Origin of the sequence: Tersicoccus sp. Bi-70 (genome assembly GCF_001968825.1) — a bacterium.
Classification (GTDB): domain Bacteria; phylum Actinomycetota; class Actinomycetes; order Actinomycetales; family Micrococcaceae; genus Tersicoccus.
Genome location: NZ_MIEU01000001.1, coordinates 1 through 42,081 on the forward strand (window position 1 = coordinate 1; position 42,081 = coordinate 42,081).

The 42,081-nt window shown below is 72.3% G+C and carries 33 protein-coding genes, 1 tRNA gene, 1 rRNA gene and 2 pseudogenes; 10 read left to right on the forward strand and 27 right to left on the reverse strand.

What is annotated here, in order from left to right:
- The 4 genes from BGP79_RS00005 to BGP79_RS00020 all read right to left on the reverse strand — a co-directional run.
- Window positions 1-139: ribosomal RNA gene (locus BGP79_RS00005) — 16S ribosomal RNA — on the reverse strand; the annotation flags it as partial.
- 491 nt (window positions 140-630) lie between these two features.
- Entirely contained in the window at window positions 631-4,770 is a 4,140-nt protein-coding gene (gene glgB / locus BGP79_RS00010) for a 1,4-alpha-glucan branching protein GlgB (RefSeq protein ID WP_158067097.1), read from the reverse strand.
- Window positions 4,771-4,784: 14 nt separating this feature from the next.
- The gene (gene treS / locus BGP79_RS00015) at window positions 4,785-6,557 is read right to left on the reverse strand and encodes a maltose alpha-D-glucosyltransferase (RefSeq protein ID WP_076692662.1); all 1,773 of its coding nucleotides are present in this window, start codon (window positions 6,555-6,557) and stop codon (window positions 4,785-4,787) included.
- The gene (locus tag BGP79_RS00020; RefSeq protein ID WP_083701415.1) at window positions 6,554-8,758 is read right to left on the reverse strand and encodes an alpha-1,4-glucan--maltose-1-phosphate maltosyltransferase; all 2,205 of its coding nucleotides are present in this window, start codon (window positions 8,756-8,758) and stop codon (window positions 6,554-6,556) included. The genes treS and BGP79_RS00020 overlap by 4 nt, the downstream gene beginning before the upstream one ends.
- A 135-nt stretch (window positions 8,759-8,893) precedes the next feature.
- On the opposite strand from BGP79_RS00020, the gene glgP reads away from it, so the two are divergent.
- Complete coding sequence (gene glgP / locus BGP79_RS00025) at window positions 8,894-11,458, forward strand: alpha-glucan family phosphorylase (protein ID WP_198928395.1); 2,565 nt, start codon at window positions 8,894-8,896, stop codon at window positions 11,456-11,458.
- A 104-nt stretch (window positions 11,459-11,562) separates the two neighbouring features.
- Here glgP and BGP79_RS00030 read toward each other — a convergent pair whose 3' ends face one another.
- The 6 genes from BGP79_RS00030 to ispF form a co-directional block, all read right to left on the reverse strand.
- The gene (locus tag BGP79_RS00030) at window positions 11,563-11,952 is read right to left on the reverse strand and encodes a barstar family protein (protein ID WP_076692664.1); all 390 of its coding nucleotides are present in this window, start codon (window positions 11,950-11,952) and stop codon (window positions 11,563-11,565) included.
- Between the two features lie 64 nt (window positions 11,953-12,016).
- Window positions 12,017-12,430: a ribonuclease domain-containing protein gene (locus BGP79_RS00035; RefSeq protein WP_233120987.1), complete on the reverse strand. Its 414-nt coding sequence runs from the start codon at window positions 12,428-12,430 to the stop codon at window positions 12,017-12,019.
- Between the two features lie 97 nt (window positions 12,431-12,527).
- Window positions 12,528-14,588 (reverse strand): glycogen debranching protein GlgX, encoded by a 2,061-nt coding sequence (gene glgX, locus BGP79_RS00040; protein WP_076692688.1) that lies wholly within the window; start codon window positions 14,586-14,588, stop codon window positions 12,528-12,530.
- Window positions 14,589-14,724: 136 nt separating this feature from the next.
- Window positions 14,725-15,711, reverse strand: a complete 987-nt coding sequence (rlmB, locus tag BGP79_RS00045) for a 23S rRNA (guanosine(2251)-2'-O)-methyltransferase RlmB (RefSeq protein ID WP_076692665.1) — start codon at window positions 15,709-15,711, stop codon at window positions 14,725-14,727.
- A 137-nt stretch (window positions 15,712-15,848) separates the two neighbouring features.
- On the reverse strand, window positions 15,849-17,363 hold the full coding sequence (cysS, locus tag BGP79_RS00050) for a cysteine--tRNA ligase (protein WP_076692666.1): 1,515 nt from the start codon (window positions 17,361-17,363) through the stop codon (window positions 15,849-15,851).
- A gap of 93 nt (window positions 17,364-17,456) precedes the next feature.
- The gene (ispF, locus tag BGP79_RS00055; protein ID WP_076692667.1) at window positions 17,457-17,963 is read right to left on the reverse strand and encodes a 2-C-methyl-D-erythritol 2,4-cyclodiphosphate synthase; all 507 of its coding nucleotides are present in this window, start codon (window positions 17,961-17,963) and stop codon (window positions 17,457-17,459) included.
- 128 nt (window positions 17,964-18,091) lie between these two features.
- Between ispF and BGP79_RS16070 the strand changes: the two genes are divergently transcribed.
- A complete protein-coding gene (locus BGP79_RS16070; protein ID WP_083701417.1) occupies window positions 18,092-19,519 on the forward strand; it encodes a 2-C-methyl-D-erythritol 4-phosphate cytidylyltransferase in 1,428 nt (475 codons plus the stop codon).
- Window positions 19,520-19,605: 86 nt separating this feature from the next.
- Here BGP79_RS16070 and BGP79_RS00070 read toward each other — a convergent pair whose 3' ends face one another.
- The gene (locus BGP79_RS00070) at window positions 19,606-20,091 is read right to left on the reverse strand and encodes a CarD family transcriptional regulator (protein WP_076692668.1); all 486 of its coding nucleotides are present in this window, start codon (window positions 20,089-20,091) and stop codon (window positions 19,606-19,608) included.
- Window positions 20,092-20,272: 181 nt separating this feature from the next.
- Between BGP79_RS00070 and BGP79_RS00075 the strand changes: the two genes are divergently transcribed.
- Window positions 20,273-20,830: a hypothetical protein gene (locus tag BGP79_RS00075; RefSeq protein WP_076692669.1), complete on the forward strand. Its 558-nt coding sequence runs from the start codon at window positions 20,273-20,275 to the stop codon at window positions 20,828-20,830.
- Window positions 20,831-20,920: 90 nt separating this feature from the next.
- On the opposite strand, the gene BGP79_RS00080 is transcribed toward BGP79_RS00075, so the two are convergent.
- Both BGP79_RS00080 and BGP79_RS00085 read right to left on the reverse strand, forming a co-directional pair.
- Window positions 20,921-21,601, reverse strand: a complete 681-nt coding sequence (locus BGP79_RS00080; RefSeq protein ID WP_076692670.1) for a response regulator transcription factor — start codon at window positions 21,599-21,601, stop codon at window positions 20,921-20,923.
- Window positions 21,598-23,022 carry an ATP-binding protein gene (locus BGP79_RS00085; RefSeq protein WP_083701418.1) on the reverse strand — a complete coding sequence of 475 codons (1,425 nt, stop codon included), beginning with the start codon at window positions 23,020-23,022 and terminating at the stop codon, window positions 21,598-21,600. Before BGP79_RS00085 ends, BGP79_RS00080 begins: the two co-directional genes overlap by 4 nt.
- Before the next feature lie 226 nt (window positions 23,023-23,248).
- Here BGP79_RS00085 and phoU point away from each other — a divergent pair, with 226 nt between their 5' ends.
- The gene (phoU, locus tag BGP79_RS00090) at window positions 23,249-23,929 is read left to right on the forward strand and encodes a phosphate signaling complex protein PhoU (RefSeq protein ID WP_076692671.1); all 681 of its coding nucleotides are present in this window, start codon (window positions 23,249-23,251) and stop codon (window positions 23,927-23,929) included.
- A 79-nt stretch (window positions 23,930-24,008) separates the two neighbouring features.
- Here phoU and BGP79_RS00095 read toward each other — a convergent pair whose 3' ends face one another.
- Complete coding sequence (locus BGP79_RS00095; protein ID WP_076692672.1) at window positions 24,009-24,761, reverse strand: phosphoglyceromutase; 753 nt, start codon at window positions 24,759-24,761, stop codon at window positions 24,009-24,011.
- Window positions 24,762-24,939: 178 nt separating this feature from the next.
- Here BGP79_RS00095 and BGP79_RS00100 point away from each other — a divergent pair, with 178 nt between their 5' ends.
- Window positions 24,940-25,746, forward strand: coding sequence for an SAM-dependent methyltransferase (locus BGP79_RS00100; protein WP_076692673.1), 807 nt, complete (start codon window positions 24,940-24,942; stop codon window positions 25,744-25,746).
- A gap of 54 nt (window positions 25,747-25,800) precedes the next feature.
- Here BGP79_RS00100 and BGP79_RS00105 read toward each other — a convergent pair whose 3' ends face one another.
- The 3 genes from BGP79_RS00105 to BGP79_RS00115 all read right to left on the reverse strand — a co-directional run bounded on the left by BGP79_RS00105 (window position 25,801) and on the right by BGP79_RS00115 (window position 28,262).
- Complete coding sequence (locus tag BGP79_RS00105; protein ID WP_369800133.1) at window positions 25,801-26,139, reverse strand: DUF2516 family protein; 339 nt, start codon at window positions 26,137-26,139, stop codon at window positions 25,801-25,803.
- 62 nt (window positions 26,140-26,201) lie between these two features.
- Window positions 26,202-27,401 carry a PLP-dependent aspartate aminotransferase family protein gene (locus tag BGP79_RS00110; RefSeq protein WP_083701419.1) on the reverse strand — a complete coding sequence of 400 codons (1,200 nt, stop codon included), beginning with the start codon at window positions 27,399-27,401 and terminating at the stop codon, window positions 26,202-26,204.
- Between the two features lie 90 nt (window positions 27,402-27,491).
- On the reverse strand, window positions 27,492-28,262 hold the full coding sequence (locus BGP79_RS00115; protein ID WP_076692674.1) for an SDR family oxidoreductase: 771 nt from the start codon (window positions 28,260-28,262) through the stop codon (window positions 27,492-27,494).
- Between the two features lie 229 nt (window positions 28,263-28,491).
- Between BGP79_RS00115 and tmk the strand changes: the two are divergent.
- The 3 genes and pseudogenes from tmk to BGP79_RS00130 form a co-directional block, all read left to right on the forward strand.
- Window positions 28,492-29,109: pseudogene (gene tmk, locus BGP79_RS16810) on the forward strand (dTMP kinase); the annotation flags it as partial.
- Window positions 29,110-29,297: 188 nt separating this feature from the next.
- Complete coding sequence (locus BGP79_RS00125; protein WP_076692676.1) at window positions 29,298-30,440, forward strand: DNA polymerase III subunit delta'; 1,143 nt, start codon at window positions 29,298-29,300, stop codon at window positions 30,438-30,440.
- Between the two features lie 8 nt (window positions 30,441-30,448).
- Entirely contained in the window at window positions 30,449-32,035 is a 1,587-nt protein-coding gene (locus BGP79_RS00130) for an alpha/beta hydrolase (protein WP_198928396.1), read from the forward strand.
- A gap of 101 nt (window positions 32,036-32,136) precedes the next feature.
- On the opposite strand, the gene BGP79_RS00135 is transcribed toward BGP79_RS00130, so the two are convergent.
- A complete protein-coding gene (locus BGP79_RS00135) occupies window positions 32,137-32,856 on the reverse strand; it encodes an HAD family hydrolase (protein WP_076692678.1) in 720 nt (239 codons plus the stop codon).
- Between the two features lie 167 nt (window positions 32,857-33,023).
- Between BGP79_RS00135 and BGP79_RS00140 the strand changes: the two genes are divergently transcribed.
- Window positions 33,024-33,096: transfer RNA gene (locus BGP79_RS00140), tRNA-Thr, on the forward strand.
- A 292-nt stretch (window positions 33,097-33,388) separates the two neighbouring features.
- Here BGP79_RS00140 and BGP79_RS00145 read toward each other — a convergent pair.
- Window positions 33,389-34,180: a sigma-70 family RNA polymerase sigma factor gene (locus tag BGP79_RS00145; RefSeq protein ID WP_369800134.1), complete on the reverse strand. Its 792-nt coding sequence runs from the start codon at window positions 34,178-34,180 to the stop codon at window positions 33,389-33,391.
- Between the two features lie 267 nt (window positions 34,181-34,447).
- Between BGP79_RS00145 and BGP79_RS00150 the strand changes: the two genes are divergently transcribed.
- On the forward strand, window positions 34,448-34,999 hold the full coding sequence (locus BGP79_RS00150; RefSeq protein WP_076692680.1) for a hypothetical protein: 552 nt from the start codon (window positions 34,448-34,450) through the stop codon (window positions 34,997-34,999).
- A 56-nt stretch (window positions 35,000-35,055) separates the two neighbouring features.
- On the opposite strand, the gene BGP79_RS00155 is transcribed toward BGP79_RS00150, so the two are convergent.
- From BGP79_RS00155 to BGP79_RS16815, 8 genes and pseudogenes are all read right to left on the reverse strand, one after another.
- Entirely contained in the window at window positions 35,056-35,304 is a 249-nt protein-coding gene (locus tag BGP79_RS00155) for a carbon storage regulator (protein ID WP_076692681.1), read from the reverse strand.
- A gap of 84 nt (window positions 35,305-35,388) precedes the next feature.
- Window positions 35,389-36,795, reverse strand: coding sequence for a hypothetical protein (locus BGP79_RS00160; protein WP_076692682.1), 1,407 nt, complete (start codon window positions 36,793-36,795; stop codon window positions 35,389-35,391).
- Entirely contained in the window at window positions 36,767-38,782 is a 2,016-nt protein-coding gene (locus BGP79_RS00165) for a flagellar biosynthesis protein FlhA (RefSeq protein WP_076692692.1), read from the reverse strand. The genes BGP79_RS00160 and BGP79_RS00165 overlap by 29 nt, the downstream gene beginning before the upstream one ends.
- 118 nt (window positions 38,783-38,900) lie before the next feature.
- Window positions 38,901-40,022 carry a flagellar biosynthesis protein FlhB gene (locus tag BGP79_RS00170; RefSeq protein WP_076692683.1) on the reverse strand — a complete coding sequence of 374 codons (1,122 nt, stop codon included), beginning with the start codon at window positions 40,020-40,022 and terminating at the stop codon, window positions 38,901-38,903.
- 1 nt (window position 40,023) lies between these two features.
- Window positions 40,024-40,779, reverse strand: a complete 756-nt coding sequence (locus BGP79_RS00175) for a flagellar biosynthetic protein FliR (protein WP_076692684.1) — start codon at window positions 40,777-40,779, stop codon at window positions 40,024-40,026.
- Window positions 40,776-41,057, reverse strand: a complete 282-nt coding sequence (gene fliQ, locus BGP79_RS00180; protein WP_076692685.1) for a flagellar biosynthesis protein FliQ — start codon at window positions 41,055-41,057, stop codon at window positions 40,776-40,778. The genes BGP79_RS00175 and fliQ overlap by 4 nt, the downstream gene beginning before the upstream one ends.
- Window positions 41,054-41,896, reverse strand: coding sequence for a flagellar type III secretion system pore protein FliP (gene fliP / locus BGP79_RS00185; RefSeq protein WP_143588245.1), 843 nt, complete (start codon window positions 41,894-41,896; stop codon window positions 41,054-41,056). Before fliP ends, fliQ begins: the two co-directional genes overlap by 4 nt.
- Window positions 41,893-42,081, reverse strand: a pseudogene (locus tag BGP79_RS16815) (hypothetical protein); the annotation flags it as partial. The pseudogene BGP79_RS16815 and the gene fliP, both read right to left, overlap by 4 nt.

Consider the following 42,081-nt stretch of genomic DNA (forward strand, 5'->3'; position numbering starts at 1 on the left):
GAGTCAAGGGCAGGTTACTCACGTCTTACTCACCCGTTCGCCACTAATCCCCGATGCAAGCACCGGATCATCGTTCGACTTGCATGTGTTAAGCACGCCGCCAGCGTTCGTCCTGAGCCAGGATCAAACTCTCCGTCAAAAAAACGAAAAAAACATGAACCCAGCAATGACACCCGACCACCACGGGGGTGGCAGCCAGACATCACAACCAGTAAATAACTGGCATCAACAAACAAAACAACACACTATTGAGTTCTCAAACAACAGGCACTTCCGGTTTCAGCGGCGGTGTGAGATCCTTTTATCTGGATCTCTCTCCGTCATTCCGTTTCGCTCCGGAGCAACTTGTCTAACTTACCACTCCGATCTTCTCTGTCCAAATCGGCCGTTTCCGTCCGTTTTCTCCAGGGAGTCCGGGTCGGCCTCTGAGAGGCGATCTCCGGTTCGATCCTCGGTGTCGGCGGGGCCCTTGTGCAGGTCCTCCGCGTCTCACCGTTCCGATCGGCGCAAGATACGACTCTACCACCGGCTCAGCGGCAGTGCAAAACGGGCCCTTCCTCCCCCCCGCCCCGGGGCCGTGAGGCCCGGGATTCCAGGGAAGAAGGGCCCGTGGTGCGGGTCCGGACGGCGTCAGTCGACGTCGCCCTCGGTCGCCGGCGTCAGGTACAGCACCCCGAGCGGGGGCACCTGCACGGTGGCCGATGCCGGCTTGCCCTGGAACGAACCCTCGACCGCGGTGATGCGGCCGTGGTTGCCCACACCCGATCCACCGAACTGCTCGGCGTCCGTGTTCAGCGCCTCCACCCACGTACCGGCCCACGGCAGGGCGAGCTTGACGTCGTGGTGCGGAGTACCGGCGTAGTTGGCGACGACCACCACCGGGTTGCCCTGGGGATCCCACCGGGTGAACGTCAGCATGTTCCGGGCGGTGTCGTTGGCGTCGAGCCACTCGAACCCGGCGGGATCGTTGTCCCACCGGTACAGCGCCGGTGTCGCTGCGTAGATCTCGTTGAGCTGCTTGACCAGCAGCTGCACGCCCCGGTGGGGCGGAGCCTCGGTCAGCCACCAGTCGAGACCGTGCGCCTCGTTCCACTCGGCCTCCTGGCCGAACTCGGTGCCCATGAAGATCAGCTGCTTGCCCGGGTGCGCCCACTGGAACGCCAGGTAGGCGCGCAGGTTGGCCAGCTGCTGCCACCGGTCCCCCGGCATCTTGCGCAGCATCGACCCCTTGCCGTGCACGACCTCGTCGTGACTGATCGGCAGGAGGAAGTTCTCCGTGTAGGCGTAGACCATCGAGAACGTGGCCTTGTGGTGGTGGTAGGCCCGGTTGACCGGGTCCTCGGAGATGTACGAGAGCGAGTCGTGCATCCAGCCCATGTTCCACTTCAGCCCGAACCCGAGACCGTTGTGATCGGTGGGACGGGTGACCCCCGGGAATGCGGTCGACTCCTCGGCGATGGTGACGATGCCCGGGACGCGCTTGTACGCGGTCGCGTTCGCCTCCTGCAGGAACCCGATCGCCTCCAGGTTCTCCCGGCCGCCGAAGCGGTTGGGACGCCACTGCCCCTCCTGGCGCGAGTAGTCCAGGTAGAGCATCGAGGCCACCGCGTCGACCCGCAGCCCGTCGATGTGGAACTCCTCGAGCCAGTACAGGGCGTTGGCGACCAGGAAGTTGCGCACCTCCCGACGACCGAAGTCGAAGATCAGCGTGCCCCAGTCCGGGTGCTCACCGAGGAACGGGTCCGGGTGCTCGTACAGCGGCTGCCCGTCGAACTTCGCCAGGGCGAACTCGTCCTTCGGGAAGTGCGCAGGTACCCAGTCCATGATCACGCCGATGCCGGCCTGGTGCAGCGCGTCGACGAGGTGCCTGAACTCGTCGGGGTGGCCGAAGCGCGACGTCGGAGCGAAGTACCCTGTGACCTGGTAGCCCCACGACCCGCCGAACGGGTGCTCGGCGACCGGCATCAGCTCGACGTGCGTGAAGCCCAGCCACGAGACGTATTCGACCAGCTGCTCCGCGAGCTCGGTGTAGCTGAGCCCCAGACGCCAGGACCCCAGGTGCACCTCGTACACGCTCATCGGCCCGTTGTGCGGATCCTGCTGCCCACGCCGGGCGATCCACTCGTCGTCGCCGAAGGTGTAGGTCGAGTCGACGACGCGCGAACCGGTGAGCGGCGGCACCTCGGTGCCACGGGCCATCGGGTCCGCCTTCATCCGCCACTGGCCGTCCTGGCCCTGGATCTCGAACTTGTAGGTTGCCCCGGCCGCCGCGTCCGGGACGAAGATCTCCCACACCCCGGAGGAGCCGAGGGCCCGCATGCCGTGCGCCTTGGCGTCCCAGCCGTTGAAGTCGCCGGCCACCCGGACGGACCGGGCGTTGGGGGCCCACACGGCGAAACTGGTGCCGTGGATGGTGCCCATGGACGACGGGTACTCGCGCACGTGCGCCCCGAGCACCGTCCACAGCGTCTCGTGGCGGCCCTCACCGATCAGGTGCAGGTCCAGCTCGCCGAGCGTCGGCATGAACCGGTAGGGCTCGTCGACCCGGTGGCTGACCCCGTCCCCGTAGGTCACGTCCAGCCGGTAGTCCGGCACGTGGCCGTCCTCGGGGGTCTCCAGCACCGCGGTCCAGATGCCGCCGTACTCGTGCGCCATCGGGGTGGTCCCGGCGGAGGTGACGACGTCGACGGACGCGGCCATGTGCCGCAGGGTCCGCACGGTCACCGTGCCGTCGGAGGCCAGGTGGGCGCCGAGGACGCCGTGCGGGTTGTAGTACCGGCCCGCCGCGACCGCGTCGAGCACGTCGGTCGACACCGGGATCGGCCGCGCCGAGGCGGGCCGGGTCTCGGGCTCCGCGGTGGACGCGGCGCCGGCGCTGACGTTCAGGTTCGCGGCCTGCGCGAGCGCCTCCGGCGAGACGTCCGGCGCTCCCTCGGGAAGGTCCGGACGGTTGCGGTCCAGCGGGACGCCGCTCGCCGCGGACGCTGCGTCAGCGGACCGGCCCGTATCGGACTGGTCCGTACCGGCGGACGCCGTAACCGTGGACGCCGCGGCGTCGGAGCCCGTGGCGTCGTTGGCCGTGGTCTCGGCGGACGCCGTGGCGTCAGCGGCCTCGGCCACCGGCGCGGCGGCGGCAACCGCCTCGGCTGCCGCCGGCGTCGCCGGCTCGGTCCGGGACGTGCCGGGTCGGGGTGCCCGGGACTTCCTGATCATCGATGAACCCTCCTTCGTCGGAGCCGGAGTGGATCCGTCGGTCCCCACGTGCAGTGCGCGGTGCACCGCGTCCACGGGGACCGAGATCCAGTCCGGCCGGTTGCGCTGTTCGTAGACCACTTCGTAGAGCGCCTTGTCCAGCCACAGGCCGACGTACAGCGGGGACTCGGTGTCGACCGGTTCCCCGCTCACGCGGCGGTAGCCGTCCAGGAAGGCGTCCGAGGCGGCGGCGGTCCAGGCGCGGGTGCGGTCGGGGTCCGCGCCGTTCAGGACCGCGAAGCCACCCGCGTAGTCGAAGGACCGCAGCATGCCGACGACGTCCCGCAGGGCCGTGTCGGGCAGGGACCGCTCGGCCACCGGTCGCAGCGGCTCGCCCTCGAAGTCGAGCAGGATCCAGCCCCGCTGCGGCGAGTCGAGCACCTGCCCGAGGTGGTAGTCGCCGTGGATCCGCTGCAGGACCGGGGCGTCGCCGCCGCGGCCGAGGGCGTCGACGGCGGCACGGATGGCGTCCTCGTGAGGGCCCACCGCGTCGGCGGCCTCCGCCCACGCCCACCGGATGCGGCTGGCCAGGGCACGCAGCAGTTCCTCGTGCTGGTCCGCGTCGGCGATCCGGGTGCCGAACGCCTCCCGCAGACCGGCGTGCACCCGGGCGGTCGCCGCGCCGAGCGCCGAGGCCGGACCGGTGAAGTCGGTACCGGCGGCCGCCGCTGCGGTCGCGGTGCGCCAGGCGTCCTCGCTGCCGGCCATGAACTCGCTGAGCACGGCGAGCTGACCGTGGTCGAGGCGCCCGCCGGCACCGTCGTCCGACCCGGCGTGCTCGGGGTGCTGCCAGGCGCCGTCGATCCAGCCGTAGGTCGCGGCGACGGCGTCCACGTCGGCCCCGGTCAACCCGATGCCGACCTCGACGTCGGGGTTCATCCCGGCGCCGAGGACGCGGAAGAGCTTGATGATGGCCGGGGCGGCCGCGTCATCGATGATGATCGACGTGTTCGACTGCTCGCCGCTGAGCACCTTCGCGGTCGGCAGCTCCCCGACCGCACGGGTCGAGGCCCACCGGCCGGTCCGGTGTCCGCGGGGTGAGACGGCGTCGCCGTCCGTGCCGGTTCCGGTGCCCGGATCCGTCGACGCGACGGTACCGGCAGCGGAGGAGACGGGCCCGGCGGTGATCAGGTCGAGGTAGAGCCCCACCAGCACGGGATCGCGGACGCCGTCGTACACGTCCACGCGGTCCCCGGCGGCGGACGTGTCGTCGGTCGCCGCGGCTGCGGCGCCACCGGCGGGCCGTGGGGCCTCGGCGGCCGGCACGGTGCCGATCGGGTCGACGCCGTGCAGCACGTGGTCGGGACGGCGGTACGTCAACGGCACCTGCACCACGTCGATCCGGTCGCCCGAGTCGATCGCGATCAGGTGGACGCGCACGCCGATCCGGCCGGCCGGGTCGGTCAGGTCGAATCCGCCGACGGAGGCCAGGCTCACGCCCTTGCCGCGGGCGGGGTACCACCGCTGGTTCGGGAGCCAGCGGTGGAGGAGGTCGGTCAGGTCGGGGGTCAGCGTCATCGTGGCTTCTCCCTTCATGACGACAACTCGTGCTGGGGACGGATCACCGGCAGGGCCTGCGTGGCCGGTGACGCCGGGTTGGAGTACGGCGAACGCATGCGCAGCCAGAAGAAGTCGTGACTGCCGAGCGTGATGGTGATGCGGCCGTCGTTGCCCACGGCCGGGAACGGCGTGCCGCCGAAGACGTCACGCAGCCCGCGGCCGGCGAAACGGGGCAGGTCCAGCACCGCCGACGACGGGTGCTGGGACAGGTTGAAGACGCACAGCACGACCTCGCCGTGCTCCTCGGCGTCGACGTCGGGGATCTCGCGCAGGAATGCCAGGATGTGGTCGTTGTCCGCGGGGACGTTCTCGTAGCCGCCGAGCCCGAAGGCCGGGTGCGCCTTGCGCACGCCGAGCATCTGCCGGACCCAGTGGAGCAGGGACGAGGAGTGCGCCAGCTGCGCCTCCACGTTGACGTGGTTGTAGTGGTAGACGAGCGACTGGATCACCGGCAGGTAGAGCTTGCCGGGGTCCGCGACGGAGAACCCGGCGTTGCGATCCGGGTTCCACTGCATCGGCGTGCGGGAGGCGTCACGATCGTCGAGCCAGATGTTGTCCCCCATGCCGATCTCGTCCCCGTAGTACAGGAACGGGCTGCCGGGCAGGGCGAGCAGCAGGGCGTGGATCAGCTCCACCTCGGCCCGCGAGTTGTCCAGCAACGGGGAGAGCCGACGCCGGATGCCGACGTTGGCGCGCATCCGCGCGTCCGGGGCGTACCAGCCGAGCATCACCTGGCGCTCCTCGGTGGTGACCATCTCGAGGGTCAGCTCGTCGTGGTTCCGCAGGAAGGTACCCCACTGCGCGCCGGCCGGGATGGTCGGGGTGTCCTTCATGGTCTCGACGATCGGGGTGGCCTTCTGGTCCCGCAGCGCGTAGAACAGGCGCGGCATGATCGGGAAGTGGAAGCACATGTGGCACTCGGGGTTCTCCTCGTCCCCGAAGTACTCCACGACATCGCCGGGCAGCTGGTTCGCCTCGGCGATGATCACGCGACCGGGGTACAGCTCGTCGACCATCGCGCGCAGGCTCCGCAGGAACCCGTGGGTGGCCGGCAGGTTCTCGCAGTTGGTCCCGTCCTCCTCGAAGAGGTACGGGATCGCGTCGGCGCGGAAGCCGTCCACCCCCTGGTCCAGCCAGAACGTGACGACGTCGAACACGGCCTGCACGACGGCCGGGTTCTCGAAGTTCAGGTCCGGCTGGTGGGAGAAGAACCGGTGCCAGAAGAACTGGCGTCGCACCGGGTCGAACGTCCAGTTCGATTCCTCGGTGTCGACGAAGATGATGCGCGCGTCCTCGTACTTCTCGTCCGTGTCGCTCCACACGTAGAAGTCCCCGTACGGGCCCTCGGGGTCCTCGCGGGACGCCTTGAACCAGGCGTGCTGGTCCGAGGTGTGGTTCAGCGGCAGGTCGATGATCACGCGGAGCCCTCGGGCGTGGGCCTCGGCGACCAGGCGCTTGAAGTCGCTGATGGTGCCGAACTCGTCGAGGACCGAGTAGTAGTCCGCGATGTCGTACCCGCCGTCGCGCAGGGGCGAGTCGAAGAACGGCGGCAACCAGAGGCAGTCGATGCCGAGCCATTGCAGGTAGTCGAGCTTCTCGATCAGCCCGGAGAAGTCGCCCGAGCCGTCCCCGTTCGCGTCGGCGAAGCCGCGCACGAGGACTTCGTAGAAGACCGCCTTGCGGTACCACTGGGGGTCGTGGGCGAGACCGGGGGCGTTGAGGGAGAACGCCGACGGTACGCTCATGCGCCCCTCCGCACGTGGAAGACGTGCGCCGGCTCGAGCCACGGGTCCAGCCGCACGTAGTTCTCCCGGCCCCAAGTCCAGCTGCTGCCCGAGAGCAGGTCGTCCACCCAGAACCGGCCGTCCGCGTCCAGGTCCGCCGGGTCCAGCTCCAGCGCCGCCAGGTCGAGCGTCACCATGCCCTCGCGGGCGGCGTGCGGGTCGAGGTTGACGACGACGATGACGGTGTCCTTCGTCCCGTCCGGGTTCGCCTTGTGCTTGACGTAGGCCACCGTGTGGTCGTCCGTCGTGGACGCCACGGTGAGGTTCTGCAGGTCGCCGAGCGCGGGATGCGCCCGGCGGATCGCGTTCAACCGGGTGAGGTAGGGGGCGAGCGACCGGCCCTCCGCCTCGGCGGCCGCATAGTCCCGGGGCCGGTACTCGAACTTCTCGTTGTCAATGTACTCCTCGGCACCGGGCCGGGCGACGTGCTCGTAGAGCTCGTAGCCCGAGTACACGCCCCACAGGGGGCTGCCCGTGGCGGCGAGCACCGCACGGATCTTGAAACCGGCCGGACCCGAGTACTGCAGGTACGGGGTGAGGATGTCCGGGGTGTTGACGAAGAAGTTCGGCCGGTAGAACGCCGGCGTCTCGTGGGAGATCTCGGTGAAGTAGTCGAGGATCTCCTCCTTCGTGTTCCGCCACGTGAAGTAGGAGTAGGACTGCTGGAAACCGGCCTTGCCCAGGCCGTGCATCATCGGCGGTCGGGTGAATGCCTCGGCGAGGAAGACGACGTCGGGGTCGGAGGCGTTGATCTGGCCGATCAGCCACTCCCAGAACCACAGCGGCTTCGTGTGCGGGTTGTCCACCCGGAAGGTGCGCACGCCGTGGTCCATCCACAGCCGCACGATCCGCAGCACCTCGTGCGAGAGGCCCTCGGGATCGTTGTCGAAGTTCAGGGGGTAGATGTCCTGGTACTTCTTCGGGGGGTTCTCGGCGAACGCGATGGACCCGTCGATGCGGGTTGTGAACCACTCGGGGTGCTCGGTGACCCACGGGTGGTCCGGGGTGCACTGCAGGGCGAGGTCGAGGGCGACCTCCATGCCGAGCTCGCGGGTGCGTGCGACGAAGGCGTCGAAGTCCTCGAAACCACCCAGATCCGGGTGGATGGCGTCGTGGCCGCCCTCGGCGGCGCCGATGGCCCACGGGGAACCGGGGTCGCCCGAGCCGGCGACGAGCGTGTTGTTCGGGCCCTTCCGGTTGGTCCGGCCGATCGGGTGGATCGGCGGCAGGTAGACGACGTCGAACTCCATCGCGGCGACGGCGTCGAGCCGGTCGATCGCGGTGCGGAACGTGCCGGAGGTCCAGGCCCCGCTCGCGGGGTCGTAGCTCGCGCCCTCGGAGCGGGGGAAGAACTCGTACCAGGACGCCCGGCCGGCGCGCTCCCGCTCGACCGTGATCGGCCAGTGGCGGGTGGCGCTGACCAGTTCCCGGATGGGCCGCCGCTCGATCACCGCGTGCACCTGCGGGCTGAGCCCGGCGGCGAGCCGCTCCCCGGCGGGCAGGGTGGTGTCACCGATCCGGGCGGCAGCGGTGCGCAGCGTCTGCGCGTCCTCCGCATCGCGGTCCGGCTCGCCGGCGCCGCGCTCGAGCAGGGCGGTGCCCTCGTCCAGCATCAGGTCCACGTCGACGCCCGCGGCGACCTTGATGGTCGCGTCGTGCTCCCACGTGCCGTACAGATCGGCCCAGCTCTCGACCGTGAAGCTCCAGGCGCCGAGCCCGAGGGGCCGAAGCGTCGTCGTGTACCGGTCGGTGCCGGCGACGTGCTCGACCATGCGGGAGCGCTGCACCTCGGCCCCGTCCGGGTCGTACAGGACGGCGGTGGCCCCCAGACGGTCGTGCCCCTCGCGGAACACGGTGGCGCCGATCAGCAGGTCCTCGCCGGGGATGGCCTTCGCGGCGAACGCGCCGCCGTCGACGACGGGCTCGACCTCGGTGACGGGGATCCGGTCGAACCGCAGCCCCTCCGTGATCGAGGCCGGCGCACCGGACGCGCGGGTGGGTCCCCCGTGAGCTCCGGTCGCAACCGTTCCTGCGCGTCGACCCTCTGATGCGGGCTGGGCTTGCTGGTCCTGTCCTGTGGGGCGACTCGCGGCCGCGGCTGGAGTAGTCACACGGTAGACGTTAGCGATTGATGCCGGGAATGCGAAGGCCACTGATGTCATGCGCGGGCGGGGTGCCCGGCCGGCGCCCGTCGTGACGTGGGGAAGCGGCGGACGCGCGGGGTCGCCGCGCGACATGCCCGTAAGCGTTTACGCAATATGCGTTCCACGTCACATTCGTGGGCTACTGTGTGGCGCGTGAAAGCTATCCGACGGTTCACCGTCCGCACCGTTCTGCCCGAGGCCATCGCGCCGCTGAGCACCCTCGCCACCAACCTGCGCTGGTCGTGGCACGAGCCCACGCGCCGCCTGTTCGCGGACATCGCCCCCGAGACCTGGGCGCGCACCGCCGACCCCGTCGAACTGCTCGCGACCCTGACGCGGGGTCAGCTGCAGTCGATCGCCGCCGACACCGCCCTCGTCTCGCGGATCCAGGAGCTCGGCGCCGGGCTGCAGGAGTACCTGGCGCGGCCGCGCTGGTACCAGACGCTCGGCGCGGAGGCCCCGGCCTGCATCGCCTACTTCTCCCCCGAGTTCGGCATCGACGCGGTCCTCCCCCAGTACTCCGGCGGCCTCGGCATCCTCGCCGGCGACCACCTCAAGTCCGCCTCCGACCTCGGCGTCCCCCTGATCGGCGTCGGTCTGCTCTACCAGGCCGGCTACTTCAAACAGTCCCTCTCCCGCGACGCCTGGCAGGAGGAGACCTACCCCGTCATCGACCCCGACGGCCTGCCGCTGTCCCTGCTCCGCGAGGAGGACGGGACCCCCGTCGAGGTCCGCCTGCCCCTGCCCGCCGGCCGCCAGCTGCTCGCCCACGTGTGGAAGGCCGACGTCGGCCGCGTGCCCCTGCTGCTGCTCGACTCGAACGTCCCGGGCAACGACGACGCCGCGCGCACCATCACCGACCGGCTCTACGGCGGCGGCGGCGACCACCGGCTGCAGCAGGAACTGCTGCTCGGCATGGGCGGGGTCAAGGCGCTGCGCGCCTTCCAGCGCCTCACCGGTGGCCTGGCCCCCGAGGTGTTCCACATGAACGAGGGGCATGCCGGCTTCCTCGGCGTCGAGCGGATCCGCGAGCTCATCGACAGCGGGCTGAGCTGGGACGAGGCGCTCGTCTCCATCCGCGCGTCCACCGTCTTCACGACGCACACCCCGGTGCCCGCGGGCATCGACCGGTTCGAGATCGCCCAGATCGAGCACTTCTTCCAGGCGGGCCTGGCGCCGTCGGTCCCGGTCACGAACATCCTCGCCCTCGGCGCCGAGACCTACCCGGGCGGCAACCCGTCGACCTTCAACATGGCGGTGATGGGCCTGCGCCTCGCGCAGCGCGCCAACGGCGTGGCGAAGCTGCACGGCGTCGTCTCCCGCGAGATGTTCGCGGGGCTGTGGCCGGGCTTCGACCACGAGGAGGTCCCGATCACCTCGGTCACCAACGGCGTGCACGTGCCGACCTGGGTCGACCCGCGCATCGTCGAGCTGGCCCGGACGAAGTTCGGCGCGGCGCCGGACTGGTCCGAGGTCTTCGAGGTGGACGACGCCGAGGTGTGGGCTCTGCGACGTGAGCTGCGCTCCTCGCTGATCGCCGACGTCCGGCGTCGCCTCCGGGCCTCCTGGACCAAGCGCGGGGCGGCGGACGCCGAGCTGGCGTGGACCGACGACGTCCTCGATCCCGACGTGCTGACCATCGGCTTCGCCCGGCGCGTGCCCACCTACAAGCGGCTCACGCTGATGCTGCGCGACCCCGCCCGGCTCAAGCGGCTGCTGCTGGACCCGGTGCGGCCGATCCAGATCGTGGTCGCCGGCAAGTCCCACCCGGCCGACGAGCAGGGCAAGCGGATGATCCAGGACCTGGTCCGGTTCACGGACGACCCGGAGGTACGGCACCGGATCGTGTTCCTGCCCAACTACGACATCGCGATGGCGCGCACCCTCTTCCCCGGCTGCGACGTGTGGCTGAACAACCCGCTGCGCCCGCTCGAGGCGTGCGGTACCTCCGGGATGAAGGCCGCGCTGAACGGCGGCCTCAACCTCTCGGTGCGCGACGGCTGGTGGGACGAGCTGTACGACGGCCGCAACGGCTGGGCCATCCCGACCGCCGACAACCGGGCCACCCCGGACGAGCGGGACGACATCGAGGCCGCGGCGCTGTACGAGCTGATCGAGAAGTCGGTCGCGCCGATGTTCTACGGCTCGGAGCAGTCCACGGGCGACTCGACGGACGCGGTCCCGCACCAGTGGGTCGCCGCGATCAAGCACACGCTGGCCACCCTGGGGCCAGCCGTCTCGGCCGAGCGCATGGTGATGGACTACGTCAACCGGCTCTACACGCCGGCCGCCGTGTCCGGCCGTCACGTCGCCGAGGAGGATCACGCCGCCGCCCGGGCCGCCGCCCGCTGGGACCAGAAGGTGCGTGGTGCTTGGCCGTCGGTGCACGTGGAGCACGTCGACGCCGAGGGCGTCACCGACGCCCCGCAGATCGGTGACGTGCTGACGATCAACGCGTACGTCTCGCTCGGCGGCCTGAGCACGGACGACGTCGACGTGGAGGTCGGCTACGGCCGGGTCTCCGAGTCCGACCACATCCACGACCGGGCGTTCGCCGAGCTCACCCCGGCCGAGGACCTGGGCAACGGACGGGCCCGCTTCACCGGCACGCTCGTCGTCGACCGGTCAGGCCCCTTCGGCTACACCGTGCGGGCGCTGCCCTCGATCGACCGGATGGCGAACAAGGCCGAACTGGGGCTGATCGCCACCCCGGCCTGACGCGGGACGTCCGGACGAACGGACACCATCGACGAAGGGCCCGAGCGCACCGCGCTCGGGCCCTTCATTCATCATTCAGCCGGGCGTCGTTCAGCCGGGCGTCGTCAGTCCCGCACGACGACGACCGTGAACGCGGGGCGGGACCGGACCGACGGCGGCGCGGCGTCGCGCGCGGCGGTCACCTCGTCCTCGACGAAGCCCAGGACCTCGGTGATCCGGTCCGCGTCCGTGGCGGGCAACGCGGGGTCGACGACCCAGACGAGCGTGAAGGGGATCTTGGCCGCGTCGCGCAGGCTGTCCGCGAGCGCGTCGAGGGTGGCACCGAAGTGCGCGGGGAAGCGCAGGGTGCGGGCGAAGCGGTCCAGGGCGACGGCCCGGGTGGCGCCCGACCGCACCTCCCGCACCGGCGGACCCGTGGTCTCGGGCCGCCGGGCATGGCCGCGTCCGGCCACCTCCCGGCGGCGGCGCCACTGCGCGGTCGTCAGCTGCTGCACGCGGCTCGTCCTCCCCGTCGGTGTCCGCGGCTCGAGGACGTCGGTAGGCGCGTCCCCGTCCGCCTCATCGGTCCTCCCGGACGACCCGGAAACTGGCGTAGTGGTCCGCCGTCCAGTACCGCTCGCCGTCGGCACCGGCGATGATGCGCCGTGCCCCGCGGTCGGACTCCCCCGGGGTCCGCACGGTGTACTCCCGGTAGTGCCCGCGAGGCCGGCTGGGCAGGATCCGTTCGAAGTTGCCGAACACCGCGCCGTCCTGGGAGTAGGGGAAGGGACCGCCGCGGCGGATGGCCTCGAGGGTCTGCTGGGCCTGCCGGGGCAGGGCGGACGCGGCGACGACGGGCAGCCCGGAGCGCGGGTCGCGGTCGTTCGACGCGGCCGATCTGCTCGCGGAGGCACCGGCGACACCCGAGGCGGGGGCGGCGGGACCGGGGGCCAGGCACCCGGCGAGCAGGACCGCGAGCAGCAGGGCCGCCACGACGGCTCCCAGCCTCGCCAGGGTCGAGCGGATCGTCCCGACGCGGGCGCCAGCCGCCTGCTCGGCTCCCGGTCGAGCCCCCGTCCTGATCACCGGCTCAGTCCCGCCGGAAGACGGTGACGCTCTGCGCCGGCGCGGTGAAGACCTCGTCGCTGGCCCAGTGGTCGTCCTTGCGGTGGTCGGTCTCCGGGTCGGTGCTCAGCCGCAGCACGAAGCCGTTCCGGGGCCGTTCGTCCGGCTCGTCGACGTCCGTCCGGGCGAAGCCCACGTCGGGCATGGTCACGTGGGAGGCATTGGCCGACCCGTTGATGACGAGCAGCCCGTCGATCTGCCCCTCGGGCGAGCCGAGCAGCAACTGGAGCACCCGCACGTGCGGATTGGTCCACTCCTGCTCGGTCATCGGGTACCCGGCCGTGCCGTACCAGTGCAGGAAGTGGGCCTCCGGGGTCCGCGAGTAGTCGGCGGGCTGGTGGGCCAGGAACTCGCGGCGCACCCGGATCAGGCCCCGCGTAGCCCGCAGCATCCGCCGTGCCCGCTCGTCCAGGTGCCAGTCGAACCACGAGATGGCGGTGTTCTGGCTGTAGGCGTTGTTGTTGCCGTGCTGGGTGCGGCCGATCTCGTCCCCCGCGGTGATCATCGGCACGCCGAGGGAGAGCAGCAGAGTCGCCATCAGGTTGCGCTGGGTGCGCTCGCGGGCGCGCAGCACCCGGTGCCCCGTCGTCGGCCCCTCGACCCCGTGGTTCCAGCTGCGGTTGTGGTCCGAGCCGTCCCGGTTGTCCTCGCCGTTGGCCTCGTTGTGCTTGACGTCGTACGTCGTCAGGTCGGCCAGGGTGAAGCCGTCGTGGGCGGTGACGAGGTTGACGGACGCGAGCGGGGACCGACCCGACGCCGCGAACGTCGCGGCCGAGCCGGCGAGCGCGCCGCCGAGCGCGGCGAGGGAGCCACCCGGCCGCCCGGCGTCGAGCGCGGCCTGGTCGGAGAGCCAGAACGTGCGGGCGACGTCCCGGAACCCGTCGTTCCAGTCGGCCCAGCCGCGCGGGAAGTTGCCGGTCTGCCACCCGCCCATGCCGACGTCCCACGGCTCGGCGATCAGCTTGACCGGGGCCAGCACCGGGTCCGCGGCCACGGCCACCAGGAAGGGGTGCCGGGGCGTGAAGACGTTGTCCTCGTCGCGGCACAGGGTGGGCGCGAGGTCGAACCGGAAGCCGTCGACGTGGCACTGCTCCACCCAGTACCGCAGCGAGTCCAGCGCGAGCTGCACGACCCGCGGTTGGGAGAAGTCGAGACTGTTGCCGCACCCCGTGGTGTCCTCGTAGGTGCTCGGGTCCCGGTGCCGGTAGTAGGTGCGCTCGCCCAGACCCCGCCAGCTGCGGGCGGACTGATCGTTGCCGCCCTCCGCGGTGTGGTTGTAGACGACGTCGAGGATCACCTCGAGGCCGGCGCCGTGCAGGGCGGCGACCATGCCCTTGACCTCGTCGAGCACGGCCTGCGGGCCCGCCTCGCGGCTCGCGGCGGTGGCGTACCCGGGGTGCGGGGCGAAGAAGCCGAGGGTGTTGTAACCCCAGTAGTTGGTCAGCCCGAGCGCGGCGAGGTGCGGTTCGTCGGCGTGTGCGTGGATGGGCAGCAGCTCGATCGCGGTGACGCCGAGCCGGGTGAACCAGGCCAGCATCGCCGGGTGCCCCAGACCCGCGTACGTGCCGCGCTGTTCCTCGGGAATGTCCGGGTGCAGCTTCGTCAGGCCCACGACGTGCGCCTCGTACAGGATGGTGTCGCGCCACGGGGTGCGCGGCGCGGCGTCGCCGTCCCAGTCGAACACGCCGTCGAGCCTGACCGCGGCCACGGGCTCGTCGGCCTCGCCCTCGGTCAGGCCCCGCGCGTACGGGTCGAGCAGCAGGGTGCCGGCCGGGTCGCCCTCGTCGAGCAGGTGGTAGCGGGCGCCGACGGGCAGGTCCTCGATCACCCCGTGGTGGACGCCGTCCTCGAGGTTCTCGAGCGGGGTCTGCACCCAACCGGCGTCGGCCGTCTCATGCACCACCGCGAGTGCGGCGACCCCGGGCGCGAACACCGCGACGTTGACCGCATCGCCGTGCGGCTCCTGCCGGTGCCCACCGCCGTCGGCGAGCGTACTGACGCCGAGCGGACAGGGGAAGGACCGCAGCGCCGAGGCGGGCCGGAGCTGCCGCGGCGGACGCCGACGCGGGTCGACGGTCTGGATCGGGCCGGTCGGGGTCGAAGCGGTCTGGGTCACGATGATCTCGTTCGGGTCGGGCGGATCCGCGGAGTGGCTGGACGGGTCAGGCGGAGGGACGGCTCCGGGCGACCTCGTAGAGACAGATCCCGACGGCCATCGACGCGTTCAGCGATTCGGTCGCGGCGTCGATCGGGATGGAGACGATGGACTCGCAGGTCTCCCGGGTCAGCCGGGACAGGCCCTTGCCCTCGGAGCCGACGACCACGCACAGCGGTTCCTCGCCCGCGTCGAGCGCCGGCAGGGAGATCTCGCCGTCGCCGTCGAGCCCGACCACCCGGATGCCGAGCTTGCGGTAGCCGTCGAGGGTGCGGTTGAGGTTCGCGGCTCGGTGCACGGGCACGCGGACCGCGGCGCCGGCACTGGTCTTCCAGGCCGTGGCGGTCATGGTCGCGGTGCGGCGTTCGGGGATGACGACGCCGTGGCCACCGAAGGCGGCGACGCTGCGGATGATGGCGCCGAGGTTGCGGGGGTCGGTCACCCCGTCGAGGGCGACGATCAGGGGCGCGGTGCGCAGGTAGCCCTTCTCCCACTGATCGGCCAGGTGCCGGCCGGCCTCGACGGCGTCGCCGTACTCGTAGGGCGGGATCTGCAGGGCGACGCCCTGGTGCACGGCGTCCATCGTCAGCCGGTCCAGTTCGGTCTTGTGCACCTGCAGCACCGGCACGGACTGCTCCGCGGCGAGTTTGAGGATGTCCCGCACCCGGTCGTCGCTCTCGATCCGGACGGCGATGTAGAGGGTGCGCGCGGGCACGGCGGCCTGCAGCGCCTCGAGCACGGCGTTGCGGCCGGTGACCATCTCCTCGGCCTTGTCCCGGCGGGAGCGGGTGTGCGGCGAGCTGCTCTCGCCACGGCTGCTGCCGGCACGGCGCTGCCCCGCCTGCTTGGCCTTGTACGCCTTGTGGTACGGCCGGTCCTCGGCCTTCGGGGTGGGGCCCCGGCCCTCGAGGGCCTTGCGGCCCAGCCCTCCGCTGCCGGAGGACGGGCCCTTCTTGTGCTTGCGGATGGCTCCGGCGCGCGGCTTGTTCGGCATGGGACCTTCTGTTGTTCTCGGGAGCTCGACGCGGCTGACCGGTACCTCCCGGGCGCGAAGAGCCCCAGTCTACGGCGTCCGCCCTCGTGGACCGGTCCCCCTCGTGGTCAGGGCGGGGCTCACGACGCGGGACCTCGTCAGCCCAGCGACCAGCTCGAGCCGTCCTTGCCGTCCTCGATCACGATGCCCGCCGCGACCAGGCGGTCCCGGATGGCGTCCGCCGCGGCGAAGTCCCGCGCGCGGCGGGCGTCGGCGCGGGCGGTCAGCTGCGACGCGACCACGGCGTCCAGCGCCTCGGCGGCGGCGGACCGGTCCCCGGCGGCGTTCCAGGTGGGGTCGAGCGGGTCGAGACCGAGCACCCCGGTCATCGCCCGGACCTGCTCGAGGGCGACGGCGGTCGCCTCGGCGGCCCCGTCGGCGAGCGCGGAGTTGCCGCGGCGCACGGTCTCGTGCACGACGCCCAGGGCCGCCGGGATGTTCAGGTCGTCGTCCATCGCGGCGGTGAAGGCGGCGGGCAGGGTCTCGGCCCGGACCGTCATCGCCGTCCCGGTCTCGTCGCCGGCGGCGGGAAGGCCGGTTCCCTGCCGCGGCACCGCGCGGTCGGCGTTGCGGACGAAGGTGCGGATGCGGCCGTAGGCGGCGGCGGCCTCGGCGAGGGAGCCGCCGTCGTCCGCCGTCGCGGGGCGGAAGTCCAGCACGGAGCGGTAGTGCGTGGCGGTCATGAAGTACCGGACGACGGCGGGTTCGGCGCGGGCGAGGACGTCCGCCGCGGTGACGAAGTGGAACGCCGACTTGCTCATCTTCTCGCCCTCGAGCGTCACCAGGCCGTTGTGCATCCAGACGCGGGCGAACCGGTGGCCGGCGGCGGTGGACTGGGCGAGCTCGTTCTCGTGATGCGGGAAGCGCAGGTCCAGGCCGCCGCCGTGGACGTCGAACTCCGTGCCGAGGTACTTGCCCGCCATCGCCGAGCACTCCAGGTGCCAGCCGGGACGGCCCCGCAGGTCGGGCCGGCCGAGTGGGTCCGGCCACGACGCCGTCTCCGGCTCCCCCGCCTTGTGCCCCTTCCACAGGGCGAAGTCGCGGGAGTCGCGCTTGCCACGCGGATCGGCGTCGGCGGCGTCCTGCATGTCGTCCACGGACTGCCGGGTCAGGGCGCCGTACTCCGGCCAGGACCGGACGTCGAAGTACACGTCGCCGGAACCGTCCTCGGCCGGGTAGGCGTGGCCGCACTGCACCAGTTCGCGGACGAGGGCGTGCATCTCGGTGATGTGGCCGGTGGCACGCGGCTCGTAGGTGGGCCGCCGCACGCCGATGGCGGCGTACGCGGCCTCGAACTGCTGCTCGACGCGGTACGCGAGCGCCCACCAGGCCTCACGCGGGTGCGGGCCGGCGTAGTCGTCGGCGTCGGAGGCGGCCGCGTTGGCCAGGATCTTGTCGTCGATGTCGGTGACGTTCCGGACCACGGTCACGTCCAGGCCGGTGGCCTCGAGCCACCGGGTGAGCAGGTCGAAGCTCAGGGCGGAGCGCAGGTGTCCCAGGTGCGGCTCGCTCTGCACGGTCGCCCCGCAGTAGTAGACGCTGGCCCGTCCCGGAACCACCGGGGTGAACGGGACGACGGTGGCGGACTTGGAGTCGTGGAGGCGCAGCGTCACCGGGTCAGTGTATCCAGCGGGCCGGTCCGGCCCGCCGGGTGTTGCAGCCGCCCGGCATCCTGTGGCGGCCGGGCAGTCCCGGCTCGGGTCCGGTCAGGTGGCCGGCTTCGTCGCGACGACGAGGGCAGTGGCGATGGCGGCCACGCCCTCGCCCCGCCCGGTCAGCCCCAGTCCGTCGCTGGTCGTCGCGGTGATGCTGACGGGCGCTCCGGCGGCCTCGCTGAGGACTCGCGCCGACTCCGTGCGGCGGGCCGCGAACCGGGGTCGGTTGCCGATCACCTGGACGGCGACGCTGCCCACCGTGAAGCCGGCGTCGCGCACGACCCGGGCCGCCTCGGCGAGCAGCACCACTCCGGCCGCGCCGCGGTACTCCGGACGATCGGTGCCGAAGTGGGTGCCCAGATCGCCGACACCGGCGGCCGAGAACAGCGCGTCGCAGCAGGCGTGGGCAGCGACGTCCCCGTCGGAGTGACCCGCGAGACCCACCTCGCCCTCCCACAGCAGGCCGCCCAGCCACAGCGGGGTGCCGGGCTCGCCCCAGGCGTGCACGTCCACGCCGATACCGGTGCGGGGGAGGTCCAGGGGGCCGGCGTCGTCCATGGGGTCAGTCTGTCAGGCGGAGCACGGCTCCCGGGCGACCGCCGGCGACGACCGGCTGGCTCACCCGCCCGGTTCCCTGGCGTGGTTCGATGGTGTGGCCCTGTTACGTCGGCCTCCCGGAGGTGCCCATGGCTTCGACCGTCGCTGTCGTCCTGCCCGGAGACGATGTTGCCGGGCGGACGGACGCCGCCCGGGGCGCCATGCTCGGGCTGGCCGTCCGGGCGCTCCGCGACGCGGGCGTTCACGAGGTGGTGGCTCTGGACGTGCCGGACGGCTACACCGCCACCCCTGGCACCACGCTGCGAGAGACCGACGGTTCCCTCCAGCAAACCCTGACCGTCGCGGCGGACACGGCACGGACCGGTCACCACGATCGGATCCTCCTGCATCGCGTCGACCACGCGCTGACCCCTGCCGCCCAGATCGGCCGAGTGCTGGCGTCCCTCGACGGCGGTGCGGCGGTGACGGTGCCCGTCCTGCCCGTCACCGACACGATCACGGCGGTGACCGACGGGGTGCTCGGCCGCACCGTCGACCGCGCGGACGTGCGTGCGGTGTGTTCGCCGTGGGGGTTCACGCGTGCCGCGCTCGACCGGGCTGCTGCCGCAGCGACCGACCTGCGGCCGGCACCGGTCGACGAGGCGCTACGTCGCGCCGGGACAGCCGGAGCAACACCCGGCCGCGTGTCCGCCGTCCCCGGCAGTCCCGCCGGCGCGTCCCTCGCCGATGAGGTGAGCCGCCGCCGGCTTGCGCTGGTGCATCGGGATGCCGCGCCGCTGCTGCTCTCGACCGCTCGCCTCACGACGGCGGGCGCAGGCCCCTCCTCGGACGTCCTCCTCCGGGCCGGACGGGTTGCCGCGGTCGTGCTCGCGGCCGGCTCCGGTACCCGGTTCGGCGCACCCGTCAACAAGGCGTACCTTCCGCTCGGCGGTGAGACGGTGCTGGCCCACTCGCTGCGCCTGTTCGCCGGTCTGCGAGCCGTCGGACCGATCGTCCTCGTCGTGCGCGAACAGGACGAGGAGTACGCGCGCACCGTGGCCGCCGATGTGGGCGTGCCCGTTGAGTTCGTGCGGGGAGGCGCGAGCAGACAGGGGTCCGAGGATGCCGCTCTGGACCATCTCGCGTCGCGGATCGCGGACGGCAGCGTCGAGATCGTGGCGATCCATGATTCCGCCCGGCCCCTGACGACGGCCACCCTCTGCCGGGCGGTCCTGTCGGTCGCGGTCCGCGACGGCGGAGCGGTGCCCGGTGTTCTGCGTACGGAGCTTGCCGTGGTCACGAGCGACGGGACCGAGCTGCTGCCCGACCGCGCGGGCCCCCTGGTCGCCGTCCAGACACCCCAGGCGTTCCGTGCCCGGCTGCTGCGGAAGGCCTATGACACGGCGCACGGCGCCGACTTCGAAGGCACCGACACGGCCAGCGTCGTCGCCGCGCACGGTGGTCTGCGTGCGCGCTGGGTTCCCTCGCCGGCCACCAACCTGAAGATCACGTTCGCCGAGGACCTCCCGCTGGCCGAACATCTGCTCCGCGAACAGGGCGAGGACCGAGGCGACTGAGCCGCGAGCCGAGCGGGCCACGAACGACGACGGGGTCCTCCGCAACAGCGGAGGACCCCGTCGGATCGATCGTCGTACCGGCTGGATCAGGCCGAGGCCAGCACCTCGTCGAGCACGCCGGCAGCCTTCTCCTCGTCGGTCTTCTCGGCGAGCGCCAGCTCGGAGATGAGGATCTGTCGTGCCTTGGCCAGCATCCGCTTCTCCCCCGCGGACAGGCCGCGGTCGTTGTCGCGGCGCCACAGGTCGCGCACCACTTCGGCCACCTTGACGACGTCGCCGGAGGCGAGCTTCTCCAGGTTGGCCTTGTAGCGCCGGGACCAGTTGGTCGGCTCTTCGGTGAACTCGGCCCGCAGCACGTCGAACACGTGCTCCAGACCTTCCTTGCCGACCACATCACGAACGCCGACCAGGTCGACGTTCTCGGCGGGGACCTCGATGGTCAGGTCGCCCTGAGCGACCTTGAGCTTGAGGTACATCTTCTCTTCGCCGCGAACGGTGCGCAGCTTGATCTCCTCGATCTTCGCTGCCCCGTGGTGGGGGTAAACAACCGTCTCGCCGACCTCGAACACCATATGCATATTCCCCTTTCCCGGAGACGAGTTTATCACGAGCCGTTCCGCCGACTTCGGCGTCATCTCGCGGCTCGGGCCGCCTCGCGGGGGCCGGGCGGGCGCGAGCACGGCCCGGGAACCGTTACGCTGGGAGCTGTTGCCACCCCAACCCCTGAGCACCGTCGATGAGGAGCGCCTGACCGTGAGAACCGCTGCGAGCACCCGCCTCCGCCAGGCCGGCATCGTCCTGGTCGCCTCGCTCTCCGTGCTGGGCGCCTCCGGCTGCCAGGCCGTCAATCCGCAGGACACCCAGATGTCCTACGACCCGTCCGACGGCGTCGCGGCCACCGTGGGCCAGGTCCAGCTCCGCAACGTCTTCGTCGCCGCGGCGGCGAAGGGCACCCCGGCGCGACTCGGCGGCGCCCTGTTCAACCAGTCGGACCGTGCGACCACCGTGACGCTGAGCAGCGGCTCCGGGACGCAGTCGACGGTCAAGCTGCCCGCCAACGCGAGCTACTACCTGCAGCAGGAACCGGCCGTGAACCTCGGTGACGTCGACCAGAACCCGGGCAGCCTCGTCGAGATGAAGCTGACCGAGACCGCGTCCGGCGCCACGTCCACCGTGCGCGTGCCCGTCGTGGACGGCACCCTCGAGGAGTACCGCACCGTCGTGCCGGGCTCCCCGGCGCCGACCGGCACCCCCACCAGCACCCCGACGGAGACCGCGTCGGCGAGTGCCACCAGCAGCCCGACCGGCTGACACCTCGCTCCTGCCAGAACGACGAACGCCCCGCCCGGATCACCGAGCGGGGCGTCGTCGTTCCCGGGCCGTCGGCCGGAGTCCCCGGGATCAGACCTCGAACTTGTAGCCGAGGCCCCGCACGGTCACGAGGTGGCGGGGAGCCGACGGGTCCGGCTCGATCTTGGACCGCAGCCGCTTGACGTGCACGTCGAGGGTCTTGGTGTCGCCGACGTAGTCGGAGCCCCACACCCGGTCGATCAGCTGCCCGCGGGTGAGGACCCGGCCGGCGTTGCGCAGCAGCATCTCGAGCAGCTCGAACTCCTTCAGTGGCAGGGGCACCTGCTCCCCGGAGACGGTCACGACGTGCCGGTCGACGTCCATCCGCACCGGCCCGGCCTCGACGGTCGCGCTGATCAGCTCCTCGGGCTCGCCCTGCCGGCGCAGCACCGCCCGCACGCGGGCGACCAGCTCCCGGGACGAGTACGGCTTGGTGACGTAGTCGTCCGCGCCGAGCTCCAGGCCGACGACCTTGTCGATCTCGGCGTCCTTCGCCGTGAGCATGATGACCGGGACGTTGGAGCGCTGGCGCAGCTGGCGGCACACCTCGGTACCGGGAAGGCCCGGCAGCATCAGGTCCAGCAGCACGAGATCCGCGCCGTCCCGGTCGAACTCGCTGATCGCGTCGGTGCCGTTGTCGACGACCGCGACCTCGTAGCCCTCCTTGCCGAGCAGGTAGGACAGCGGGTCGCTGAAGGACTCCTCGTCCTCCACGATCAGGATCTTGCTCACGGGCGGGCTCCTTGGTGCCGGGTGGGGTCGATGGAGGGCGTCACGGGCCGGGACGGAACCCGACCGGAGGCGGATGAAGCGGAGGGGAATGGACCGGAGGGGGATGAATTGGACGGAGCCGCGCCGGTCCTGGGCGGCGTCGCGCCCGGTGCGAGACCGGACCCCCCGAGCTCGGACGGGATCGGCGACCCGCCGTCGGGTCGCAGCGCCGGCGCGAGGACGTGCAGGCGGCCGGCGGTCATCGGGCGCCGCGGCCGTTCGGGCCGGGCGTCCCGGTCCTCCAGGCGCGCCCGCTCCTCGGCGTCGATCTGCGGCAGCCGGACGGTGAAGGTGGACCCGTGGCCGGCCCGGGACCAGACGGTGACCTCGCCGCCGTGCCGGGCGACCACGTGCTTGACGATGCTCAGCCCGAGCCCGGTGCCGCCGGTGGCCCGGGACCGGGCCGCGTCGATCCGGTAGAACCGTTCGAAGATGCGGTCCTGCTCCTCCTCCGCGATACCGGGCCCCTGGTCGGAGACGGAGACGAGCGCGACGTCGTCGCGGGAGCGCAGCCCTACCCCGATCTTCGAGCCCGGCGGGGAGTAGCGGATGGCGTTGTCGATGAGGTTGCGGAACGCGGTCATCAGCAGGTCGGCGTCGCCGTGCACGGGCCGCTCGATCCGGCCGCCGACGTCGACCCGGATCTGCCGGGCGTCGGCGGCGAGCCGGTTCCGGTCCACGGCCTCGGCGATCACCGCGTTCAGGTCGACGATCGACCCGGTGGAGACGACGTCGGCGCTCTGGAGCCGGGAGAGCTCGATGATGTCCTGCACGAGCGCGCTGAGCCGGCCGGACTCGCGGTGGATGCGACCGGCGAACCGGCGCACCGCCACCTCGTCGTCGGCGGCGTCGTCGAGCGCCTCGGAGAGCAGGGAGATGGCGCCCACCGGGGTCTTCAGCTCGTGGGAGACGTTGGCGACGAAGTCGTTGCGCACCTGCTCGGTGCGGATGATCTCGGTGCGGTCGTCGGCCAGGATGAGGCAGTACTCCGACCCCAGTGGCGCGACCCGGACCTGGACGATGCTGCTCGACTCCCCGAGCGGGCCGCGGGAGAGCTCGAACTCCCGTTCCTCGATCACGCCGTCCTGGCGGACGCGGGCGACGATCGCCAGGATCTCGGGATGGACGACGGTGTGCCCGCGCACCAGACCGTGGGCGTAGGCGGCGGGGCTGGCCCGCACCACGCCGTCGACGTCGTCGACCACGATGAAGGCCATGCCGATCACGGAGAGCACCTGCAGCGCGCCGTCCGGCAGCACCGGCTCGTCGACGTCCACGACGGAGCGGCGGGCGCGGCCGCTGAACCGGTACGCCAGCAGCCCGACGGCGCCGAGCGCGAGCCCGACCACACCGCCTCCGACCGCGAGCACCACCGGATCCACGCGTTCAGTCTAGGCACGGCCCGTGGCCCCTCCCGGACCACTCCGCGTCACCGTCGGCCCGTTCAGCTAACGTTCACCTCACCAGCGATTCTCGTTCACACGTGACTGGGAACCTGCTGGTTGGTGTTCCGCCGGATGCCCGGACAGATCGCGCGCCCTCGTTGCTGCGGCAGTCCGCGTGCGACGGCGGGACCGGGGACGACGGGTCATCACGGAAGGACGCCACGTGCGCAAGGTTTTTCAGGCAGAGCTGCATCAGGTGGGCGACGAGCTCATCCAGATCGCGACGCTCGTGCGAACCGCGGTGGAGAAGGCCGCGACCGCGTTCGAGAACGCCGACGTCGAGCTCGCCGAGGACGTGATCGCGGCCGACGCGCGGATCGACTTCCTGCAGACCGAGCTCGACGAGCGGGCCATCGACATCCTGGCCCGGCAGGGCCCGGTGGCCTCGGACCTGCGGATGATCGTCGGTGCCCTGCGGATGAGCACCTCGCTGGAACGGATGGGCGACCTCGCCCGGCACATCGCCCAGCTGGCCCGCCTGCGCTACCCGCAGCAGGTGATGGCGGAGAGCCTCGTCGAAGCCTTCCAGGAGATGGCCCGGCTCGACGCCGACATCGCCGGTGCGGTCGTCGAGCTGCTCGACACCCGCGACCTGACCCACGCCTCCCGGATCCAGAAGCTGAAGGTGCGCATCAACGAGCTGCACCGCAGCGTGTTCGACGCGGTCGCCGAGCCGGGCTGGCAGGAGTCGCCCGCCCGTACCGCCGACGTCGTGCTGGCCAGCCGGTACTTCGAGCGGTTCGCCGACCACGGCGTCTCCGTCTCCCGCAAGGTCACCTACCTCGTGACCGGCGAGTGGGACCCCGACGCGCTCGACAGCCGGGTCGGCGCCGAGGACGCCTGAGCGCACCCGCCACACCACGCATGAGCAAGGGCCCCGGACGACACGTCCGGGGCCCTTCCTCATGTCGACCTGCCGGTCGTTACTTCTTGCCCTGGTTGGCGACGGCCTTGATGGACTCGGCCGCGGCGTCCGGGTCCAGGTAGGTGCCGCCCGCCTTGACCGGCTTGAGGTCCTCGTCCAGCTCGTAGTGCAGCGGGATGCCGGTGGGGATGTTCAGGCCGGCGATGTCGTCGTCGCTGATGCCGTCCAGGTGCTTGACCAGGGCGCGCAGCGAGTTGCCGTGCGCGGTGACGAGCACCTTTTTGCCAGCCTTCAGGTCCGCGCTGATGTCGGACTCCCAGTACGGCATCAGCCGCTCGAGCACGTCCTTGAGGCACTCGGTGCGCGGCACGTCGTCGCCGAGGTCCGCGTAGCGCGGGTCGTGCGCCTGGCTGAACTGGTCCTCGTCGTCGATGGGCGGCGGCGGGGTGTCGTAGGACCGGCGCCACAGCATGAACTGGTCCTCGCCGAACTCGGCGAGGGTCTGCGCCTTGTCCTTGCCCTGCAGCGCGCCGTAGTGGCGCTCGTTGAGGCGCCAGTCGCGCTTGACCGGGATCCACAGCCGGTCCGCAGCGTCGAGCGCGAGGTCCGCGGTGACGATCGCCCGGCGCAGCAGCGAGGTGTAGAGGACGTCGGGCAGCAGGCCGCGCTGGGCCAGCAGCTCGCCCCCGCGCGTCGCCTCCGCGCGTCCCTGGTCGGTGAGCGGCACGTCCACCCACCCGGTGAACAGGTTCTTCTCGTTCCAGTCGCTCTGCCCGTGACGGAGCAGGATCAGCGTGTGGGTCTGCGTCATACGCTCAGTCTGCCGCACCGCACCGGCCCGGCCAATCGGGGTCGGCCGTACGTCGCGACCGGGGGCGGCGCGGCATCGGAACAGCGTCGGCGCGGGGCCCCCGCACCGTCGGACCCTGGCGCGCGCGGTGTGGAACCGCTCACGATCGACGCCGTGGGCGCGGCGGCGCCCGTAGGGTATCGGGGTGCACAGCAGGCCGGTCGGGACGATCACGAGGGGAACCACCGGCCACAACCGGCTCCGCCGCGTCGATCGATGGCTCGCGGCCACCCACGGGCACCGGCTCCGCGCCGCGGCGGACCCGCTCGTCGTCGACCTCGGTTACGGAGCGCACCCCGCAACGGCCGTCGAACTGTTCACCCGATTGCGCACGGTCGCCCCGCGCACCGAGCTGGTGGGCCTGGAGATCGATCCGGCTCGGGTCCACCGCGCCCTGCCCCTGCGGCGGACGGGTCTCGACTTCGCGCTCGGCGGCTTCGAGCTGCCGCTGCCGGGACGCCGGCCGGTGCTGGTCCGGGCGTTCAACGTGCTGCGGCAGTACCCCGTCACCGAGGTGCCCGAGCACTGGGACCTGCTCCGGTCCCGGCTCTCCCCCGCCGGGATGGCGGTCGACGGCACCTGCGACGAACTCGGCCGGCGGGCCACGTGGGTCACCCTCGACACGGACGGTCCCGTGTCCCTGACCCTGTCGATCAAGCTCACCGCCGTAGACCGGCCCTCCGACGTCGCCGAGCGGCTGCCCAAGGTCCTCATCCACCGGAACGTACCCGGCGAACGGGTGCACCGGTTCCTGCAGGCATTCGACCGGTGCTGGGACGAGGCGGCGCCCGTGGCGTCCTTCGGGCGCCGGCAGCGGTTCCTGCACGCGTGCGCGGCGATGCGCCGGTCGGGCTGGCCGCTGCTGGACTCCCCCGCGCGGTGGCGGCTCGGGGAGGTGACGGTCGCGTGGAGCGCCGTCAGGCCCGGATCACCGGGCGGGGCGTAGACCGGAGCCGGGCCGGATCATCCGGCCCGCATCAGTGCCGGGTCGCCCGCGGGGTCACCAGGGGCCGTAGGGCCCCGCGTTGCCGGTGGTGCCGCGCACGGACTTCAGGGCGGGGCGCACGTCGGCGAGATACACGCACGACGCGGTCACCGCGATCAGCTGGATGAAGACCGGCAGCGCGGCCAGGCCGATGGGATGCGGGATCGAGAGGAAACCGCACGCGGCGGCGGCCGCCGTGATGCCGAGCCAGAAGCCCTTGGTGCGCTTGAACGCGCGCTGGAAGTCGGTGCCCTTGTTGCGGGCGCAGTCGACGAGCGCCCACAGCTCGATCGCGAACGCGACGAGCGCGAGCACCACATAGATGATCATCTGGGACACCACGATGAGCTGCACGCGCCCAGTGTATCGACGCAGTCCCGGATTACACGGGGAACCGGCCGAGCGCCGGCAACCCGTCAGGCGAGCGCCTGCGCCAGGTCGGCCCAGAGGTCCTCGGCGTTCTCGATCCCGACCGAGAGCCGGAGCAGGCCCGGCGGCACGGTGAGCGCCTCCGTCTCGTGCCGGCGTCGGCGTTCGACGAGCGACTCCACCCCGCCCAGGGACGTGGCGGGCAGCCACAGCCGCACCCGTTCGGTCAGCTGTTCGGCCGGGTGGGCACCGCCCGCCGCCTCGAACGCGAGGATCGAGCCGAAGCCGCTCATCTGGGCCGCCGCGCGGGCGTGACCGGGGTCGTCGGGCAGGCCCGGGTAACGCACCCGGCTGACGGCGGGGTGTTCGGCGAGCCGCGCGGCGAGCAGCCGGGCCGTCGCCTCGGACCGCTCGAGCCGGACGGCGAGCGTCCGCAGGCCCCGCAGCGCCAGCCACGCCTCGAAGGAGCCGGCGATCGCGCCGCGCACCGTGCGGGTCCGCAGCAGCCGCGCGCGCAGCTCGGCGTCGGAGGTGACCACCGCGCCGAGGACGACGTCGGAGTGCCCGGCCAGGTACTTGGTGACCGAGTGGACGACGACGTCGGCCCCCAGGTCGAGCGGCCGCTGCAGCAGCGGGGTGCAGAAGGTGTTGTCGGCGACGACGAGTGCGCCGGCGGCGTGCGCCGCCCGGGCGAGGACCTCGAGCTCGGCGATCTCCATCATCGGGTTGGTGGGGCTCTCGAGCCACAGCATCGCGGCGCCGGGCAGGGCGGCGACCACGGCGTCGGTGTCCGCGACGTCCACCTCGACCACGGTCAGCTGACCGCGGGACTCCGCCTCGTGGACCGCGACGAGGCTGCCCTGATAGCTGTGGCGTGGGATGACGAGCGTGCCGCCCGGGGGCAGCAGGGACAGGGCCGCGTCGATCGCCGCCATCCCGGAGGAGAAGAGCAGGGCCGGCAGCGTGGCGTGCTCGAGCTCGCCGAGCGCCTCCTCGAACGGCTCCCAGCTGGGGTTCTCGCTGCGCCCGTACGAGCGGCGTGACCCGTCGACCGGGCCGACCGAGTGGTACGTCGACGAGAGCACGATCGGCGGGTTGACCGGCGCCTCCGCGACCCGCTCGGGCCGGCCGGCAGCGACGACCAGCGAGTCCGGCGCCAGGTCCGGGTGGACGGAGTCGGGCTGGTCGGAGCGGTGCTGGTCGGGGCGGGTCTGGTCGGGGTGGGGCGGCGGGGTGCGGTCGGTCATGCCGGTCAGCCTAGACGCGCCGGATGTCCGGGGTGTGACGGCATCGGCGGGGCGGGCTGGTTTCCGAGCCGGGCTGGTCCCGGAGCCGGCTTATCGGCGGATGACCTTGTGCGGGGCGGCCTGCGCGACCGGCTTGATGGTCACCAGGTCGAGGTCGACGTGGTGGGGCAGGGTGATGGCGAAGGCGCACACCCGGGCGACGTCGTCGCTGGTCAGCGGCTTCTCGAGGCCGGCGTACACCTTGTCCGCGGCCTCGGCGTCGCCCCCGAGCCGGTTGAGGGAGAACTCGGGGGTCTGCACCAGCCCGGGAGCGATCTCGACGACCCGGATGTTGTGCTCGGCCTCCTCGAGCCGGAGCGCCTCGGTCATGGCGTGCTCGGCGAACTTGGCGGCGTTGTACCCGGCGCCGCCCTCATAGGCGCGCTGAGCGGCCAGCGATGTCAGGTTGAGCACCGTACCCTCTCCGTTCTCCCGCAGCGCCGGCAGGAACGCCCGGGTCAGGCGCATCGTGCCGAGCACGTTGACCTCGAACATCCAGGCCCAGTCCTCGTCCTTCGCCTCTCCCACCCGGTCGGTCCCACGGGCGCCACCGGAGATGTTCACCAGCGCGTCGATGCGGCCCTGCTCGGCCAACACCCGGTCCCGCAGGGCGGTCACATCGGCCTCGACGGTGATATCGCAGGCGGCGGCGATGACGCCGGTCTCCTCCGCGAGCGCGGTCAGCCGGTCCTCGCGGCGGGCCACGGCGTACACGGTCCAGCCCTCCCCGCGCAGGCGGCGGGCGGTGGCCTCGCCGATGCCGGTGGAGGCGCCGGTGACGACAGCGACGTGGGCGTTCGTGCGGGAGGGGGTCTCGGTCATGCGCCAAGCCAACCACAGGGCCGACCGGCAGCATGACCTCGACCGTCACCGGCCGGTCGATCGGTCGGTCGGTGGCCCATGCCGGGCGGGAACGGTCAGGGGTGGCCGATACGCTGGATCCGTGAGCAGCACCGCCCCGGATCCGCGCCCGGACCTCGACCCCACCGCGGTCGACCGCGCCCCCCGCGAGACCGGCGCGGACACTGCCCCCGCCGAGGGGGCGGCACCCCTGCAGCGCGGCGTGTTCGTGGCGTTCGAGGGCGGCGACGGCGCCGGCAAGTCCACCCAGGTGCGCCTGCTGGCCGACCGGCTGACCGACGCCGGCCACGCCGTGCTGACGACGCGCGAACCCGGCGGCACCCCGGTCGGCGAGCGGCTGCGGGACCTCGTGCTCGAGCACGGTGACGCGGTCGTCGACGCCCGCACCGAGGCCCTCATCTTCGCGGCCGCCCGCGCCGCGCACGTCGAGCAGGTGATCCGCCCGACCCTGGCGGCCGGGCGCACCGTGATCACCGACCGCTTCGTCGACTCCTCCATCGCCTACCAGGGCGCCGGGCGGGGTCTCGGCACCGACGACGTCGCCGGCATCAACGCCTGGGCGACGGGCGGGCTGCAGCCGGACGTCACGGTGCTGCTCGACGTCGACCCCGCGGCCGGCCGGGACCGGCGGGCCGGGCGCGCCCCGGAGGACCGGATGGAGTCCGAGCCGGACGCCTTCCACACCGTGATCCGGCAGACCTTCCTGCACCGGGCCGCCGCGGACCCCGACCGCTACCTCGTCCTCGACGCGACCGCGCCGGTGACGGCGATCGCCGAGCACGTCGCCGACGCCGTCCTCCGGCTCGTCGCCGGCCCGCTGCCCGTGCTGCCGTCCGCCGACGAGGGCACCGTGGAGGTGACGGTCACCGGGCGCGACGCCGAGCTCGTCGACCTCCCCGAGCCCGGCGACGGGCTCGGCGACCAGCCCGGGACCGAGTCAGGGGACGCGCCAGCAGCGGGCCGTGACCGGGAGTCGGGCCCCGTGGCGGCCGACCGATGAGCGTCTGGGACGACCTGCAGGGGCAGGCCCCCGTGGTCACCGCCCTGCGCCGCGCCGCCGAGGACGCCGCACCCACGCACGCCTGGCTGTTCACCGGGCCTCCCGGCTCGGGCCGGTCCAACGCCGCCCGCGCCTTCGCCGCGGCCCTGCAGTGCGAACAGCCCGCCGCGGCGGACCGGGGCTGCGGCCACTGCCACGCCTGCCACACCGTGCTCGCCGGCACCCACGCCGACGTCACCCGTGTCGCCACCGACAAGGTCACCATCTCGATCGCCGAGGTGCGTTCCCTCATCTCCCGCGCCCAGGACAAGCCCTCCACCGGGCGGTGGCGCATCGTCATCATCGAGGACGCCGACCGGATGGTCGAACGGACCACCAACGTGCTGCTCAAGGCCATCGAGGAACCCCCGCCGCGCACCATCTGGATGCTGTGCGCGCCCAGCCCCGCGGACGTCATCGTCACGATCCGGTCCCGCTGCCGCCCGGTCGGCCTGCGGATCCCACCCGTGGACGACGTCGCGGCGCTGCTCGCCCGGCGCGACGGGGTCGAGCCCGAGACCGCTCGCGTGGTGGCCCGGATGGCGCAGAGCCACATCGGCGTCGCCCGGCGGCTCGCCCGGGACCCGGAGGCGCGGGCCCGGCGCGACGAGATCGTCACCCTGCCCCTGCGGCTCTCCGACGTCAGCGGCGCCGTCCGCGCGGCCGGCACCCTCGTCGACCTCGCCCAGGCCGACGCGGAGGCCTCGACCGCCGACCGGAACGCCGCCGAGAGGGCGGACCTGCTCGCCGCCCTCGGGCTGACCGAGGAGGACAAGGTGCCCCCGTCCGTCCGGTCCCAGCTCAAGCACCTCGCCGACGAGCAGAAACGGCGCGCCACCCGCAGCCAGCGGGACGCCCTGGACCGGGCGATGACGGATCTGAGCACCTTCTACCGCGACGTCCTGGTCCTGCAGCTCGGAGCGCACACGGACCTCGTCAACGGTCACCTGGACGCGACGCTGCGGCAGTTCGCGCTGGCGAGTTCCCCGGAGACGACGCTGCGGCGGATCGACGCGATCGCCGAGGCCCGGGAGCGGCTGGCCGCGAACGTCGCCCCCCTGCTCGCCCTCGAGGCGATGACCGTCAGCCTGCTCTCGTGAGGACCCCGATGCGCCGCACTCCTGCCACGACCCCGCCCCGTGCCCGCGAAGACCGGCACCGCCCCGGCCGGCGTTCGCGCACGGCCGCCCTGGTGGCCGTCCTCGCCGCCGTGGTGCTGACCCTGAGCGGGTGCGTCCTGATGCCGGGCCAGGACGCCGCCCCGTCCCCGAACCCGTCCGCGACGGCCGGTACCCCGGAGAACCTCAAGGCCTTCTACACGCAGCAGGCCGCATGGACGAACTGCGAGAAGTCGTTCGACTGCACGAAGGTCACCGTGCCGGTCGACTACGCCCACCCGGACGGGGACACGATCGCCCTGCAGCTGATCCGCAAGCGGGCCACCGGCTCGAACCGCGTCGGCTCGCTCGTGATGAACCCCGGCGGCCCGGGCGGCTCCGGCTACACCATGGTCCGGGACAGCCTCGACCAGGTCACCTCGAAGACGCTGCGGCAGCGGTTCGACGTCGTCAGCTTCGACCCGCGCGGCGTCGACCGGTCCGCCGGCATCACCTGCCTGACCGACGAGCAGCGCGACGCCTACCGCGAGGACTCCTCCGACCCGGCGACCGCTGCCGGCCTCGCCCGCGCCACCGAGCTGCAGCGGCAGCTGGCGACGTCCTGCCAGCGCAGGAGCGGGCCGGTGCTCGGGCACATGGACACGGTCAGCGTCGCCCGCGACCTCGACGTCATCCGCGCCGTGCTCGGCGAGACGACCTTGAACTACCTCGGCTACTCCTACGGCACCCAGCTCGGCGCCACCTTCGCCGATCTCTTCCCGGCCCGCGCCGGCCGGCTGGTGCTCGACGGCGCCGTCGATCCGTCCCTGAGCAACGAGCAGCTCACCCTCGGCCAGGCCCAGGCGTTCGAGAAGGCCCTGCACAGCTGGGCCGAGGCGTGCGCCCGGGACTCCTCGTGCGCCTTCACCACCGCCGACGAGGGCATCACCCTGGTCCGGAAGCTGCTCGCCGACGCCGAGCGGGACCCGATGACCGTCTCGGACGGCCGGAAGGCGACGGTCTCCATGCTCGCGTCGGGGCTGATCCTGCCCCTCTACAACCAGCAGAGCTGGGCGGCGCTGAACGCCGCCGTCGCGAACGCCGCCTCGGGCGACCCGGGCGACCTCGTGCGCTTCTCCGACCTCGGCGCCGACCGCGAGCAGGACGGCCGCTACACCGCCAACAGCACCTTCGCGTTCCAGGCCGTCAACTGCCTGGACTACCCCATGCAGACCGATCCGGCGGCGATGCGCCGGGACGCGGCCGCCCTGGCCAAGGCCTCCCCCACGCTCGGCCGGTACTTCGGGTACGGCGGGCTGACCTGCGCGTCCTGGCCGTTCAAGGCCGTCGCGTCCCCGCACGCCCTGCACGCGGCCGGGGCGGCGCCGATCGTCGTCATCGGCACCACGGGCGACCCGGCGACCCCGGTGGCCTGGGCCCGCTCGCTGGCCGACCAGCTGGAGAGCGGCCGCCTGATCACGTTCGAGGGTGAGGGCCACACCGCGTACGGGCAGGGCAACGCCTGCGTCGTGGGGGCCGTCGACGGCTTCCTCATCGACGGGACCGTGCCACAGGACGGGCTGCGCTGCGGCCCCTGAGCCCCTGGTGCGCCGGAGTCGCTCGTGGCCTGAGCTGCTCGTGGCCTGACCGCTCGAGGCCCTGAGCCGCCGCCTGACCTGACTGCTCGAGCGGTGCGACCTCAGGCCGCGCGCGACGCGAGCACGCCGGGCACGGCCCGGACCGAGGGGACGACGACGTCGGCCCCGGCCTCGATCAGGTCCGCCTCCGCGTGCGGGCCGGTCAGCACCCCGATGTTGGCGCCGGCGCCCGCCCGGTGCCCGGCCAGCACCGCGGCCCGGCTGTCCCCGACCGTCATCACGGCGCGCACGTCGTCCAGGTCGAGGGCGAGCAGCGCGGTGAGCACCATGTCCGGGTACGGGGCGCCGCGGCCGGCGTCGTCCGGGCACAGGCTGAGATCGACCAGGCCGGTCCAACCGAGCAGGTCGAGGATCTGGTTCTGGGTCTGCCGGGAGAAACCGGTCGTCAGCGCCACGTGCACCCCCTCGTCGCGCAACCGCAGCAGGACGTCCACGGCCCCGTCCACGGCGCGCACGCGACCCCCGGACGCCGCCGCGGCGTAGCCGCGCTCGAACACGCGGTTGGCGGCCCTCGCCGGTTCCGGGGCGGCGCCGAAGAGGCGTTTGAACACCTCGAGCCGGGAGCTGCCCATCGTCTGCTCGACGAAGCTGAGCATGGTCTGGTGGGCGGCGCTGCCGGGCACGACGCCCTGGCTGGCCAGCGCCTCGCCGAAGCACTCGAGCACGAGACCGTCGTCCTCGACGGTGGTGCCGTTCATGTCCAGGCAGACCAGGCGCGTGGGCACCGTCGACAGCGAACGGTAGGTGTCCTGCGCGAGCATGGGGATGCGTCCTCACGGTGGGGGGTGGGCCCAGGCCTCAGTGTGCCCGGGCCGAGCGGACGCCGGCTGAATGGGCCCCCAACGGGGTGTGAACGCCTCCGGTGGATCGCGTTTTGCCGTGCGATCGGTGCTGCCGTAGAGTATCCGGGGCGTGCTCGCGCGCCCGTGCCTCCTTAGCTCAGTCGGTAGAGCGTCTCACTCGTAATGAGAAGGTCGCCAGTTCGATTCTGGCAGGAGGCTCGTCCCGCCCTCGTCGATCCGTTCCGCGGATCGGCGGGGGCTTTCTCGTGCCCGGCCACGGCCCGGTCCTCCCGGCCCCGGGGTCACGCGCTCGACGTCGACACCCGCGACTTCCGGGCGCGCCGGATCGGCGGCGGAACCTGACCGGCGCGTCTTCGTCGCGCTCCGAGGTCCGGGCTCCGTATCCGGGACTCAGACGGAACGAACCCCCCTGACCGGCGGGTCAGAGGGGTTCGTCGTCATCCACGGGGTCGGGGCCGTTCGCCGCCGCCCCGCAGGGCTGGAGGCCGGGTCAGCCGGCGGCTGCGATCACCGGCGCGGTGTGCGGCGTGGTGGGGCGGTGGAACGCGGTGGTCAGATCGGCCAGCGCACCGAGGTAGGCGCTGCGGCGGCCGACGGCGAGCTGCGGGCTGGCCACCGGCTGACGCGTCGGGTCGTCGGCGTAGTGCACGGCCAGACCGTCGCGCAGCAGTCGGATGCCCTCGGCACGGCGCTGCGAGACCGCGGCGTGCGTGACGCCGAGCTCCGCGGCGACGTCCTTGACGGCCCGTCCCTGCAGATAGACGGCCTCGACGACGATCCGGATGCTCTCGGGCAGCGCCTGGACGGCAGCGGCCAAGTAGCGGGATCGTTCGGCGGCGAGGGTCGCTTCCTCCGGACCCACCGCCGAGGAGGCGACGCGATCCTCGACCGTCTCGTCGATGGTGGAGACCGTGCGGGCGGCGTCGGCCAGGGCCGCATCCACCTCGGCACGCGTGGATCCGAGCGCCGCGGCGATCTCGTCCGAAGTGGGCTTGCGCCCGAGGGACGCGGTGAGCGTCTCCGAGACGGCGAGCGTGCTCTTGATCCGTTTGCGCGCGGACCGAGTGGCCCAGTCCCCGGCGCGGAGGTCGTCCAGGAATGCGCCCTGGATACGTCGCCGGGCGAAGGCCCCGAAGGGGACACCCAGCTCTTCGTCGAAGGCGTCGGCGGCAAGCACAAGAGCGAGCGCGCCGGCAGCGGCAAGATCATCGCGCGAGAGGTGCGTGGCTCGCGCGCACAGGTCTGAGACCAGGTAGCCGACGAGAGGCAGATTCTCCACCACCAGCCGGTTACGGCGTTCGATATCCAATTTTCCCCACTTGAGACCAGTGGTCGTCCGGTCCTCGCGAGCGAGAACCCTCGGACCTGATGGGAGTCCGTCCGCGGTGCGGTCCGGCCGGCGCGCGATCAACCCCCAAAGCCGATCGTGCGTTATGGGTAAAATATCACAAGGTTCAAGTTTAGGAACAGGCAATTTTACTCATTCCGGCGTGTCTCGCCGGAAGGCGCGCACCGGCGTGTCGCTTCGATCGCCTCGAGAGGAGGACCCGTGGTCGCCGCCGATCTGTCGAGCCTCGTCTGGCACGAACGCCGCGAGCTGGACGAGGTCCTCTATGCCCTGCAGACCGTGCGGTTGCACCTGGAGCACTCCGGCGAACGCTGGCTCGAACGCACCCTGGACGCGCTGCTCGTGGCCGTCGAGACGCTGCGCGTGGCGACCCTGGAACGCACGGTGATGTCCACCACGGACGTCGACCGATCACTGCGGGAGCTGGCCGCCTCCGTCGAAGCTCCGCTCGACGCGATCCTCATCGACCACCGCACGGCGATGCGGGAGCGCATCCACGAGATCGAGGCCGAGAGCGACCGGATCGTCACGCTGCTCGCCGTCCGGGAGACCGCGGGCTCCGCACCCGCCGCACTGGACACCGATCTGGACACGGTGCTGAACGCCGACGCGACCGAGCCGGACGCGGACCCCGACCTGGACCACGACGTCGACGCCGAGATCGCGGCCGCCCTGGCGGGGCAGGCCCGGCTGCGGGCCCGCGTGGCGCTGACCGGGCTGGTGCCCTCGGAGCTGCGCGACCTGCTGCGCTGAGTCACGCGCTCACGAGAGGGCGCCGCTGACACCGGCACCGCGCCGGTTCGCGCGGTTCAGCTCTGGCCGGGCACCGGGGGCAGCTGGCCGAGCAGGGTCTGCTCGGTGGTGTCCGGGGACTCGGCGGCCGCCTGCCGGTTGGCGTCGGCGACCGCGGTGAAGATCTCGTGTCGCTTGATCCTCACGTGCCGGGGCGCGTCGATGCCGATGCGGATGCCCTCGCCTCCACGGTTCTCGAGGAACGTGATGACGATGTCATCGCCCAGCATGATCTTCTCGCCGGGCTTGCGGGTCAGGACCAGCATCGGCGGACTCCTTCCCTGGATGACGCCGTGGGGGCGGGATCTCCGGACGCCGTCGGACGGTTCCGGCTCACCGGGGACACCCGGTCACAGGAACGCCCGGACCGCCGGCCCGCCGTCGACCCAGCCTACCGGCAGGCCGAGCTCGTTGACCGTCTCCGGGCTGCCGGTCTCCGCCACGCCGATCACCGCGAGGGCGTCGATCGGCACACGGGAGGAGATGCGCCGCACCCAGGGCTCGATGTCCTCGTGCTTGTGCCGGGCGTCGACGACGAGCCACACCTGGTCCGCGCCGAGGCCGACCGCGGTGGATAGCTGGGCGGTCACCTCGGACCGGGTGCCGAGGCTGATCGGCGACCCGAGGCCGTAGCCGACGACCGCGCTGGTGCCGGCTCGCACCGCACCGGCGCGGGCCGCGATCGCCGAACGCGGACCCTGCAGCCGGGGCAGCGTCGGATCCTCGGCGGTCCCGGCGGTGTGCAGTTGCGCGCCGACGGACGCCGCCATGGTCCGTGCCGCCGCGACGGCCCGCTCCCCCACCCCGAGCACGACGACGAGGTCGCCGGGGGCGCCGAGCACCGAAGGGACCGGCGGACCGGCGTACGCCGTCACCGGTGCGACCGGTGCCACGAGCTCCGCGGCCGCTGCGCCGTCCGGCAGCTCCGCCGGCAGCACCTCGTCCACCGACAGCTCCGCCAGGACGACGCCGGGAACGAGTCCGGGACCAGCGGCATCCAGGCTCCGCGCGCCCGCCGGCGCGGTGGGCGCACCGGTCACGGCCCCGCTCGCGGGGACGACGGGACGGCCGGCCGCGGTGAGGACGGGGGCCGGGTCGACGATGCCGCCCGCCACGGTCAGGGCGCCGCTCCCGGCCGGCGCCGTCGCCGGGGCCGTTCCGGTGGCGCGGTCCTCGCCGCCCAGCCGGCTGAGCAGCGCGGCGAAGTCACGGCCGCGGGTGGCCGGGGTGTCCAGCTCGGGCACGAGCGGCGCGGCGGCGCGGGCCGTCGCCGGGGCACCGCTACCGCCGGCAGCCGCCACCGGTACCGGCCCGCGGGGGGCCGTCGGAACGGCTCGAGCAGCAGGAGCGGCAGCAGGAGAAGGAGCGGCAGCGGCACCGGGGACGACGGCGACCGCACCGGTCGCCGGGGCGACGTCGCGCAGCAGCTCCTCCTCGTCGTCGGCCGCGGCCAGCAGCGCCGCCAGCCCGGACCGGCCGCTCAGTTCGTGCGCGGCCGCGCCGCGCTCCGCCGTCGCGCGCTGCTGCGCGGCCGGGTCGTCAGGCGTGGCCGTGGAGGAGGCGCCGCCGTCGTCGATCGCGATGCCCTCGGGCAGCTCGGCCACCACCTCGACGTGCCAGCGGCCGAGCAGACCGCCGAGACCGCCGTCGCGGACCTTGTCCGCCGAGACGAGCCGCGCCGCGCCGCCGTACCGGGTGTGCAGGGTCTCGCGGACCTGCTCGAGCGTGTCACCGCTCAGGTGCAAGTGCGGCGCCATGGCGGACCACTCCGATCGTCTCGATGTTCACCGCGCTGGCGGTCACCTCGCTGTAGGACAGGACCGGCACCCCCGCCGGCGGGTGCGGCAGCAGCCGGCGCATCGCCGGGCGCAGCGCCGGGGCACAGACCAGCACGCCGGCGCGGCCGGTCTGCTCGGCCGCCGAGACGGCCACGGTGAAGGCGTTCATGAAGGCGTCCAGCCGCGGTGCCTCGAGCACCAGCTGGGTGCCGTACTCCCCCGGCCGGAGGTCGGCCAGCAGGCTCATCTCCAGCGCGGGGTCCAGGGTGATGACCGCCAGCACCCCGTTGTCGGCGTGCTTCTGCACGATCACGGGCCCGAGCGCCTGGCGGGCCGACTCGATCAGGCCCTCCGGGTCGGCCGAGGACTTGGCCCGCAGCGAGAGCGCCTCCAGGATGCGGGGCAGGTCGTTGATCGGCACCTGCTCGGCGAGCAGGCCCTGCAGCACCCGGTGCAGTTCGGGCAGGGAGAGCAGGGACGGCACGAGCCCGTCGACGGCGGCCGGATGCGCTTCCTTGACCGCGTCCGTCAGGGCCTTGACGTCGTCGCTGGAGAGCAGCCGGGACGCGTGGGTGGTGACGATCGAGGAGAGGTGGGTGACGATCACGGACACCCGGTCGATCACCGTCGCCCCGGTCATCTCGGCGCTGTGCGCGAGTTCGGCGGGGATCCAGCGGCCGGCCAGGCCGAAGACCGGTTCGACGACGGGGATGCCGGGCAGCGCGTCGAGGAACTCACCGAGGGCGAGCACGGACCCGGCGGGGGCGGTGCCGCGGCCGACGTCGACACCCGCCACCCGGATCAGGTAGGTCGCCGGCGGCAGCTCGACGCTGTCCCGGGTGCGGACCGGGGGCAGCACCATGCCCAGCTGCATCGCGATCTCCTGGCGCAGCACCTTCACGCGCGAGAGCAGGTCGTCCCCGCCGGAGCCGACGAGGTCGATCAGGTCCGGCGCGAGCAGGATCTCCACCGGCTGCGCACGCATCTGCTGCATCAGCACGACCGTCGGATCCGGCTCGGGCGCCTCCTCCGTCACGGTCTCGTCCACCTCGGCGCGGTCCTTGATCCGCCGGGAGGCGATGATCAGCACGGCGCCGACGGCGAGGAACGGCAGCGGCGGCATCCCGGGGATCAGCGCCATCGCGATCGCCGCGACCCCGGCGACGAGCAGCGCCGTGCGGGACTGGCCCAGCTGCGCGGACGCGGTGCGGCCGAGGTCCGCCTCGGCGTTCGAGCGGGTGACGATCATGCCGGTGGAGACCGCCATCAGCAGGGCCGGGATCTGGGTGACCAGGCCGTCGCCGATGGTGAGCAGGCTGTAGGTGTTGATCGCGTCGACCAGTTCCTGGCCGCGCTGCAGCATGCCGATCGCGATGCCGCCGATGATGTTGATCGCGATGATGACGATGCCGGCGATCGCGTCGCCCTTGACGAACTTGGACGCGCCGTCCATCGCGCCGTAGAAGTCGGCCTCCGCGGAGACGTCGGCCCGCCGCTCGCGCGCCTGCGTGTCCGTGATCAGACCGGCGTTCAGGTCCGCGTCGATGGCCATCTGCTTGCCGGGCATGGCGTCCAGGGTGAATCGCGCCCCGACCTCGGCCACGCGCTCGGCGCCCTTGGTGACGACGATGAACTGGATGACGACGAGGATGAGGAAGATGACGGCGCCGATGATCAGCGAGCCGCCGACGGTCACCTGACCGAACGCGGCGATCACCTGGCCGGCGTGGCCCTGCCCCAGGACGAGGCGGGTCGAGGCGACGTTCAGGCCGAGCCGGAACAGGGTCGCAACCAGCAGCAGCGACGGGAAGACCGAGAAGTCCAGCGGCTTCTTGACGAACATGCTGGTGAGCAGGATGACGAGCGCCAGCAGGATGTTGCAGACGATCAGCACGTCCAGCAGCGCGGCCGGGATGGGCACGACGAGCAGCAGGACGATGCCGACGATGCCGACGGGCACCGCCATGCGGGTCAGTCCACGGTTCACGGTCGGGCTCCTTCGCGGGTCACGGGGACGTCGGTTCGGTGGGTCAGGGGGCTGTTCGGGGTCTGGTCGCCGGTCGGGTCACCGGCGGCGCGGACGCTCATCGGACGGCCACCCGGGGCCCGAGGATCGAGCTGCCCGCGTGGGGCGAGGTGGCGATCTCGTGCATCCCGCCGGTGACGCCGCGGGCGGCCAGGGACATGACGAACGCGAGGACGCCGGCCACCGCGGTGTAGAGCTCGAGCGGGATCTCCTGCCCGATGTCGCAGGCTCCGTGCAGGGCGCGGGCGAGCGGGATGTCCTTGACCATGGGCACGCCCTTCTCCTTCGCCTCCGCGCGGATCCGGTCGGCGATCCGGTCCGCTCCCTTGGCGACGACGCGCGGAGCGGAGCGGCCGGGCTCGTACTTCAGCGCGACGGCCACGTGGGTCGGGTTGACGAGCACGACGTCGGCGTCGGCGATCGCGGCGATCATCCGGTTCCGGCTCATCGCCATCTGCCGGGCGCGGCGCTGCGAGCGGATCAGCGGATCGCCCTCGCTGCTCTTGCTCTCGTCCTTGACCTCGCGCTTGGTCATGCGCGTCTGCTTGCGGTTGCGTCGGGCGACGACGAGGACGTCGAGCCCGGCCAGGAGCAGGCCGGAGACGACGGCGCCCTGCAGGAGGGAGACCGCCCCGCCGCCGGCGGCGGAGAGCAGGCCCGAGATCGGCAGGCCACCGGCGGTCATCAGCACCGGCACCAGCGACTGGATGGCGAACACGAGCACGATCCCGACGACGGCGGTCTTCAGCAGCGCCTTGGCACCGCCCCACAGGGCCTGCCCGCCGAACATCCGGCCGAAGCCAGCGACGAGGTTGAAGTGCTCGCCGGTGAGGCGGAACTTCTTGACGTGGATGCCGCCCTGCAGCACGGAGCCGGCGAGCACCGCGGCCACGGTGACGGCGAAGAGCGGGGCGAGCACGCCGCCGAGGTCGGAGAACGCGTCGCCGAGCGCGCGGGTGGCCGCCTCGGGGTCGGGGTGGGCGATGATCTGCGGGACGACGGCGAGCTGCTTGCGCAGCGCCGCCTCGCCGGCGCCGATGGTCGGCACCGTCATGACGGCGGCGGCCCCGACGGCGAGCCACGCGGTGGCGTCCTGCGAGCGGGACAGCTTGCCCTTCGAGCGGACCTCCCGCATCCGCTTGTCGGTGGCCTCCTCGGTTCTCTCCTGCGCGTCGGCCATGTCACCGCACCCCGGTCAGCGCCTGCGCGGCGTCGCCGGCGAGAGCCGAGACGACCCGCGGCAGGGCGAGGAAGAGGATCGAGCCGAGCGCGAGGGTCAGCATGATCTTCAGCGGGAACCCGAGGGAGAACGCGTTCAGCGCCGGCGCCACCCGGGTCAGCAGCCCGAGCCCGACGTCGGCGAGGAAGAGGACGACCACCAGGGGCCCGGCGATCTGCACGGCGGCGACCAGCATGCCGCCCACCGCGCTCGTCATCGCCTCGACCGGGCGGGTCAGGTCGAGGCCGCCGGCCAGCGGGATCGCGGAGAAGGACCCGGTCAGGCCCGTGAGGACGAGCTGGTACCCGTCGGAGGCGATGAGCAGCGCGAGCGCCGTCATCTGCAGCAGCCGGGTGAACTGGGCGCCGTTGACCTGGGTCTGCGGGTCGTACATCTGCGCCATCTGGAAGCCGCTGAACACGTCGATCAGTGACCCGGCGGACTGGACCGCGGAGAAGATGACGGAGACGAGGAAGCCCAGGGCGAACCCGGTGGCCGCCTCGAGGGCGACCCCGGTGATCAGGGTGACGGCGTCGATCTCGCCCGCACGGTGCAGCCGACCCGTCACGGCGAGGGCCAGGCCCACCCCGAGCATCGCCTTGATCCGCGCGGGGAACGCGGGCGAGGAGAACGGCGGAGCGATCACGAGGAACGCGGTGAACCGGACGGCGGCGAGCCCGAGGGTCTGCAGCCAGGCGAAGTCGACGGGCAGCGTCATCCGATGGACCCCGCGAGCAGCTCGGGGATGCGGTCCATCATGTCGTGGGTGAAACCGACCATCTCGGTGATCATCCAGTGCCCGCAGATGAGCAGGGCGAGGGCGACGGCGATGGCCTTGGGCACGAACGAGAGGGTCATCTCCTGGATCTGCGTGATCGACTGCAGTAGCGAGATGGCGAGCCCGACCACGAGCGCCGTGACGAGCACGGGCGCGGACAGCTTCGCGGCGGTCAGCAGGGCCTGGAGGCCGATGTCGAGGACGGCGCTCGTGTTCATCCGGTCCCCTGATAGCTCTGGATCAGCGAGGTGATGATCAGGCCCCACCCGTCGACGAGCACGAACAGCAGGATCTTGAACGGCAGGGAGATGATCACCGGCGGGAGCATCATCATGCCCATCGACATCAGGGCCGCGGAGACCACGAGGTCGATGACGAGGAACGGGATGAAGATGACGAACCCGATGATGAACGCCGCGCGCAACTCCGAGATCATGAACGACGGGATCAGGGTCTGCAGGGGCACCGCCGACGGAGTGGCGGGGTTGGACAGCCCGGCCGCCCGGGTCATCAGCGCGATGTCCTCCTGGCGGGTGTGCGCGACCATGAACTTCTGCAGCGGGGCCGAGCCGACGCGCAGGGCCGTGTCCACGTCGATGGTGCCGTGCAGGTACGGCTGGATGGCGTCCGTGTTGATCTGCGAGATCACGGGGAACATGACGAACAGCGAGAGGAACAGGGCGAGTCCGGCGAGCACCTGGTTCGGCGGGATGGACGGCAGGGAGAGCGCGTTCCGCGTCATCGCGAGGACGACGAAGATCTTGGTGAACGACGTCATCATCAGCAGCAGCGCGGGGGCCACCGAGAGCAGGGTGATGCCGATCAGGGTGACGACGGCGGCCGAGGGCGTGCCGTTGGCGCCGTTGATCTGCAGGTTCAGGCCGCCGGTCCCGCCGGATCCGGGGGTGGCGGGAGCGGTGGGCGCCGTGGGGACCGCGGGCGCGGTGGGGGCGGCGTGCGCTCCCGCGGCCGAGAGCAGGAGCACCGCGAACACGAGGGCGGCGACCAGTCCGAGCACGACGAGCACGGACGGGCGGCGCAGGCGCCCGGTGGTCACGGCCGTCGCCCGCCGGCGACCCACCGCGCGGCGTCGCGGGCCTGCCGCCACGTGCCGAGGTCGAGGATGGATCCGCTGAGCGGGCCGGTGGACACCGGCAAGGCGGCCGCGTGCCGACCGCGGGACCGGGTGGGCTCCTCGGCGGCCGGCGCAGCGGCGGCCGGCGCAGCGGCGGCCGGCGCAGC

Bases quoted from the DNA above. Each gene is read 5' to 3' on its own strand.
- glgB (WP_158067097.1), bottom strand. From the start codon at position 4,770: ATGACGCTGACCCCCGACCTGACCGACCTCCTCCACCGCTGGCTCCCG.
- treS (WP_076692662.1), bottom strand. From the start codon at position 6,557: ATGAGCGTACCGTCGGCGTTCTCCCTCAACGCCCCCGGTCTCGCCCAC.
- BGP79_RS00020 (WP_083701415.1), bottom strand. From the start codon at position 8,758: ATGACATCAGTGGCCTTCGCATTCCCGGCATCAATCGCTAACGTCTAC.
- rlmB (WP_076692665.1), bottom strand. From the start codon at position 15,711: ATGCCGAACAAGCCGCGCGCCGGAGCCATCCGCAAGCACAAGAAGGGC.
- ispF (WP_076692667.1), bottom strand. From the start codon at position 17,963: ATGGACGACGCCGGCCCCCTGGACCTCCCCCGCACCGGTATCGGCGTG.
- BGP79_RS16070 (WP_083701417.1), top strand. From the start codon at position 18,092: ATGGCTTCGACCGTCGCTGTCGTCCTGCCCGGAGACGATGTTGCCGGG.
- BGP79_RS00070 (WP_076692668.1), bottom strand. From the start codon at position 20,091: ATGGTGTTCGAGGTCGGCGAGACGGTTGTTTACCCCCACCACGGGGCA.
- BGP79_RS00095 (WP_076692672.1), bottom strand. From the start codon at position 24,761: ATGACGCAGACCCACACGCTGATCCTGCTCCGTCACGGGCAGAGCGAC.
- BGP79_RS00110 (WP_083701419.1), bottom strand. From the start codon at position 27,401: ATGACCGACCGCACCCCGCCGCCCCACCCCGACCAGACCCGCCCCGAC.
- BGP79_RS00115 (WP_076692674.1), bottom strand. From the start codon at position 28,262: ATGACCGAGACCCCCTCCCGCACGAACGCCCACGTCGCTGTCGTCACC.
- BGP79_RS00125 (WP_076692676.1), top strand. From the start codon at position 29,298: ATGAGCGTCTGGGACGACCTGCAGGGGCAGGCCCCCGTGGTCACCGCC.
- BGP79_RS00130 (WP_198928396.1), top strand. From the start codon at position 30,449: ATGCGCCGCACTCCTGCCACGACCCCGCCCCGTGCCCGCGAAGACCGG.
- BGP79_RS00135 (WP_076692678.1), bottom strand. From the start codon at position 32,856: ATGCTCGCGCAGGACACCTACCGTTCGCTGTCGACGGTGCCCACGCGC.
- BGP79_RS00155 (WP_076692681.1), bottom strand. From the start codon at position 35,304: ATGCTGGTCCTGACCCGCAAGCCCGGCGAGAAGATCATGCTGGGCGAT.
- BGP79_RS00160 (WP_076692682.1), bottom strand. From the start codon at position 36,795: ATGGCGCCGCACTTGCACCTGAGCGGTGACACGCTCGAGCAGGTCCGC.
- BGP79_RS00165 (WP_076692692.1), bottom strand. From the start codon at position 38,782: ATGGCGGTGCCCGTCGGCATCGTCGGCATCGTCCTGCTGCTCGTCGTG.
- BGP79_RS00170 (WP_076692683.1), bottom strand. From the start codon at position 40,022: ATGGCCGACGCGCAGGAGAGAACCGAGGAGGCCACCGACAAGCGGATG.
- BGP79_RS00175 (WP_076692684.1), bottom strand. From the start codon at position 40,779: ATGACGCTGCCCGTCGACTTCGCCTGGCTGCAGACCCTCGGGCTCGCC.
- fliQ (WP_076692685.1), bottom strand. From the start codon at position 41,057: ATGAACACGAGCGCCGTCCTCGACATCGGCCTCCAGGCCCTGCTGACC.